At 69.5% G+C, this 54,114-nt stretch carries 59 protein-coding genes and 1 other RNA gene (2 of these 60 running past the window's edge); 23 read left to right on the forward strand and 37 right to left on the reverse strand.

Going from position 1 to position 54,114, the window contains the following annotated elements:
- From murD to rsmI, 9 genes are all read right to left on the reverse strand, one after another.
- A protein-coding gene (gene murD, locus UYS_RS0204915; protein ID WP_016854391.1) for a UDP-N-acetylmuramoyl-L-alanine--D-glutamate ligase crosses the window boundary here: on the reverse strand, positions 1-343 show its start. Its footprint begins 1,064 nt before the window's first position; only the first 343 of its 1,407 coding nucleotides appear in the window; the start codon lies at positions 341-343; its stop codon lies off the left edge, out of view.
- 24 nt (positions 344-367) lie between these two features.
- Positions 368-1,450, reverse strand: a complete 1,083-nt coding sequence (mraY, locus tag UYS_RS0204920) for a phospho-N-acetylmuramoyl-pentapeptide-transferase (protein ID WP_016854392.1) — start codon at positions 1,448-1,450, stop codon at positions 368-370.
- An 8-nt stretch (positions 1,451-1,458) separates the two neighbouring features.
- Entirely contained in the window at positions 1,459-2,838 is a 1,380-nt protein-coding gene (locus tag UYS_RS0204925; protein ID WP_016854393.1) for a UDP-N-acetylmuramoyl-tripeptide--D-alanyl-D-alanine ligase, read from the reverse strand.
- On the reverse strand, positions 2,835-4,343 hold the full coding sequence (locus UYS_RS0204930; RefSeq protein WP_016854394.1) for a UDP-N-acetylmuramoyl-L-alanyl-D-glutamate--2,6-diaminopimelate ligase: 1,509 nt from the start codon (positions 4,341-4,343) through the stop codon (positions 2,835-2,837). The genes UYS_RS0204925 and UYS_RS0204930 overlap by 4 nt, the downstream gene beginning before the upstream one ends.
- A gap of 100 nt (positions 4,344-4,443) precedes the next feature.
- Positions 4,444-6,150, reverse strand: coding sequence for a peptidoglycan D,D-transpeptidase FtsI family protein (locus UYS_RS0204935; protein WP_016854395.1), 1,707 nt, complete (start codon positions 6,148-6,150; stop codon positions 4,444-4,446).
- Complete coding sequence (gene ftsL, locus UYS_RS0204940) at positions 6,147-6,470, reverse strand: cell division protein FtsL (protein ID WP_016854396.1); 324 nt, start codon at positions 6,468-6,470, stop codon at positions 6,147-6,149. Before ftsL ends, UYS_RS0204935 begins: the two co-directional genes overlap by 4 nt.
- Positions 6,471-6,478: 8 nt before the next feature.
- Complete coding sequence (gene rsmH, locus UYS_RS0204945; RefSeq protein ID WP_016854397.1) at positions 6,479-7,435, reverse strand: 16S rRNA (cytosine(1402)-N(4))-methyltransferase RsmH; 957 nt, start codon at positions 7,433-7,435, stop codon at positions 6,479-6,481.
- A 66-nt stretch (positions 7,436-7,501) separates the two neighbouring features.
- Positions 7,502-7,854: RNase P RNA component class A (gene rnpB, locus UYS_RS17705), an RNA gene on the reverse strand.
- 32 nt (positions 7,855-7,886) lie between these two features.
- Positions 7,887-8,744 carry a 16S rRNA (cytidine(1402)-2'-O)-methyltransferase gene (gene rsmI, locus UYS_RS0204950; protein ID WP_026068355.1) on the reverse strand — a complete coding sequence of 286 codons (858 nt, stop codon included), beginning with the start codon at positions 8,742-8,744 and terminating at the stop codon, positions 7,887-7,889.
- Positions 8,745-8,790: 46 nt separating this feature from the next.
- On the opposite strand from rsmI, the gene UYS_RS16935 reads away from it, so the two are divergent.
- From UYS_RS16935 to UYS_RS0204970, 4 genes are read left to right on the forward strand one after another with little or no spacing between them, the layout of a single operon-like run.
- Positions 8,791-10,554, forward strand: a complete 1,764-nt coding sequence (locus UYS_RS16935; RefSeq protein ID WP_016854399.1) for a penicillin-binding protein activator — start codon at positions 8,791-8,793, stop codon at positions 10,552-10,554.
- The gene (locus UYS_RS0204960; RefSeq protein WP_016854400.1) at positions 10,538-10,906 is read left to right on the forward strand and encodes a YraN family protein; all 369 of its coding nucleotides are present in this window, start codon (positions 10,538-10,540) and stop codon (positions 10,904-10,906) included. Before UYS_RS16935 ends, UYS_RS0204960 begins: the two co-directional genes overlap by 17 nt.
- A gap of 24 nt (positions 10,907-10,930) precedes the next feature.
- On the forward strand, positions 10,931-11,524 hold the full coding sequence (locus tag UYS_RS0204965; RefSeq protein ID WP_016854401.1) for a phosphoheptose isomerase: 594 nt from the start codon (positions 10,931-10,933) through the stop codon (positions 11,522-11,524).
- A gap of 5 nt (positions 11,525-11,529) precedes the next feature.
- Positions 11,530-12,108, forward strand: a complete 579-nt coding sequence (locus UYS_RS0204970) for a BON domain-containing protein (protein ID WP_016854402.1) — start codon at positions 11,530-11,532, stop codon at positions 12,106-12,108.
- A gap of 104 nt (positions 12,109-12,212) precedes the next feature.
- Here UYS_RS0204970 and UYS_RS0204975 read toward each other — a convergent pair whose 3' ends face one another.
- The 8 genes from UYS_RS0204975 to zapE form a co-directional block, all read right to left on the reverse strand.
- On the reverse strand, positions 12,213-12,692 hold the full coding sequence (locus tag UYS_RS0204975; RefSeq protein WP_016854403.1) for a ClpXP protease specificity-enhancing factor: 480 nt from the start codon (positions 12,690-12,692) through the stop codon (positions 12,213-12,215).
- Between the two features lie 55 nt (positions 12,693-12,747).
- Entirely contained in the window at positions 12,748-13,374 is a 627-nt protein-coding gene (gene sspA / locus UYS_RS0204980) for a stringent starvation protein SspA (RefSeq protein ID WP_026068356.1), read from the reverse strand.
- 140 nt (positions 13,375-13,514) lie between these two features.
- Positions 13,515-14,282, reverse strand: coding sequence for a cytochrome c1 (locus tag UYS_RS0204985; protein ID WP_016854405.1), 768 nt, complete (start codon positions 14,280-14,282; stop codon positions 13,515-13,517).
- On the reverse strand, positions 14,282-15,541 hold the full coding sequence (locus UYS_RS0204990) for a cytochrome b (protein ID WP_016854406.1): 1,260 nt from the start codon (positions 15,539-15,541) through the stop codon (positions 14,282-14,284). The genes UYS_RS0204985 and UYS_RS0204990 overlap by 1 nt, the downstream gene beginning before the upstream one ends.
- Complete coding sequence (gene petA / locus UYS_RS0204995) at positions 15,541-16,140, reverse strand: ubiquinol-cytochrome c reductase iron-sulfur subunit (RefSeq protein ID WP_016854407.1); 600 nt, start codon at positions 16,138-16,140, stop codon at positions 15,541-15,543. The genes UYS_RS0204990 and petA overlap by 1 nt, the downstream gene beginning before the upstream one ends.
- A gap of 221 nt (positions 16,141-16,361) precedes the next feature.
- Complete coding sequence (gene rpsI / locus UYS_RS0205000; RefSeq protein WP_016854408.1) at positions 16,362-16,751, reverse strand: 30S ribosomal protein S9; 390 nt, start codon at positions 16,749-16,751, stop codon at positions 16,362-16,364.
- A gap of 13 nt (positions 16,752-16,764) precedes the next feature.
- The gene (rplM, locus tag UYS_RS0205005) at positions 16,765-17,193 is read right to left on the reverse strand and encodes a 50S ribosomal protein L13 (RefSeq protein ID WP_016854409.1); all 429 of its coding nucleotides are present in this window, start codon (positions 17,191-17,193) and stop codon (positions 16,765-16,767) included.
- Positions 17,194-17,559: 366 nt separating this feature from the next.
- Positions 17,560-18,717 carry a cell division protein ZapE gene (zapE, locus tag UYS_RS0205010; protein ID WP_237738424.1) on the reverse strand — a complete coding sequence of 386 codons (1,158 nt, stop codon included), beginning with the start codon at positions 18,715-18,717 and terminating at the stop codon, positions 17,560-17,562.
- 206 nt (positions 18,718-18,923) lie between these two features.
- Between zapE and UYS_RS0205015 the strand changes: the two genes are divergently transcribed.
- Positions 18,924-19,361, forward strand: coding sequence for a Z-ring associated ZapG family protein (locus UYS_RS0205015; RefSeq protein WP_016854411.1), 438 nt, complete (start codon positions 18,924-18,926; stop codon positions 19,359-19,361).
- Between the two features lie 84 nt (positions 19,362-19,445).
- Here UYS_RS0205015 and UYS_RS0205020 read toward each other — a convergent pair whose 3' ends face one another.
- Positions 19,446-20,207 (reverse strand): Nif3-like dinuclear metal center hexameric protein, encoded by a 762-nt coding sequence (locus UYS_RS0205020; protein WP_016854412.1) that lies wholly within the window; start codon positions 20,205-20,207, stop codon positions 19,446-19,448.
- 96 nt (positions 20,208-20,303) lie between these two features.
- Here UYS_RS0205020 and UYS_RS0205025 point away from each other — a divergent pair, with 96 nt between their 5' ends.
- Complete coding sequence (locus UYS_RS0205025; protein ID WP_016854413.1) at positions 20,304-21,548, forward strand: Do family serine endopeptidase; 1,245 nt, start codon at positions 20,304-20,306, stop codon at positions 21,546-21,548.
- 85 nt (positions 21,549-21,633) lie between these two features.
- On the opposite strand, the gene hisD is transcribed toward UYS_RS0205025, so the two are convergent.
- The 9 genes from hisD to UYS_RS0205070 form a co-directional block, all read right to left on the reverse strand.
- A complete protein-coding gene (hisD, locus tag UYS_RS0205030) occupies positions 21,634-22,956 on the reverse strand; it encodes a histidinol dehydrogenase (protein ID WP_016854414.1) in 1,323 nt (440 codons plus the stop codon).
- A gap of 34 nt (positions 22,957-22,990) precedes the next feature.
- Positions 22,991-23,644, reverse strand: coding sequence for an ATP phosphoribosyltransferase (gene hisG, locus UYS_RS0205035; protein ID WP_016854415.1), 654 nt, complete (start codon positions 23,642-23,644; stop codon positions 22,991-22,993).
- Positions 23,645-23,663: 19 nt separating this feature from the next.
- Entirely contained in the window at positions 23,664-24,926 is a 1,263-nt protein-coding gene (gene murA, locus UYS_RS0205040) for a UDP-N-acetylglucosamine 1-carboxyvinyltransferase (RefSeq protein ID WP_016854416.1), read from the reverse strand.
- 13 nt (positions 24,927-24,939) lie between these two features.
- Positions 24,940-25,194, reverse strand: a complete 255-nt coding sequence (locus UYS_RS0205045) for a BolA family protein (RefSeq protein WP_016854417.1) — start codon at positions 25,192-25,194, stop codon at positions 24,940-24,942.
- A gap of 245 nt (positions 25,195-25,439) precedes the next feature.
- Complete coding sequence (locus UYS_RS0205050) at positions 25,440-25,787, reverse strand: STAS domain-containing protein (RefSeq protein WP_016854418.1); 348 nt, start codon at positions 25,785-25,787, stop codon at positions 25,440-25,442.
- Positions 25,784-26,440 carry an MlaC/ttg2D family ABC transporter substrate-binding protein gene (locus tag UYS_RS0205055; RefSeq protein ID WP_016854419.1) on the reverse strand — a complete coding sequence of 219 codons (657 nt, stop codon included), beginning with the start codon at positions 26,438-26,440 and terminating at the stop codon, positions 25,784-25,786. Before UYS_RS0205055 ends, UYS_RS0205050 begins: the two co-directional genes overlap by 4 nt.
- Positions 26,441-26,445: 5 nt before the next feature.
- Positions 26,446-26,910 (reverse strand): outer membrane lipid asymmetry maintenance protein MlaD, encoded by a 465-nt coding sequence (gene mlaD, locus UYS_RS0205060; RefSeq protein WP_016854420.1) that lies wholly within the window; start codon positions 26,908-26,910, stop codon positions 26,446-26,448.
- A 58-nt stretch (positions 26,911-26,968) separates the two neighbouring features.
- Entirely contained in the window at positions 26,969-27,751 is a 783-nt protein-coding gene (gene mlaE / locus UYS_RS0205065) for a lipid asymmetry maintenance ABC transporter permease subunit MlaE (protein WP_016854421.1), read from the reverse strand.
- A complete protein-coding gene (locus UYS_RS0205070) occupies positions 27,748-28,560 on the reverse strand; it encodes an ATP-binding cassette domain-containing protein (RefSeq protein WP_016854422.1) in 813 nt (270 codons plus the stop codon). Before UYS_RS0205070 ends, mlaE begins: the two co-directional genes overlap by 4 nt.
- A gap of 188 nt (positions 28,561-28,748) precedes the next feature.
- Between UYS_RS0205070 and UYS_RS0205075 the strand changes: the two genes are divergently transcribed.
- The 11 genes from UYS_RS0205075 to UYS_RS0205125 all read left to right on the forward strand — a co-directional run bounded on the left by UYS_RS0205075 (position 28,749) and on the right by UYS_RS0205125 (position 36,404).
- Complete coding sequence (locus UYS_RS0205075; protein ID WP_016854423.1) at positions 28,749-29,735, forward strand: KpsF/GutQ family sugar-phosphate isomerase; 987 nt, start codon at positions 28,749-28,751, stop codon at positions 29,733-29,735.
- 14 nt (positions 29,736-29,749) lie between these two features.
- Positions 29,750-30,307 (forward strand): KdsC family phosphatase, encoded by a 558-nt coding sequence (locus UYS_RS0205080; protein WP_016854424.1) that lies wholly within the window; start codon positions 29,750-29,752, stop codon positions 30,305-30,307.
- A 4-nt stretch (positions 30,308-30,311) separates the two neighbouring features.
- Positions 30,312-30,896 carry an LPS export ABC transporter periplasmic protein LptC gene (lptC, locus tag UYS_RS0205085; RefSeq protein ID WP_016854425.1) on the forward strand — a complete coding sequence of 195 codons (585 nt, stop codon included), beginning with the start codon at positions 30,312-30,314 and terminating at the stop codon, positions 30,894-30,896.
- A complete protein-coding gene (lptA, locus tag UYS_RS0205090) occupies positions 30,893-31,420 on the forward strand; it encodes a lipopolysaccharide transport periplasmic protein LptA (RefSeq protein WP_016854426.1) in 528 nt (175 codons plus the stop codon). The genes lptC and lptA overlap by 4 nt, the downstream gene beginning before the upstream one ends.
- The gene (gene lptB / locus UYS_RS0205095; protein ID WP_016854427.1) at positions 31,417-32,142 is read left to right on the forward strand and encodes an LPS export ABC transporter ATP-binding protein; all 726 of its coding nucleotides are present in this window, start codon (positions 31,417-31,419) and stop codon (positions 32,140-32,142) included. Before lptA ends, lptB begins: the two co-directional genes overlap by 4 nt.
- A 157-nt stretch (positions 32,143-32,299) precedes the next feature.
- Entirely contained in the window at positions 32,300-33,700 is a 1,401-nt protein-coding gene (locus UYS_RS0205100; RefSeq protein ID WP_016854428.1) for an RNA polymerase factor sigma-54, read from the forward strand.
- Positions 33,701-33,812: 112 nt separating this feature from the next.
- Positions 33,813-34,124, forward strand: coding sequence for a ribosome hibernation-promoting factor, HPF/YfiA family (hpf, locus tag UYS_RS0205105; protein WP_016854429.1), 312 nt, complete (start codon positions 33,813-33,815; stop codon positions 34,122-34,124).
- A gap of 3 nt (positions 34,125-34,127) precedes the next feature.
- Positions 34,128-34,613, forward strand: a complete 486-nt coding sequence (locus UYS_RS0205110; protein WP_026068359.1) for a PTS sugar transporter subunit IIA — start codon at positions 34,128-34,130, stop codon at positions 34,611-34,613.
- Positions 34,614-34,647: 34 nt separating this feature from the next.
- Positions 34,648-35,547, forward strand: a complete 900-nt coding sequence (rapZ, locus tag UYS_RS0205115; RefSeq protein ID WP_016854431.1) for an RNase adapter RapZ — start codon at positions 34,648-34,650, stop codon at positions 35,545-35,547.
- 4 nt (positions 35,548-35,551) lie between these two features.
- On the forward strand, positions 35,552-35,821 hold the full coding sequence (locus tag UYS_RS0205120) for an HPr family phosphocarrier protein (RefSeq protein WP_016854432.1): 270 nt from the start codon (positions 35,552-35,554) through the stop codon (positions 35,819-35,821).
- 43 nt (positions 35,822-35,864) lie between these two features.
- Positions 35,865-36,404 carry a BUD32 family EKC/KEOPS complex subunit gene (locus UYS_RS0205125; protein ID WP_016854433.1) on the forward strand — a complete coding sequence of 180 codons (540 nt, stop codon included), beginning with the start codon at positions 35,865-35,867 and terminating at the stop codon, positions 36,402-36,404.
- Positions 36,405-36,505: 101 nt separating this feature from the next.
- On the opposite strand, the gene pmbA is transcribed toward UYS_RS0205125, so the two are convergent.
- Entirely contained in the window at positions 36,506-37,846 is a 1,341-nt protein-coding gene (pmbA, locus tag UYS_RS0205130) for a metalloprotease PmbA (protein WP_016854434.1), read from the reverse strand.
- A 125-nt stretch (positions 37,847-37,971) separates the two neighbouring features.
- Between pmbA and yjgA the strand changes: the two genes are divergently transcribed.
- On the forward strand, positions 37,972-38,475 hold the full coding sequence (gene yjgA, locus UYS_RS0205135; protein ID WP_016854435.1) for a ribosome biogenesis factor YjgA: 504 nt from the start codon (positions 37,972-37,974) through the stop codon (positions 38,473-38,475).
- 272 nt (positions 38,476-38,747) lie between these two features.
- Here yjgA and tldD read toward each other — a convergent pair whose 3' ends face one another.
- The 7 genes from tldD to UYS_RS0205170 all read right to left on the reverse strand — a co-directional run bounded on the left by tldD (position 38,748) and on the right by UYS_RS0205170 (position 48,830).
- Complete coding sequence (gene tldD, locus UYS_RS0205140) at positions 38,748-40,202, reverse strand: metalloprotease TldD (RefSeq protein ID WP_016854436.1); 1,455 nt, start codon at positions 40,200-40,202, stop codon at positions 38,748-38,750.
- Positions 40,199-44,059 carry a YhdP family phospholipid transporter gene (locus UYS_RS0205145; RefSeq protein ID WP_016854437.1) on the reverse strand — a complete coding sequence of 1,287 codons (3,861 nt, stop codon included), beginning with the start codon at positions 44,057-44,059 and terminating at the stop codon, positions 40,199-40,201. Before UYS_RS0205145 ends, tldD begins: the two co-directional genes overlap by 4 nt.
- A gap of 4 nt (positions 44,060-44,063) precedes the next feature.
- A complete protein-coding gene (rng, locus tag UYS_RS0205150) occupies positions 44,064-45,527 on the reverse strand; it encodes a ribonuclease G (protein WP_016854438.1) in 1,464 nt (487 codons plus the stop codon).
- Between the two features lie 33 nt (positions 45,528-45,560).
- Complete coding sequence (locus UYS_RS0205155) at positions 45,561-46,178, reverse strand: Maf family protein (RefSeq protein ID WP_016854439.1); 618 nt, start codon at positions 46,176-46,178, stop codon at positions 45,561-45,563.
- A gap of 5 nt (positions 46,179-46,183) precedes the next feature.
- Entirely contained in the window at positions 46,184-46,672 is a 489-nt protein-coding gene (mreD, locus tag UYS_RS0205160; protein ID WP_016854440.1) for a rod shape-determining protein MreD, read from the reverse strand.
- Positions 46,672-47,550: a rod shape-determining protein MreC gene (gene mreC, locus UYS_RS0205165; protein ID WP_016854441.1), complete on the reverse strand. Its 879-nt coding sequence runs from the start codon at positions 47,548-47,550 to the stop codon at positions 46,672-46,674. The genes mreD and mreC overlap by 1 nt, the downstream gene beginning before the upstream one ends.
- A gap of 242 nt (positions 47,551-47,792) precedes the next feature.
- Positions 47,793-48,830 (reverse strand): rod shape-determining protein, encoded by a 1,038-nt coding sequence (locus UYS_RS0205170; protein WP_016854442.1) that lies wholly within the window; start codon positions 48,828-48,830, stop codon positions 47,793-47,795.
- Between the two features lie 160 nt (positions 48,831-48,990).
- Between UYS_RS0205170 and gatC the strand changes: the two genes are divergently transcribed.
- Genes gatC through UYS_RS0205190 form a run of 4 tightly spaced genes read left to right on the forward strand, consistent with a single transcriptional unit; the run spans position 48,991 to position 52,512 of the window.
- The gene (gatC, locus tag UYS_RS0205175; protein WP_016854443.1) at positions 48,991-49,278 is read left to right on the forward strand and encodes an Asp-tRNA(Asn)/Glu-tRNA(Gln) amidotransferase subunit GatC; all 288 of its coding nucleotides are present in this window, start codon (positions 48,991-48,993) and stop codon (positions 49,276-49,278) included.
- 51 nt (positions 49,279-49,329) lie between these two features.
- Positions 49,330-50,790 (forward strand): Asp-tRNA(Asn)/Glu-tRNA(Gln) amidotransferase subunit GatA, encoded by a 1,461-nt coding sequence (gene gatA, locus UYS_RS0205180; protein ID WP_016854444.1) that lies wholly within the window; start codon positions 49,330-49,332, stop codon positions 50,788-50,790.
- Positions 50,790-52,244 carry an Asp-tRNA(Asn)/Glu-tRNA(Gln) amidotransferase subunit GatB gene (gene gatB, locus UYS_RS0205185; RefSeq protein ID WP_016854445.1) on the forward strand — a complete coding sequence of 485 codons (1,455 nt, stop codon included), beginning with the start codon at positions 50,790-50,792 and terminating at the stop codon, positions 52,242-52,244. Before gatA ends, gatB begins: the two co-directional genes overlap by 1 nt.
- A gap of 58 nt (positions 52,245-52,302) precedes the next feature.
- A complete protein-coding gene (locus UYS_RS0205190; RefSeq protein WP_016854446.1) occupies positions 52,303-52,512 on the forward strand; it encodes a tautomerase family protein in 210 nt (69 codons plus the stop codon).
- Between the two features lie 87 nt (positions 52,513-52,599).
- Here the strand turns inward: UYS_RS0205190 and UYS_RS18385 are convergent, their stop codons facing one another.
- Positions 52,600-52,767 carry a DUF6435 family protein gene (locus tag UYS_RS18385; protein ID WP_016854447.1) on the reverse strand — a complete coding sequence of 56 codons (168 nt, stop codon included), beginning with the start codon at positions 52,765-52,767 and terminating at the stop codon, positions 52,600-52,602.
- A 119-nt stretch (positions 52,768-52,886) separates the two neighbouring features.
- Positions 52,887-53,948, reverse strand: coding sequence for a substrate-binding domain-containing protein (locus UYS_RS0205200; protein ID WP_016854448.1), 1,062 nt, complete (start codon positions 53,946-53,948; stop codon positions 52,887-52,889).
- Positions 53,949-54,080: 132 nt separating this feature from the next.
- On the opposite strand from UYS_RS0205200, the gene UYS_RS0205205 reads away from it, so the two are divergent.
- A protein-coding gene (locus UYS_RS0205205; protein ID WP_016854449.1) for a formate dehydrogenase subunit gamma crosses the window boundary here: on the forward strand, positions 54,081-54,114 show its start. The gene runs 461 nt beyond the window's last position; 34 of the gene's 495 nt are visible here — the first part of the coding sequence; its start codon is at positions 54,081-54,083; its stop codon lies off the right edge, out of view.

Raw genomic sequence — 54,114 nt, forward strand, 5'->3', positions numbered from 1 at the left:
TGGGCGCGCGCGCCGCGCGCACGAACAGCGCGATCTCGCCGACGACGAACGGCTCACCGGATTCGCCGAGGCGCCCGGCCAGGGCATCGAGCCCCGGGCTTGCCGGATCGACGCCGGGGCTGACCACGACCTCATGGGCATCGAGCATGTCCAGCTCGGTCAAGGGGCCGCAGTGGACCGCCACGCCCGGATGCGCGGCGCGGAAGTCGTCCAGCCCCGGCGGCGCGGCGCGAGTGTCGGCGACCATGAAGGGGCGCTCGAGACGTTGCAGGTGGCGGCAGATGGCGCGCCCGGAGATCCCGAGCCCCACCACCAGCGTCATCCCCTGGGGCACCTTGACCATCAGCGGCTCCTCAGCGATTCGGCGTCAGCGGATCTTCAGGGTCGCCAGACCCAGCAGCACCAGCACCACGGTGATGATCCAGAAGCGCACGATGACCCGCGGCTCCGGCCAGCCCTTGAGTTCGAAGTGGTGGTGCAGCGGCGCCATGCGGAAGATGCGGCGTCCGGTGAGCTTGTAGGAGCCCACCTGCAGGATCACCGAAACCGTCTCCATGACGAAGATGCCGCCCATGATGAACAGCACCACCTCCTGGCGCACGATCACCGCCACCACGCCCAGGGCGGCGCCCAGCGCCAGGGCGCCCACGTCGCCCATGAAGACCTGGGCCGGATAGGTGTTGAACCACAGGAAGCCGAGGCCCGCGCCGGCGATGGTGGCGCAGAACACCGCCAGCTCGCCGGCACCGGGAATCATCGGGATCTGCAGGTACTCGGCGAACACCGCGTTGCCGCTGGCGTAGGCGAACACCGCCAGCCCCATGGCCACCAGCACGGTAGGCATGATGGCCAGGCCGTCCAGGCCATCGGTGAGGTTCACCGCGTTGGAGCTGCCGACGATCACCAGGTAGGTGAGCACGATGTAGAACAGCCCCATCTGCAGCACGAAGTCCTTGAACAGCGGCAGGATCAGGCTGGTCTCCACCGGCGAGGCGGCGGTGACGTAGAGGATCACCGCGGCGGCCAGGCCGATCACCGACTGCCAGAAGTATTTCCAGCGCGCCGGCAGGCCGCGGGGGTTCTTCTCCACCACCTTGCGGTAGTCGTCGACCCAACCGATGGCCCCGAAGCCCAGGGTCACGCCCAGCACCACCCATACGTAGTGGTTGCGCAGGTCGCCCCACAGCAGGGTGCTGATGGCGATCGCCATCAGGATCATGGCGCCGCCCATGGTCGGGGTGCCGGCCTTGGAGAGGTGCGACTGGGGGCCGTCATCGCGCACCGCCTGGCCGATCTGGCGCTCCACCAGCCGGCGGATCACCTTCGGACCGAGCCACAGGCACAGCACCAGGGCGGTCAGGGTGCCCAGGATCATGCGCAGGGTCAGATAGTTGAAGACGTGAAAGGCGCTCTGGTATTGCGCCAGCAGTTCAGCCAGAAAGAGCAGCATGTAATGCCTTACCTTGATGCATCCGGACACAGCGCCGACACCACGGCTTCCATGCCGGCACTGCGCGAGCCCTTGACCAGTACACTGGCCCCTGGCGGCAGATGATGGAGGACGTGGCGCGTCAGCGCCTCCCGATCGTCGAAATGACACCCCGCGTCGCCGAAGGCGCGGCTGGCCGGCCGCGCCGCCTCGCCGAGGGTGCCGAGAAAGTCGATGCCGAGCTCGCGCGCGTGGCGACCCACGGCTTCGTGCAGCGACGCCGACGCCTCGCCCAGCTCGCCCATGGCGCCCAGCAGGCACCAGCGCGGCCCCGGCAGGCTGGCCAGCAGATCGAGAGCCGCCTTCACCGCGCCGGGGTTGGCGTTGTAGGTATCGTCGAGCAGTCGCGCGCCGTTGACGCCTTCCGCCACGCTGAGCCGCCCCGGCATCGGTGCGACCGTCTCGAGTCCGGCCAGCACGTCGTCCGGGGCGAGGCCCATGGCCAGCGCCGCACCGGCCGCCGCCAGGGCGTTGGCCACGTTGTGGCGACCGAGCAGGGCGAGCTGGACGCGCCCCAGTTCGCGATCGTCGTGAAACAGCGTGAAAGCATAGCGTCCGAGCGGATCGCAAACCAGTGTCTCGGCGCGCAGACGCGCCGGCCCTTCCACGGCGAAATCCAGCACTTCCCGCGGGGCCGCGAGGCTCGCCCAGCTGGCGAAGTAGCGGTCGTCGCGGTTGAGCACCGCCACCCCGTCGCCGGGCAGCGACATCAGGATCTCAGCCTTGGCCTGGGCGATCCGTCCCGGCCCGCCGAACTCGCCCACATGGGCGCCGGTGACGTTGGTGATCACCGCCACCCGCGGCTCGGCCAGGCTCGCCGTCCAGGCGATCTCGCCCAGATGGTTGGCCCCCAGCTCGACCACCGCCTGACGGTGCTCGGCGCACAGCTCGAGCAGGGTCAGTGGCGCGCCGATGTCGTTGTTGAGGTTGCCCCGGGTGGCCAGGGTCTCGCCGCGACGGGCCAGCAGCGCGCCCAGCATCTGCTTGACCGTGGTCTTGCCGCTGTTGCCGGTCACCGCGACCAGCGGGCCGCCCCAGGCGCGGCGCCGGGCGCGACCCAGCAGGCCCAGCGCCAGGCGGGCATCGGCCACCACCAGCTGCGGCAGCGGGTCATCGACGCGACGCTCGACCACCGCGGCCACCGCTCCCGCCTCGCGGGCCTGGGCGATGAAGTCGTGACCGTCGAAGCGCTCGCCGGTCAGCGCCACGAACAGCGCCCCCGGGCCCAGGCGGCGGGTATCGGTGACGATCTCGCCCACCGACCGCTCGGCGTCCACGCCGGCGTCATGCTCGGCGAGGCCGAGCGCCGTCGCGACCTCGGCCAGGGTGTCGAGACCGACGCCGCTCATGCCTCGCCCTCCCGGCGGGCGGCCAGCGCCGCCTCGGCCTCGGCGAGGTCAGAAAAGGCATGGCGCACGCCGTCGATCTCCTGGTAGGCCTCGTGGCCCTTGCCGGCGATCAGGATCACGTCCTCGGCGGCGGCCTCGCGGATGACGTCGCGGATCGCCCGGGCGCGGCCGTCGACCACCTCGGCGCTCTCGCGGCCGGCCTCGGACAGCCCCTGCCGCATCGCCTCGCGGATCGCCGCCGGCGCCTCGGAGCGCGGGTTGTCATCGGTGATCACCAGCCGGTCGGCATGGCGCTCGGCGGCGGCGGCCATCAGCGGGCGCTTGCCCGCATCGCGGTCGCCGCCGCAGCCGAACAGGCACCACAGCCGGCCGCTGTCGGGCAGGTGCGCGCGCAGCGCCTGAAGCGCGTTTTCCAGGGCGTCCGGGGTGTGGGCATAGTCGATCACCACCGTGGGCGCCCCCTCACCGACCAGCGCCTGCATGCGCCCCGGCACCGGCGCGAGATCGGCGGCGGCCTCGAACAGCGCATCGATCTCCTCGCCCAGGCCGTGCAGCGTGGCGATGGCCAGCAGCACGTTGGTCAGGTTGAAGCGGCCCATCAGCGGCAGCGTCAGCACGCGCTCGCCGTCGGGGGTAGCGATCAGCGCGCGCTGGCCCTCGCCGTGGGGGATCCAGTCCACCACGCGCAGGGTCACGGCCTCGTCCTCGCCCACCGCGAGCACGCGCACGCCCTCGCCCAGCCCGGCCAGCATCAGCCGGGCCAGCGGATCGTCGGCGTTGACCACCGCCAGTTCGAGCTCGCTGCGACGGAACAGCCGCGCCTTGGCCGCGGCATAGGCGGCCATGCTGCCGTGATAGTCGAGATGGTCGCGGCTCAGGTTGGTGAACACCGCGGCGCGGAAGCGACAGGCATCGAGCCTCCCCTGCTCCAGCGCATGGGAGGAGGCCTCCATGGCGACCCGCTCGAGGCCCTCGCCGGCGAGTTCGCCGAGGGCGGCCTGCAGCGCCAGCGGCCCGGGCGTGGTCAGACGCCCCTCGACGAGCGCGCCGGGGCGCCCGTGCCCCAGGGTGCCGACCATGCCGGCCGGCCGGCCGAGGCGTTCGCTCAGGGCGGCGATATAGTGGGTCACCGAGCTCTTGCCGTTGGTGCCGGTGACGCCGACCAGCTCGAGGGCCTCGGGCACGCCGAACAGGTCGCGCCCCAGCTCGCCGAGCCGGGGGCGCAGGTGCGGCAGCGCCACCACCCGCGGATCGTCCGGCAGTGACGTCGCCTCGTCATCATGGGCCAGCACCAGGGCGGCGCCGGCCTCGAGGACGGCGGCGATGTAGTCGCGGCCGTCGCCCGAGACCCCGGGCACGGCGAAAAAGACATCGCCGGCAGCGAGCTCCCGGCTGTCCAGGATCAGCCGCGGCCGTGCGGGCAGTGCGAGCTCGGCCAGGGCTTCGCGCCGGCCGGGCCAGTGCGCGGTCAGCGCCTCGATCAGGCGCTCGGCGGTCACGTCCATGGGCTCTCCTTTCTCTCAACGGTCGGGCGGTAGACGTTGTGGCGATAAAGCGGGAAGCGGCCGACCGCGCCCGGAACGGGCTGCAGGCCGGCGATGGCGCTCATGGGTCCTCGTCCAGCTGATCCGGCGGCACGTCCAGGATACGCAGGGCGTTGCCGGCCACCCTGGAGAACACCGGCGCCGCCACGGCGCCGCCGTAGAAGGCATCGCCCCGGGGCTGGTCGATCATCACCACGGTGATCAGGCGCGGATCGGAGACCGGTGTGATGCCCACGAACAGCGAACGATAGGCGTTCTTCTCGTAGCCGCCGCCGCCGCTCTTGCGCACCGTGCCGGTCTTGCCGGCCACGCTGTAGCCGGGCACCAGGGCACGCCGCGCGCCGGTACCCGGCTCCACCACCCGATCCATCATGCCCAGCACGCGGTCGGCGACATCGGGCTCGATCACCGGCTCGCCGACCGGCGGCCGGTTGAGACGCAGCAGCGACGGCGGCAGCCGCTCGCCGTGGTTGGCGATGGCGGTGAAGGCACTGGCCAGCTGCAGCGCCGACACCGACAGGCCGTAGCCGTAGGACAGCGCCGCCCACTGGCTGCTGGACCAGACCTGGGGCGCCGGCACGCTGCCCCCCGCCTCGCCGGGGAAGCCGGTGCCCGGCACCTGATCGAAGCCCAGCGCCCGATAGCGCTCGGGCACCACCGGATCGTCGAGCTGCAGGGCCAGCTTGGACATGCCGATGTTCGAGGACTTCTCGAGGATGCCGGACAGGGTCAGCTCGCCGTAGTTGGCGACGTCCTTGATGGTGTAGCCGTCGATGACCATCCAGCCCGGCGAGGTGTCGATCACGGTATCGGGCGGGAACCGGCCGGTCTCGAGCAGCGCCGACATGGCCAGCGGTTTCATCACCGAGCCGGGCTCGAAGACGTCGACGATGGCGCGGTTGCGCAGCCCGCCGGGGTCGAGGCCGGCCCGATTGTTGGGGTTGTAGGACGGCTGGTTGGCCATGGCCAGCACCTCGCCGGTCTCGGCGTCGAGCATCACCAGCACGCCGCCGTCGGCGTCGTTCTCGTCCACCGCCGACTTGAGCTCGCGATAGGCCATGTACTGCAGGCGCTGGTCGATGGCGAGCGTCAGGTCGCCGCCGGGCTCGGCTTCCTTGAGCACCTCGAGGTCGCGCACCAGGCGCCCGCGCCGATCCTTGAGCACCCGACGACGGCCCGGCTCTCCGGACAGATAGGACTGATAGGCGAGTTCCAGCCCCTCCTGCCCGTGATCGTCGATGTTGGTCACGCCGATCAGCTGGGCGATCACTTCCCCGGCCGGATAGTAGCGCTTGTATTCGGCCCGCTTGTGCACCCCGGGGACACGCAGGTCGAGCACTTCCTGGGCATCCACCGGCGTCATGCGGCGGCGCAGATACATGAACTCACGATCGGCATAGCGCTCGATGCGCGCGTTCAGGGCCTCCGGATCCTGCCCCAGGGCCTGGGCCAGGCGCAGCCGCTGGATGCGGTCGTCGGGCAGGTCCTGGGGATTGGCCCACAGCGTCACCACCGGCGTGGAGATCGCCAGCGGCTCGCCGTGGCGGTCGGTGATCATGCCGCGGTGGGCAGGAATGGGATCGACGCGCAGGGTACGGGCATCGCCCTGCCCCTGCAGGAAGGTGCGGTCGAAGACGTGCAGGTCGACGATGCGCCCGGCGAGCAGCGCCAGGCCGATCAGCACCAGGCCCAGCATCACCCGATAGCGGGCCTGGCCCATGGGCGACGGGGCGTGACGCACCTTGCCGCGACGTGGCGTGGCGCTCATGGTCGGATGACCTCGACTTCATCGATATCGGGCAGGCGCATCTCGAGCCGGTCGCTGGCCAGCCGTTCGATGCGCGACGGCGAGGACCAGGCGCTCTCCTCGAGCAGCAGCTGGCTCCACTCGGTCTGCAGCTGCTGGTGCTCGCGCTCGAGCTGCTGCAGCTCGGCATACTGGCCGCGCGTGTGGTGACTGGTGGCGATCACCGCCAGGGCCGCGCCCAGGCAGGCGACCAGCAGCACGGCATTGAGCGCCAGCCCCAGGGTCGGGCGCAGGCGCAGCGGCCAGGCGAAGGAGGGGGTGGCGTCGCGTCCTTGAGCCATGCCGTGCCTCAGTATCGCTTGCGCGCCACGCGCATCACCGCGCTGCGGGCACGGGGATTGGCCTCGACCTCCTCCGGCCCCGGACGGCGCGCCTTGCCGACGGACTCCAGACGACGCTGGATCTGATCGTCGCGCAGCGGGATGCCCTTGGGCAGATGGGTGTCGCCGCGCACGTGATCACGGATGAAGCGCTTGACCCGGCGATCCTCCAGCGAGTGGAAGCTGATCACCACCAGATGGCCGCCGGGCGCCAGCGCCTCGAGGGCGGCCTCGAGCGCGGCATCGAGCTGGTCGAGCTCGCCGTTGACCTGGATGCGCAGCGCCTGGAAGGCGCGGGTGGCCGGATGCTTGCCCTTCTCCCAGGCGGGATGGGCGGTCTTGATCACCTCGGCCAGGTCACCGGTGCGGGTGAAGGGTGTCTCGACGCGGCGGGCCACGATCGCCTTGGCCAGCCGACGGGCGAAGCGTTCCTCGCCGTAGGTCTTGAACACCCGGGCGATCTCGCCCTCGGCGGCATGGGCCAGCCAGTCCGCGGCACTCTCGCCACGGGTCGGGTCCATGCGCATGTCGAGCGGGCCGTCACGCAGGAAGCTGAAGCCGCGCTCCGGATCGTCGAGCTGGGGCGAGGAAACGCCGACATCGAGCAGCACCCCGGACAGCCGGCCGTGCAGGCCGCGCGCCTCGGCGAACTCGCCCAGGCGGGCAAACTCGCCCTGGTCGATGGCGAAGCGCTCGTCGTCGATGCTCGCCGCCTCGGCGATGGCCTGGGGATCGCGGTCGATGGCCAGCAGCCGCCCCTCGGGGGCGAGCCGCTCGAGGATCGCCCGGGAGTGGCCGCCGCGGCCGAAGGTGCCGTCCAGATAATGGCCCGCCGGATCATGAATCAGGGCGTCGACGGCCCCGTCGAGCAGCACGCTGGCATGGCGAAAGCCGCGGGGGGCGTGTTCGGGGGCGGATGACGTCATGCACTTCTCTTGGCGGCTGGTCTTGCGAGTGGCGGGGCGCCGCCGAACGGCGACGCAGGGAAAATCGTGGGGAGTCGGCCGATAAGCCGGGTTCTGTCGGGGACAGCCATTCCTCTAGGGGCGACGTCACCGTCGCCCTCAAGCAACCTACCCGAACCCAACGCGGGCCACGCCAACGGGTTCCTATTTGGTCTTGCTCCGAGTGGGGTTTACCGTGCCACGCACTGTTGCCAGGCGCGCGGTGCGCTCTTACCGCACCCTTTCACCCTTACCGGCCTCCCGAAGGAGACGTAGGCGGTCTGCTCTCTGCTGCACTTTCCGTCGGCTCGCGCCGCCCAGGCGTTACCTGGCACTCTGCCCTGTGGAGCCCGGACTTTCCTCCCCCGGATCGCTCCGGCGGCGGCTGTCTGGCCAACTCCCGCGGCAAGCATACCAGCGCCCCGCCACCCCCTCAATCCCCGTCCTTGAGCGCCTGCGCCCTGGCGTACCACTGTTTCTTGGCACCGCCCAGGGTCCGGGCGGTCACCGCCGCGGCCTGCTTGACCCCCACGCCCTCGGCGAGCATGGCGGAAAGCAGCGCATCGGCATCGACACTGGCGGCCTCGTCGGCCGACTTCGGCGCGGCGCCGGCCACCATCACCACGAACTCGCCGCGAGCCTGGTCGGGGTCGTCCGCCATCCTCGCCAGCAGCGCCTCGGGGCTGCCCTCGAGGAAGGTCTCGAAGGTCTTGGTCAGCTCCCGGGCGAGCACCACCCGGCGTGCGCCGAGCACCGTGCCGAGATCGGCCAGGGTATCGCGGATGCGATGCGGCGACTCGTAGAAGACCAGCGTCTCCTCGCGCTCGGCCAGTGCCTCGAGGCGACCGCGCCGGGTGCCGCCCTTGGCCGGCAGGAAGCCCTGAAACAGGAAGCGATCGGTGGGCAGGCCCGCCGCCGAGAGCGCCGCCACCAGGGCACACGCGCCGGGCACCGGCACGATGCGACGCCCGCGGGCGCGCAGCTCGCGCACCAGCACGAAGCCGGGATCGCTGATCAGGGGCGTGCCGGCATCGCTGACCAGCGCCACGGACTCCCCGGCGGCCAGCCGGGCATCGATCTGCTCTACCCGCGCCGACTCGTTGTGCTCGTGCAGCGACAGCAGCGGCGGCGCCACGCCCAGGTGGCGCAGCAGGCGCGAGGTGTGTCGCGTATCCTCGGCGGCCACCAGGTCGACCTCGCCCAGCAGCCGTGCGGCACGGGGGGCAAGGTCGTCCAGATTCCCAATCGGCGTGGCGACCACGTACAATACCCCTAAGATGGCGTCTGTCATTTCGGCTCCCGGGAAGCTCTCCGCACGTGAGGACAAGGAAGGATTCATGAAGATTTCGTCTCGCGGCCCGCTGGCCGCCGCCTTCGTGGCAATGTGGCTGGCCGGTTGTGCCTTCCAGCCTGGCATCACCGAACGACAACCCGTCGGCGATCCGGATCAGCTGCTGGCCCAGGCCGAGCAGCAGGCACCCGAGCAGGCCGCGCAGTCGCGGCTTCAGGCGGCCGACATCCTAGCACGCCAGGGCAGCCGCCCCCAGGCGCTAGACATTGCCAAGGGCATCGACGATAGCCGGCTCTCCGCCGAGGATCGCGGCCGCTGGGCGATGCTGCTGTCCGACCTCGGCGAGACCGAGGGTGACACCTCGGCGGTGATCCAGGCCGCCCAGCGGCTCGACGAGCTGCAGCTGTCCGGCGACCAGGCCGCGCTGCTGCGCGAGCGCCAGGCCCGCGCCCTCGGCCAGATCGGCGAAACGCGCGCCGCCACCCAGGCGCTGCTGCGCCTGCAGGCCGACACCGACCGGATCGACCTCAACGACCCGATCTGGGAACAGCTCTCGCGGCTGGCGCCGGGCGCCATCGACGAGCTGCGTGACGGCGCCAGCGAACCGACTCAGGCGTGGCTCGATCTCGCCGAGCTGGTCCGCGCCAGCGGCGGCGACATCGAACGCCTGTTCGCCCGCCTCGACGACTGGCGCGACCGCAACCCCGACCACCCGGCGGCCCGCCAGCTGCCCGCCGACATCCTGGCACTGCGCGACCTGCGCGGACAGGACGTGAGCCACATCGCCGTCTTCCTGCCCGAGTCCGGCCCCCTGGCCGGCGTCGCCGACGCCCTCGAGGAGGGCCTGCGCGCCCATCACATGAACGAGGTGAACGGCGGAAGCCGCGGCACCCAGCTGACCTTCTTGGACTCCTCCGGCGGCAACTTCGACGCCCTCTACCAGGAGGCTCAACAGAGCGGCGCCCAGGTCGTGATCGGCCCGCTGAACAAGGAGGCGGTCACCGCCCTGGAACGCCGCGACCGGGTGCCGATGCCGACACTGGCGCTCAACTACGGCGAAGACGAGCACAGCAGCGCCAAGGGACTCTTCCAGTACGGCCTCTCCGCCGAGGACGAGGCGCGCTCGGTGGCCGCCCGCGGCCGCCAGGACGGCCACCGCAGCGCCTCGCTGCTGGTGCCGGACAACGCCTGGGGTCGCCGGGTCGGCGAGGCCTTCGCCGACGCCTGGCGCGAGCGTGATGGCCAGATCGCCAACGCCGTACGCTACAACCCCGGCCGGCCGGCCACCGAAAGCACCCGCCGCGCGCTGGGCTCCAGCCGGCCCGACATGCTGTTCCTGCTGGCCCTGCCCGACTACGCCCGCCAGGTTCCGCCGACCATCGACTACTACGCCTACAAGCAGGAGCTGTCGGTCTACGCCACCTCGCATCTCTATGAGGGTCGCCCGCAGCCGCGCCTCGACAAGGACCTGAACGGCGTGATGTTCCTCGACATCCCCTGGCAGATTCCGGATGCCGCCGTGGGCGGCGAAGAGGCCCTGCCCTTCCTCGACAGCTATCGCCAGCTGCGCGAGGAGTCCGACCCCAACATGTTCCGCCTGATGGCCATGGGCGTGGACGCCTACGAGCTGGCCCGTCGCCTGCCGCAGTTCCAGGCCATTCCCGGCAGCGAGATGTTCGGCGCCACCGGCACCCTGAGCGCCGACCAGGACGGCCGCTTCCATCGCCGGCTGCCCTGGGCCCGCTTCGAGGATGGCGTGCCCCAGCCGGCGCTCGACATGAACCGCTTCGCCGATGACGCGTCCCGCTGACGCCCGCGCCCGGGGCGCTCGCATCGAGCGCCTCGCCGCCGACTGGCTGGCGGCCCGCGGGCTCACGCTCGAGGCCGCCAACCAGCACGCCAGGGGCGGCGAGCTCGACCTGGTGATGCGCGAGGGCGAGACCCTGGTGTTCGTCGAGGTCCGCCACCGCCGGAACGCCCGTCACGGCCACCCGCTCGAGACCGTCACCACCACCAAGCAGCGCCGCCTGATCCAGGCGGCGCGTTTTTATCTGCAACGCAACCGGCTATCATGTGCCTGCCGCTTCGATGTGCTGGCCGTCACCGGCACGCCTCCGGACCTCGAATTCATCTGGGTCCCCGGCGCCTTCGAAGCGTTCTGATCGCCCTAGGACCAGGAAGCCAAGATGGATTTCCAGAACCGCATTCTCGGACACTTCAACGCCAGCATCGACACCAAGACCTACGCCAGCGAGGTGCTGCCGCCCTTCATCGAGGTCGCCAGCCAGATGATGGTTCAGGCCCTGGTCAACGAAGGAAAGATCCTGGCCTGCGGCAACGGCGGCAGCGCCGGCGACAGCCAGCACTTCTCCTCCGAGCTGCTCAACCGCTTCGAACGCGAGCGCCCCAGCCTGCCCGCCCTGGCGCTGACCACCGACACCTCGACGCTGACCTCGATCGCCAACGACTACAGCTACAACGAGGTGTACTCCAAGCAGATTCGCGCCCTGGGCCAGCCCGGCGACGTACTGCTGGCGATCTCCACCAGCGGCAATTCCGGCAACGTGGTGCAGGCCATCCAGGCCGCCCACGACCGCGAGATGACCGTGGTCGCCCTGACCGGCCGCGACGGCGGCAACATGGCCTCCCTGCTCGGTCAGGACGACTGCGAGATCCGCGTGCCCGCCACATCGACCGCCCGCATCCAGGAAGTCCACCTGCTGGTGATCCACTGCCTGTGCGACCTCATCGACGAGCAACTCTTCGGCGCAAGCGAGTGATGCCCATGATCGATAAGTCACGCCTCCTGGGCCTGCCCCTGGTCCTGCTGCTGGCCCTGTCCGGCTGCACCACCATGACGGCGGCCACCAGCTCCGGCCCCATCAACGAGAACTACAGCGAGCGCACCGTCGGCACCAAGGTCGAGGACGACAGCATCGAGACCAAGGTCGCCCACAACCTCGGCAGCACCGACGCCCGCCTCGGCGACGCGCGCATCAACGTCGACAGCTACAACGGCGTGGTGCTGCTCACCGGGCAGGTGCCGAGCCAGGAACTCAAGAACATGGCCGAGCGCATCGCCGGTGAGGTGCGCAACGTTCGCCGCGTTCACAACCAGCTGAGCGTGGCCGCCAACCTGCCGGCCAGCCAGCGGCTCGCCGACACCTGGCTCACGACCCGCATCCGCACCGCCCTGGCCGCCAACGAGGCCATCGACTCCAGCAAGCTGCGCATCGTGACCGAGAACGACAGCGTCTTCCTGATGGGCATCGTGCGCCGCCAGGAAGCCGAACGCGTCGTCGCCGCGGTCCGCAACGTCGGCGGCATGCAACGCATCGTCAAGGTGTTCGACTACCTCGACTGACGCCCTCTCGCCCCGCCATTCGGCGGCAAGGAACGAAAAACGGCAGGCCCGAGGGCCTGCCGTTTTTCTGTCAATGCTCCGCGCAAGACGGCGGAAGGGACGCGCTACTTGACCACGCGCAGCGAGGGACGCCCCTTCTTCGGCGCCTCGTCCGGCTCGCCGCCGGCATCGGCTTCGCCGTCATCAGGCTCGACGTTCTCGACGCTGGACAGACCCGGCGCCTCGTCTTCCGAGACCTCGTCCGCCACGTCATTGGCGTCCTCGGCCGGCATCACCGGCTCATGACCGAACACCATGCCGACACCGTTCTCACGGGCATAGATCGCGATCAGCGCCTCGGTCGGCACCATGATCTGGGTCGGCTGACCACCGAAGCGCGCCGAGAAGGCGATGGCCTCGTTGGTCATCGACAGATCGCGAATCGCGCTGACGCCGAGGTTGAGCACGATCTGGCCGTTCTGCACGAACTGACGCGGCACCTCGACGCCCGCCTGCTCGGCATCGACCACGATGTAGGGCGTCAGCTCGTTGTCCAGCAGCCACTCGTACAGGGCCCGCGCGATATAGGGACGACTCGATTGCATCGGTTGGCCCTCCAGGAAAGCGGCCCCGGCGCGCTGCCGGGGCGTGAAAGAACATTCAGGGGCGCATCTCGCGCTCGGCTTCGCTCAGCGAGGCCCGGAAGCCATCGCGTTCGAAGACGCGCTCCATGTACCCCATCAGCGGCTTGATCTGCTTCTCCGGCATCTCGATGCCGAGCGCCGGCAGACGCCACAGGATCGGCGCCAGGCAGCAGTCCACCAGGGTGAACTCCTCGCTCATGAAGAACGGCATGTCCTCGAAGATCGGCGAGATGCCGACCAGGCTCTCGCGCAGCTCCTTGCGGGCCTTCTCGGCTTCCTTCTTGGTGCCGTTCTGGATCTGCTCGACCATCGGGCACCATTCGCGCTCGATGCGATGCATCCACAGCCGGCTCTGCGCCCGGGCCACCGGATACACCGGCAGCAGCGGCGGATGCGGGAACCGCTCGTCGAGGTACTCCATCATCACCTTGGACTCATAGAGCACCAGGTCGCGGTCGAGCAGCGTGGGCACGCTGTTGTAGGGGTTGAGGTCGGCGAGCTCCTCGGGGTGGCTCTCCTCGGTGACCTCGACGATATCCACTGCCACGCCCTTCTCGGCGAGCACGATACGCACCCGATGACTGTAATGATCATCGCCCCCGGAATAGAAGATCATCGATGACCGCTTGGCCACTACACCCATGAAACCATCCTCGCATCAGTTCGTGGCGGCATGATAACACGACGTGCCGCCTCCCGGGGCGTCGGTTGGCGCCCCGCTAACGCCACGGCATACGACGCGGGCGCATGGCCGATGCCATGCGCCCGCGCGGCCGGACGTGATCAGTGAATGTCGCGCCAGTACTCGCGCTTGAGCAGATAGGCGATGACGCCGAAGACGAAGATGAAGATCAGCACCTTGGGCGCCAGGGCCTCGGCCTTGAGCCGGGACGGCTCGCCGGCATAGGCCAGGAAGTTGGTCAGATCGTAGACCGCACCCTCGAACTCGTCCGGCTCCATGGCGCCGGGACTCGTCACCTGCAACACCTCGCAGGACTGGTACTTGCCGGTGAGAGGATCGAGCTCGGCCCCCTCGACGGGGTGTTCACTGGCGGCACAGACCTTCTCCTGCACGCCCTGCAGCGGCTCGAGCACGTTGGGCATCGCCACCAGCGGGAAGACCTGATTGTTGACGCCGGTGGGCCGCGACGGGTCGCGATAGAAGCCGAGGAGATAGGAGTAGATCCAGTCGGTACCGCGCAGCCGCGCCTCCAGGGTCAGGTCCGGCGGCGCCGCGCCGAACCAGCCTTCGCCATCCTCGGCCGACATGGCATTGCGCATCTGGTCGTTGAAGCCCAGCGGCTCGGCGAAGATCAGATGGTCCTCGACCAGATCCTGAGGCATGCCCAGGTCCTCCGCCGCCCGCGAGAAGCGCTGGTACTGCAGGGAATGACAGCCCATGCAGTAGTTGACGAAGAGCTTCATGCCACGCTGCAGCGACGCCCGATCATGAAGATCAGGCGTCATCTCCTGCAGGTGCGCTCCGCCCCCGGCGGCGAACCCGAGCGTCGGAAGCAGGGCCAGGATCAGAGCCAGCAGTCCCTTTTTCATCAGCCAGTCACCCTTTCCGGAACGGGTTTGGTCTTCTCCCAGCGGCTGTAGAACGGCATCAGCAGGAAGAAGGCGAAGTAGAGCACGGTACACAGCTGCGCCAGCACCGTGCGCGCGGCGGTCGGCGGCAGCACGCCGAGCACCCCGAGCACGATGAAGCTCAGCGCGAACAGCGTCAGCATCAGCTTCGAGACCCAGCCCTTGTAGCGAATGGAGCGCACCGGACTGCGATCCAGCCAGGGCAGCACGAACAGCACCGCGATGGCCGCTCCCATGCACACCACGCCGAGGAACTTGGCATCGAGGCCGAACAGCGAGAAGTTGATGGCGCGCAGAATCGCGTAGAAGGGCGTGAAGTACCATACCGGCGCGATATGATCCGGCGTCTTGAGCGGATTCGCCGGCTCGAAGTTGGGCTTCTCGAGGAAGTACCCGCCGCCCTCCGGAAAATAGAAGATCACCGCGCAGAACACGAACAGGAAGACGGCCACGCCGACGATGTCCTTGACCGTGTAGTAGGGATGGAACGGAATGCCGTCCAGCGGCTTGCCGCTCTCGTCCTTCCTGGCCTTGATGTCGATGCCGTCGGGATTGTTCGAGCCGACCTCGTGCAGGGCGATGATGTGCAGCACCACCAGCGCCAGGATCACGATCGGCAGCGCCACCACGTGCAGGGCGAAGAAGCGGTTCAGGGTGATGCCGGAAATCAGATAGTCGCCGCGCACCCACTGGGCCAGATCCGGCCCGATGCCGGGAATGGCGGAGAACAGCGAGATGATCACCTGAGCGCCCCAGTAGGACATCTGGCCCCAGGGCAGCAGGTAGCCCATGAAGGCCTCGGCCATCAGCGCCAGGTAGATCGCCATGCCGAAGATCCACACCAGCTCCCGAGGGGCCTTGTAGGAGCCGTAGAGCAGGCCGCGGAACATGTGCAGGTAGACCACGACGAAGAACGCCGAGGCGCCGGTGGAGTGCATGTAGCGGATCAGCCAGCCCCACTCCACGTCGCGCATGATGTATTCGACCGAGGCGAAGGCGCCCTCGGCGGACGGATTGAAGCTCATGGTCAGCCAGATGCCGGTGAGAATCTGGTTGACCAGCACCAGCAGCGCCAGCGAGCCGAAGAAATACCAGAAGTTGAAGTTCTTCGGCGCGTAGTACTTCGACAGATGCTCCTGCCACATCTGCGTGGCCGGGAAGCGATCATCGACCCAGCGCATGACGCCGCGTTCCGCCTTGGGCTTATCGGGATTCGCCATCAGGCCGTCTCCTCATCCTCACCGACGACGATGACGTCGTCACTCTCGAAGCGATAGGGGGGCACCTCCAGATTCAGCGGCGCCGGCACGTTGGCAAATACGCGCCCCGCCAGATCGAAGCGCGAACCGTGACACGGGCAGAAGAAACCGCCCGGCCAGTCGGCGACGCCGACGTCGTCGGCCCCGGGATCCGGCTTGAACAGCGGCGAACACCCCAGATGCGTGCAGATGCCGATCAGCACCCCGATCTCCGGGCGAATGGCCCGCAGCGGACCGCCGGCATAGCCGGGCTGCTGAGGCTCCTCGGAGCCGGGATCGGCCAGCAGCTCACCGCCGAGGGCCTCGGTGCGCTCGATCATTTCGGGCGTCCGATAGAGCACCCACACCGGGCGCCCACGCCACTCGACGGTCATGCGCTGACCGGGCTCGAGCTTGGAGATGTCCGCCTTGACCGGCGCACCGGCGGCACGCGCCCGAGCGCTCGGCTGCCAGGAAGACAAGAAGGGAACCGCTACCCCGACCGCCCCCGCCGCACCGACGACGGAGGTGGCGCCCACGAGGAAACGGCGTCGCCCCTTGTTCACGCCGCTGTCTGTCATTGTTGGTATTCTCCCATCAGCGTTTGCCCGCCCTTCCTGCGCGAGCCACCAGAGCCGCGACCACGAGGTTGAGGAATGCATTCCATGGTAGGTAATGGGGGCAGCCTGCACAACACGCCGCGCCGAGAGCCCGACACCAAGGCGCCGGTCTCTTGACCTCGCACAAAAAAAAAGCGCCCGGGTCCTGAGGACCCGGCGCTTTTGACGAGGCTCGTCGCAGCTTAACGCTTGGAGAACTGCGGACGACGACGGGCCTTGCGCAGACCGATCTTCTTACGCTCGACCTCACGGGCGTCACGAGTGACGTAGCCGGCTTCGCGCAGCGGCTTGCGGAAGTCTTCGTTGTACTGCATCAGGGCGCGGGTAACACCGTGACGGATGGCGCCGGCCTGGGCGCTGCCGCCGCCACCCTTGACGGTCACGTAGACGTCGAACTGGCCGAGGGTCTCGGTCAGCTCGAGCGGCTGACGGACGACCATGCGACCGGTGACGCGGCCGAAGAACTCGTCCAGCTCACGGTTGTTGACGGTGATCTTGCCAGTGCCCGGCTTCAGGAAGACGCGGGCGGTAGAGGTCTTGCGGCGACCGGTACCGTAATACTGCTGTGTCATGGCGAAAGCTCCCTCAGATGTTCAGTTCTTGCGGCTGCTGCGCGGCGTGCGGATGCTCGGTGCCGGCGTAGACCTTGAGCTTGGAGTACATGGCACGACCCAGCGGGCCCTTCGGGAGCATGCCCTTGACCGCGGACTCGATGACGCGCTCCGGTGCGTGAGCGATCATCTTCTCGAAGTTCATGGAGCGCAGGCCACCCGGATAACCGGTGTGACGATAGTAGTTCTTGGCGCTCGCCTTGTTGCCGGTGACATGCACCTTCTCGGCGTTGATCACGACGATGTAGTCGCCGGTGTCAACGTGCGGGGTGTATTCCGGCTTGTGCTTGCCACGCAGGCGGCGAGCGATCTCGGTGGCCAGACGGCCCAGAGTCTTGTCCGCAGCGTCGACGACGTACCAGTCGCGCTGGACGGACTGCGGCTTGGCAGTGAACGTCTTCATGGGTGAATCACCAAATCGATGTATTGGGTCCTGCCCGCCTCGGCGGTTCGGACCATCCCTATTTTTCTTGGTTGCCGCCCGGGGACGACAACGGTCAAGCGCGCGAATTCTACACGCCCTACTCCGTCAGGACAATGCTTTCCGCCCCAAGGCAGGAATCCCTTGCACGAAAACGCTCGAGCCAACAGCTGAAAAGTCGAACAGTCAGCGAGCGAAGGCCAGTCCTAGGCCCGTTCCCTACGGGCCAACGCACTTCCCACATCCATGTGGGTCGCAAGGCAAGCATCGGCGAGAAGGCGGACCGGGCTCGCGCACGAGCTGATGTTTAACCCCGTCTAGCCGAGCGCAGCGACTTTCGTGCACCGGCTAGGGCTTGTGCGGCAGGGCCAGATACTCCCTCGACTGCATCTCCTGCAGCCGCGACAGGGTACGCTCGAACTCAAACTCCAGCTTGCCGTCGCGGTAGAGCCGCTCCGCCGGCGCCTCGGCGGACATCAGCAGCTTGACGCCGCGGTCGTAGAACTCGTCGACCATGTTGATGAAGCGCCGCGCCTGGTCGTCGCTGGCGCCATCCATGCACGGCACGCCGGAGACCAGCACGCTGTGATACTCACGCGCCAGCTCGATGTAGTCGTTCTGGCTGCGCGGGCCGTCGCAGAGCTCGTCGAACGCGAACCAGACCACGTCATCGTGGAGCCGACGGCTGTAGAGCACGCGATGATTGATCTCGATCGGCGCCCCGCTCTCGCCCTCGTGCCCGGCGATCTCGCGGAAGCTGCGCGCCAGTTCGGCCTCGGCGGCCTCGTCCAGGGGCGAATGGAAGATCTCGGCGCGCTCCAGGGCGCGCAGCCGATAGTCGATGCCGGAGTCGACGTTAACCACCTCGCAGTGGCGCTCCAGCAGATCGATGGCCGGCAGGAAGCGCGCCCGCTGCAGACCGTCCCGGTAGAGATCGGCCGGCACGATATTGGAGGTCGCCACCAGCACCACGTCGCGGGCGAACAGCGCCTCGAGCAGATTGGCCAGGATCATCGCGTCGGTGATGTCCTTGACGAAGAACTCGTCGAAGCAGATCACCCGCGCCTCGGCGGCGAACTTGTCGGCCACCAGGGTCAGCGGATTCTTCTCGCCCTTGTAGTGCTCGAGCTCGTTGTGCACGCGCTGCATGAAGCGGTGGAAGTGGGTGCGCATCTTCTCGGGAAACGGCAGCGCCTCGAAGAAGGTATCCACCAGGTAGGTCTTGCCGCGACCCACGCCGCCCCAGAAATAGAGCCCCGTCACCTCGGGAAGCACCGGCGCCTCGGGCTCGCTGCGCTTGCCGAACAGTCCGGCCATGCGCGACTTGAGCCCCTTGCCGGCCGGCGTGGGCCGGGCGCTGTCGCGCGGCCTGGCCAGCAGCTCGTCGAACAGGCGCTGCAGATGCGCCACGGCCTGCTCCTGGGCAGGGTCGTGCGCGAAGTCGTCGCGCTGGAGATCGGCACGATAGCGCCCCATCGGGGTATTCGGCTCGGCGGCAGTCGGCATCCTGTGACTCTCGCTCATGGACATGGGGGCGACGGTCCTCGGCATCCGGTGAAAGGGAAGGATTATACGCGCCCGGCCGGCGCTTGGCATCGCCGACCGGCCGTTGACCCCGGCGACCGCCTCGGCCCTATAATGGGCCGCCGGGGCCGCCCGGCGCTGGAAGCCGGCCGCCGATGCCGAGCCGATCGACCGCTCAGGAGAATGATGTGGAACTAAGCAATATCAACTGGATGCTGGGCGCCGCCTGCCTGCTGGCCGGCATCGGCCTCGGGGTGCTGGGCTATCACCTGATGAACGCCGGGGCTCGTAACGCACAGATGCTGCGCCAGCGCCTCGCCGAACGCGACCGCCAGCTGGCCGAACTGCGCGACGGCGTCGGCGAGCACTTCGAGCGCCTCGGCAGCCTCGCCGCCGCACTGAACAAGGAAGTCGGCGAGGCCACGAGCCGCCTGGCCGTCGAGGCGCCGCACCGCCCCGACCTGGCGGCGGCCACCGCCACCATGCCCGAGCCCGAGGAAGCCGCCACCACGAGCGACGACGTGGCCGCGCCCCGCGACTACGCCGACGGCAACCGCGGCACCCTCTCCGAGGACTTCGGCCTCAAGCAGAGCGACGGCGACGCCCCCCAGCCGCCGCGCTACTGAGATACCGCCCTCGGGGCCTCGAGACGCCGTCCGCTGCCCATGGCAGCGGGCGGCGTCGTCGTTTCCGGGGCGCGCCCCGAATCACTAGGCCGGGTTATCGATATCCACGAAGCGATGCTCGATGCCGAACTCCGCGGCGAGACGCTCGCCCAGCGCCTGGACGCCGTAACGCTCGGTGGCGTGATGTCCCGCCGCCAGGTAGTGGATCCCCAGCTCCCGCGCCAGATGCGTGGTGCGCTCCGAGATTTCGCCGGAAATGAAGGCATCGGCACCGGCCGCCGCCGCCTCGGCGATCATGTCCTGGGCGCCGCCGGTGCACCAGGCCACGCGCCGGACCTCTCCGGCGCCCGGCGCCTCGACCAGCAGCGGCTCGCGGCCCAGCCGCTCGCCGACATGCTCGGCCAGCGCCGCCGCGCTCAGCGGTGCGGCAGGCCGCCCCAGCCAGATCAGCCCCTCGCCGAGCTCGCCGTCGGCACAGCCCTCCGCCGTGAAGCCGAGCCGCTCGCCCAGCCGCGCGTTGTTGCCGAGTTCGGCGTGGGCATCCAGCGGCAGGTGATAGGCCAGCAGGCCGATCTCATGGCCCAGCAGGGTCGCCAGCCGACGGCGTTTCATGCCGGTGACGGCCACCGGCTCGTTCTTCCAGAAATAGCCGTGATGGACCAGCAGCAGGTCGGCCTCCCAGGCCACCGCCTCGTCGAGCAGCGCCTGGCAGGCGGTCACGCCGCTCATCACCCGGGTGGCCCGCTCACGGCCTTCGACCTGCAGGCCGTTGAGGGTGTAGTCCTTGAAGCGCGCCGGTGACAGCAGCCGATCGCAGGCCGCCACCAGTTCCGCGGATGTCGTCATGAAGCCTCCGGACGGTTCATTCGTGCAATGTTACAATCCACGCATTCTAAACCGCCCCGCCGCCCCGCGACCACGCACCAGAAGGAAGCCCGCCGCATGCGACGCGCCCTCCCCTACCTGTGGCCCATCCTGATCGGCCTGCTGCTGGCCATCGTGCTGCTCAATGCCTTCCCGCGACTGGTGGGGCGCCAGGCCACGCCCCCCGTCACCGATACGCCCACGGTGCAGGTGCCGTCGGTGCCCGAGGCGACTCCGACCGCCGAGGACGTCGAGCGGCCGGCACCCAGCCTGCGCGAGGCCCCACCGATGACACGCGGCGAAGGGCCGGCGAGCTACTCCAGCGCCGTGGAGCAGGCCGCACCGGCGGTGGTCAACGTCTACTCCTCGCGCGTGGTGAAGCGCGACAGCCATCCGCTGATGTCCGACCCCTTCTTCCGCCAGTTCTTCGGCGACGACGCCCCGCGCCGCCAGCGCATGCTGTCGAGCCTGGGCTCGGGCGTGATCGTCAGCGACGACGGCTACGTGCTGACCAACCATCACGTCATTCGCGGCGCCGACCAGATCCAGGTGGCCCTGCGCGACGGCCGAGAGACCCTCGCCGAGGTGATCGGCACCGATCCCGAAAGCGACCTGGCGGTGCTGCGCATCGACCTCGACGACCTTCCGGTCATCGAGCTCTCCGACTCCGACCAGGCGGCGATCGGCGACGTCTCGCTGGCCATCGGCAACCCCTTCGGCGTCGGCCAGACCGTGACCATGGGCATCATCAGCGCCACCGGCCGCAGCCACCTGGGACTCAACGCCTACGAGGACTTCATCCAGACCGATGCCGCCATCAACCCGGGCAACTCCGGCGGCGCCCTGATCAACCCGGAGGGAGCGCTGGTCGGCATCAACACCGCCATCTTCTCGCGCTCCGGCGGCTCCCAGGGCATCGGCTTCGCCATTCCCGCCAACCTGGCGCGCAGCATCCTCGAGCAGATCGTCACCCAGGGGCGGGTGATACGCGGCTGGCTGGGCGTCGAGGCCCAGGAGCTGAACCCCGAGCTCGCCGCTTCCTTCGGCCTCGAGGCCCCCACCGGGGTGATCATCGCCGGCGTGGTGCCAGATGGCCCGGCGGACGCGGCCGGCCTGCAGCCCGGCGACGTGCTGCTCGAGGTGAACGATCGCCCGATCCTCGACCCCCGCCAGACCATGAGCGACATCGCCGACATCGAACCCGGCACCGAACTGCCGGTCACCGTGGTGCGCGGCGGCGAGAGCCTCGAGATCACGCTGCGGGTCGCCGAGCGCCCCACGCCGTCACGCCCGCTGTCCGTCGAGGAGAGCGAGACGCCCTGATTCATCCCGCTGCCCACAACGAACGCGGCCCCGTCGATGACGGGGCCGCGTTCGTTGTGGCGCCTGGCAAGGCCCGAAGGGGGCCTCAGTCGCGGATGCGATACTCGGCGCTGCGGGCGTGGGCGGTCAGCGATTCGCCGCGGGCCAGCACCGAGGCCGTGCGGCCCAGCGTCGAGGCACCCTCGGCGGAGCAGCCGATCAGCGAGGAGCGCTTCTGGAAGTCGTAGACGCCCAGCGGCGAGGAGAAGCGCGCCGTGCCCGAGGTCGGCAGCACGTGATTCGGCCCCGCGCAGTAGTCGCCCAGGGCCTCGGCGGTGTGGCGGCCCATGAAGATGGCGCCGGCGTGGCGCACCTCGGGCAGCCAGTCCTCCGGGGCCTCGACCGACAGCTCCAGGTGTTCCGGCGCGATGCGGTTGATCAGCGCCACCGCCTCGTCGCGATCGCGGCACTGGATCAGCGCGCCGCGCTCGGAAAGCGAGGTGCGAATGATCGCCTCGCGCTCCATGGTCGGCAGCAGGCGCGCCATGGCGTCGCCGACCGCGTCCAGATGATCGGCATCCCAGCTCACCAGGATCGACTGGGCATCCTCGTCGTGCTCGGCCTGGGAGAACAGGTCCATGGCCAGCCAGTCGGCGTCGGTGCCGCCGTCGGAGACCGCCAGGATCTCCGACGGGCCGGCGATCATGTCGATGCCGACCTGCCCGAACACCGCCCGCTTGGCGGTGGCCACGTAGATGTTGCCGGGGCCGACGATCTTGTCCACCCGCGGCACCGTCTCGGTGCCGTAGGCCAGCGCGGCCACGGCCTGGGCGCCGCCGATGGTGAAGACATGATCGACGCCCGCCAGGTGGGCGGCGGCCAGCACCAGCTCGTTGAGCACGCCGTCCGGGGTCGGCACCACCATGACGATCTCGCCGACGCCGGCCACGTGGGCCGGCAGCGCGTTCATCAGCACCGAGGACGGGTACGCCGCCTTGCCGCCGGGCACGTAGATGCCGGCGCGGTCCAGCGGCGTGACCTGCTGGCCGAGCAGCGTGCCGTCTTCCTCGGTGTAGGACCAGGATTCCGGCTTCTGGTGCTCGTGGTAGCGCCGCACGCGATCGGCGGCGGTGGCCAGCGCCTGGCGCTGCGCCTCGGGCAGGCCCTCGAAGGCCTGGCGCAGGCGATCCGGCCCCAGGGTCAGATCGGCCATGCTCGACGCCGAGAGGCGATCGAAGCGGTTGCTGGTCTCGACCACGGCGGCATCGCCGCGGGTCTTCACGGCCTCGAGGATGTCGGCGACGCGGCGCTGGACCTCGTCGTCGGACACGCCCTCCCAGGCCAGCAGGGCATCGAGGCGCGCCTCGAAGTCGGCGTCGGCGGTGGACAGACGCGCGATCTCGAGACGGCCGGCGGACACTTCACTCATGACGGTTCCTTTCCTCTCGGGGATGACCGGCGGCTCAGGCCGGCGCCTCGGCGCTGCGACGCTCGACCGCTTCGCGCAGGCGGGCGATCAGCGGCTTGAGGCGATCGTGCTTCATGGTCATGGCCGCCTTGTTGACCACCAGGCGGGTGGAGATCGGCGCGATCAGCTCGCGCGGCTCCATGCCGTTGGCCCGCAGGGTGTTGCCGGTATCGACGATGTCGACGATCTCGTCGGCCAGGTTCATCAGCGGCGCCAGTTCCATGGCGCCGTAGAGCTTGATCACCTCGGCCTGGATGCCCTGCTCGGCATAGTAGCGCTTGGCCACGTTGACGAACTTGGTGGCCACCCGGCGCCGAGCCTGGGACGGCTCGGCGCCGCTGACGCCCGCGGTCATCAACCGGCAGCCGGCGATCTCCAGGTCCAGCGGCTCGTAGAGCCCCTCGGCGCCATGCTCGAGCAGCACGTCCTTGCCCGCCACGCCCACGTCGGCGGCGCCGAGCTGGACATAGGTCGGCACGTCGGTGGCACGGATCACCACCAGCTTGACGTCCGGCAGGTTGGTGTCGAACAACAGCTTGCGGCTGGCCCCGAGGTCCTCGGCGGGCGTGATGCCCGCCTCGGCCAGCAGCGGCAGGGTCTCGTCGAGAATGCGGCCCTTGGAGAGGGCCAGAATCAGTTGCTTGCTCATGGTCTCGCCTGTTGTCGGCTCAGCCCGGGATGCGCCGGATCCTGGCGCCCAGCAGCTGCAGTTTTTCCTCGATGCACTCGTAGCCACGATCGATGTGGTAGATGCGATCGACCAGCGTCTCGCCCTCGGCCATCATCGCCGCGATCACCAGCGACGCCGAGGCCCGCAGGTCGGTGGCCATGACCGGCGCGCCGGACAGGCTCTCGACCCCGGTGATCACCGCGGTGTTGCCCTCGAGCGCGATGCTCGCGCCCATGCGGTTGAGCTCCTGGACGTGCATGAAGCGGTTCTCGAAGATCGTCTCGACCACCCGCCCGGTGCCCTCGGCCACCGCGTTCATGGCCACGAACTGGGCCTGCATGTCGGTCGGGAAGGCCGGATAGGGCGCGGTGCGCACGTTGACCGCCTTGGGCCGCTTGCCGTGCATGTCCAGCGCGATCCAGCCCTCGCCGGTGGTCACGCTGGCGCCGGCCTCCTCGAGCTTGGCCAGCACCGCCTCGAGGATATCGGCGCGGGTGTTGCGCACCTTCACCTTGCCCCGCGACAGCGCCGCGGCGACCAGGAAGGTGCCGGTCTCGATGCGGTCCGGCATCACGTCGTGCTCGGCGCCGTGCAGGCGTTCGACGCCCTCGACGACGATGGTGTCACTGCCGTGGCCGCGAATGTTGGCGCCCATCTTGATCAGGCACTCGGCCAGATCGATGACCTCGGGCTCGCGGGCGGCGTTCTCGAGCACCGTGGTGCCCTCGGCCAGCACCGCGGCCATCAGCAGGTTCTCGGTACCGGTCACGGTGACGGTGTCGAAGAAGATGGTCGCGCCCTTGAGGCGACCGTCGACCCGCGCGCGAATGTAGCCACCCTCGACGCGAATGTCCGCGCCCATGGCCTCGAGGCCACGGATATGCAGATCGACCGGCCGGGAGCCGATGGCGCAGCCGCCGGGCAGCGACACGTCGGCCTGGCCGAAGTGGGCCAGCAGCGGGCCGAGCACCAGGATCGAGGCGCGCATCTTCTTGACCAGCTCGTAGGGCGCGTGACAGTCGGTCACCTGGGCACCATTGAGCTGGATGCTCATGCGCTCGCCCATCACCGGCTGCACGCCCATGTGGCCGAGCAGCTCGAGGGTGGTGGTGATGTCCTGCAGATGCGGCAGGTTCCCGATGGTCACCGGCTCATCGGCCAGCAGGGTCGCGCAGAGAATCGGCAGGGCGGCGTTCTTGGCGCCGCTGGCCCAGACCTCGCCATCGACGGGGCCGTTGCCGGTAATGATCAGCTTGTCCATGTCACCTCGAGCCTCAGGCCCCCTTGTTCTCGGCGGCACCCTGCCACTGCTCGGGGGTGTAGGTCTTGATGGTCACGGCGTGCAGGGCGCCGGAGGCGATCTCGTCGGACAGCGCGCCGTAGATCAGCTGCTGGCGCTTGACGCGGGACAGCCCCTCGAACACCTCGCCGACGGCGACCACCTGGAAGTCGCAGCCCTCGCCCTGGATATGGAATTCGCAGCCATCGAGCCGGCTCTCGAGCAGCGCCTTGACCTCAGTGGGAAGCATCGAACCCTCGCTAGAAAATGGTTGATCCGTGAAAGCGCCACCGCAACGCGATGGCGGGACGAACAGCCGACCATGGTAATGAAAAGCGACGCCGTTGGCGACGTTCGCGTAGGCGACGCGTGCGGTCGGCGACAGCCACGCCGACAGCGTGTCGGCCGGCCGGCGAGCGTCGCCATGACAGGCCTCGGCATGAAAAAGGGCCGGGCGCGATGCTGTCGCTCCCGGCCCCTTGCGCATGGCCCCGCTCACGCCTCGGCGGCGTCGACGCCCGCCTGCACCGGCAGCAGGGTATCGACACCCGCGACCTCGGTCAGCCGGGCCAGCGGCGGCGACAGACGCACCGCCTCGAGCTCGAGGCCACTGGCCCGGCTCTGGCGCGCCCATTCCAGCAGCACGCTGACCGCCGCACTGCTGACGCGCCCCACCCCGCCGAGATCGAAGACCACGCGGCTGCCCTCGCTCAGGCCGGCGAGCCAGCGCTGGCCGGTCGCGGCGATCTCCGCGGCGCCGGCGAAGTCGACCTCACCGGACACCGACAGCACCTCGCCGTCGGCCTCGAGACGATTGGCGCCGTTGTCCAGCAGCACGCTCATCCCTCGTCGCCCTGCTCCAGCTCCTCGACGGCGAGCTCCGGCGCCCAGCCATCGATCACGGCATCGTAGTCGCGGTTCTGGTCGCGCATCGCCTGATCGAACTGGTTGCGGAAGGTCAGCCCCAGGTTGATGCCATTGACGATCACGTTGACCACCTTCCACTGGCCGTCATCCTGGCGCAGCGAATAGCTGACCGGATAGACGGTGCCGTCGCTGGCCACCACTTCCATCTCGACGCTGGCCTGATCCTCGTAGCGCGAGGCGTCCTGGTTCTCGAGCACTCGGATGTCCTGATAATCGAAGGTCACCAGGCCCTTGGCGTAGGTGTCGATCAGGGTCTGGCGGAAGGTGTCGACGAAGCGCGAGCGCTGCGACGGAGAGGCGTTGCGGAAGTAGCGCCCCATCACGCTGGCACCGATGTAGCGGAAATCGGCCACCTGCTCGAGGCTGTCGTCGACCACGGCCTCCAGCTCGCCGGGGTGCTCGCGGTAGTAGTCCTTGCGCCCCTCGATGTCGCCCATCAGCTCATCGACGCTGTCGCGGATCATCTGCTCGGGGGTGTTGGCCTGGGCGATCGCCGGCAGCGCCGCCAGGCACATCGCCAGCAGCATCAGCACGCCGGCCAGGCGCCGGGAAAGGCTCGTTGCATTCATCGGGTTCACTCCTTGGCCATGTTGGACACGAACTGCTGGATGAGCTCTTCCAGCACCAGGGCGGACTGGGTATCGCGAATGCGATCGCCGTCCGCCAGCGTCTCGGGGGCGCCGCCCACCGACAGCCCCACGTACTGCTCGCCGAGCAGCCCGGAGGTGAGAATCGCCGCGGTGGTGTCCTCGGACAGCTGGCCCTCGAGCTCGTCATCGAGCGTCAGCACCACCCGCGCGTCGTACCACTCCGAGTCGAACTCGATGCTCTCGACCCGGCCCACCGTGACCCCGGCCATGGTGACCCGGGCGCGCGGCTTGAGGCCGCCGACGTTGGCGAAATTGGCCTCCAGGCGGAAGTCGTCGCCCGGAGGTTCGAGACTCAGGCCGCTGACCCTCAGGGCGAGGAACAGCAGCCCCAGGATGCCGGCCAGCATGAACAGGCCGACGCCCAGTTCCATCGTCTTGCTGCGCTTCATTCCATGTCTCCACAAATCCGCGGCGGCGCCCGGCCGCCATCTTGCCCGCCCGTCGGACTCAGGCGAGCCCGCCGAACATCAGGGCGGTCAGTACGAAATCCAGCCCCAGCACCGCCAGCGAGGCGTAGACCACGGTGCGCGTGGTGGCGCGGGCGATGCCCTCCGAGGTCGGCACCAGGGCATAGCCCTGATAGACCGCGATCCAGGTGACCACCAGGGCGAACACCAGGCTCTTGATCAGGCCGTTGAGCACGTCATCGACGAACTCGACGCTGGCCTGCATGTTGCCCCAGTAGGAGCCCTCGAAGACGCCCAGCCACTTCACCCCGACCAGCTCACCGCCCCAGACGCCGATCACGCCGAAGCCGATGGTCAGCAGCGGCAGGGCGACGAAGCCGGCCCACAGGCGCGGCGCGACCACCCGGCGCAGCGGGTCGACGCCGATCATCTCCATGCTGGTGAGCTGCTCGGTGGCCTTCATCAGGCCGATCTCGGCGGTCAGGGCCGAGCCAGCGCGGCCGGCGAACAGCAGCGCCGCCACCACCGGCGCCAGCTCGCGCAGCAGCGACAGCGCCACCATCTGCCCGAGCGCATCCTCGGCGCCGAAGTCGACCAGGATGGTATAGCCCTGCAGGCCCAGCACCATGCCGATGAACAGGCCCGAGACCAACACGATGGCCAGCGACAGCACGCCGACGAAGTACATCTGGCGCAGCCACAGGCGAATGCCCTCGGCGGAGGGCACGCCGACGGCCGACTGCACGAGCAGCAGGGTCGCCTGGCCGAGCCCCTCGGTCAGATCGCAGCCCATGCGTCCCAGGCGCCGAATCAGAGCGGTCATCGCGGCCCTCCCGTGCCGAGCAGATCGTCGTGGAAGTCCATGGCGGGATAGTGGAACGGCACCGGGCCGTCCGGCTCGCCGTGGATGAACTGACTGACCCGCGGGTCACGATCCACGTCGAGACTCTGCGGCGTGCCCTGGGCCATCACCCGGCCGTCGGCGATCACGTAGACGTAGTCGGCAATGGACAGCGTCTCCTTGATATCGTGCGACACCACCACGGCGGTCAGCCCGAGGGCATCGTTGAGCCGGCGGATCAGCTGCACCAGCACGCCCATGGAGATCGGGTCCTGGCCGACGAAGGGCTCGTCGTAGAGGATCAGGTCTGGGTCCAGGGCGATCGCCCGCGCCAGCGCCACGCGCCGCGCCATGCCGCCGGAGAGCTCCGACGGCATCAGCCCGCGGGCGCCGCGCAGCCCCACGGCCTGGAGCTTCATCAGCACCAGGTCGCGGACCATCGATTCGGGCAGGTCGGTATGCACGCGCAGCGGGAAGGCCACGTTCTCGAACACGTCGAGATCGGAGAACAGCGCCCCGCTCTGGAACAGCATGCCCATGCGGCGACGCAGCCGGAACAGCGCCTTGCGCGACAGGCCGTGCACGTCCTCGCCGGCGATCCGCACCCGCCCCGCATCGGGCACGAGCTGGCCGCCGATCAGCTTGAGCAGAGTGGTCTTGCCGGTGCCGCTGGGCCCCATGATCGCGGTGATCTTGCCGCGGGGCACTACCATATCGAGACCGCGGAAGATCTCCGTCTCTCCGCGAGAGAAGCGCAGGCCCTCCACCTCGATGAGGGGAGAATCAGTCATCCATTGAATTCCCTGATAGATTATCGAACATCGTATCCTAACCATCGCCCGGGGCGCCAGCGCCGTCATGTCCCGGCTTGCGCCGAGCGGCCTCAGCGGGTTCAATGAGCGCCCTTTTGCGCGGCCCGCCGGCGCCGATTCGGCCGCCCGCCCTTGAGCCCAACCCCGCGACAGGCAACAATCCTCTCATGACAGACGATTCCTCCTTCCCCGCCGGCCTGCTGGCCAGCGCCGAACGCACCCTGCGGCTGGAGCAGCAGGCCGTCGGCGCCCTCGTCGAACGCCTCGACGGCGACTTCGAGCGTGCCTGCGAGCTGATACTGGCCTGTCGCGGCCGCGTAGTGGTCACCGGCATGGGCAAGTCCGGCCACATCGGCAGCAAGATCGCCGCCACCCTCGCCAGCACCGGCACCCCGTCCTTCTTCGTGCATCCGGGCGAGGCCAGCCATGGCGACCTGGGGATGATCACGCCCGGCGACGTGGTGCTGGCGCTGTCGAACTCCGGCGAGACCGCCGAGGTCACCGCCCTGCTGCCGCTGATCAAGCGCCTCGGCGCACCGTTGATCAGCATGACCGGCCGCCCCGGCTCGACCCTGGCTCGCCACGCCGAAGCCCATCTGGACGCCGGTGTCGAGCGCGAGGCCTGCCCGCTGGACCTGGCCCCAACCTCCTCGACCACCGCCGCCCTGGCGCTGGGTGACGCCCTGGCCGTGGCACTGCTCGAGAGCCGCGGCTTCACCGCCGAGGACTTCGCGCTCTCGCATCCCGGCGGCAGCCTCGGCAAGCGCCTGCTGCTCAAGGTCTCGGACCTGATGCACCAGGGCAGCCGCCTGCCGAAGGTCGCGCTGGGCAGCCCGCTGCGCGATGCGCTGCTGGAAATCACCCGTCAGGGGCTCGGCTTCACCTGCGTGATCGCCCCCGACGGCCTGCTGGCCGGGGTCTACACCGACGGCGACCTGCGCCGCACCCTGGATCAGTTCAACGACCTGTCGTCTCTGACGGTGGATCAGGTGATGACCGTGCCCGGCAAGCGGGTCTCGCCCGACACCCTGGCCGCCGAGGCCGTGCGCCTGATGGAAGACAACCGCATCACCGCGCTGGCCGTGGTGGACGACGACGGCCGCCCGGTGGGCGCCCTGCACATGCATGACCTGCTGGCCAGCGGCGTCATCTGACCCAAGGAGATTCCATGTCCTCAGACGCTCCCCTGCAGCACCCTGACCTGGTCGAGCGGCTGCGCCGTGTGCGCCTGCTGGCCCTGGACGTGGACGGCGTGCTGACCGACGGCCGCCTCTACTTCGATGCCGACGGCGACAGCCTCAAGGCCTTCCACACCCTCGACGGCCACGGCCTCAAGCTGGTGCAACGCGCCGGCATCCAGGTGGCGCTGATTACCGGCCGCGACTCGCCGATGGTCACTCGCCGCGCCAGCGCGCTCGGCATCCGGCATCTCCATCAGGGCATCGAGAAGAAGCTGCCGACGCTGCGCCAGCTGTGCCGGGACCTGGCGCTGGACCTCTCCGAGGTCGCCTACTGCGGTGATGACCTGCCCGACCTGGCCCCGATCCATCGGGCCGGCGTCGGCATCAGCGTGCCCGGCGCGCCGAGCTACATCCGCCGGCACGCCGACTGGGTCACCGAGCGCGAGGGCGGCCATGGCGCGGTACGCGAGATCTGCGACACCCTGCTCCAGGCCCAAGACCGGCTGGACGCCGTGCTCGACACCTACCTGAACGGCCAGGACTGACGCCATGCGCCTCCCCCGCCCCGGTTTTCGCACCTGGCTGTTCCTGCTGCTGCTCGCCCTCGGCGGCGGCCTGGCGCTGCTCGACCAGCGCCCCGAGGCACCGCCGGGCCCCGCGCCCCAGGGCGAGACGGGAGAGCCCGACTACTATCTGGAAGACGCGCACCTGACGCGCTTCGACGCCCAGGGCGCACCGCACCAGCGACTGACCACGCCGCGCCTGGAGCACACGCCGGTCGACGACGTCACCCGACTGACCACGCCACACGCCGAGCTCCGCGACAGCGAGGGCCGGCTGTGGCTGGCCGACGCCGAGCGCGGACGCCTGGAAGACGGCCAGCGCCTGCTCACCCTCCAGGGCCAAGCGGTGCTGACCGCCCCCGAGGAGCGCTGGCGGCTCGAGACCGAGCGCCTACACTACGACAGCCTCGCCGGTCACGCCTGGAGCGACACGCCGGCGCGACTGAGCCAGCCGCCGCAGCGGATGCGCGGCGAGCGCTTCGACGCCTGGCTCGATGACAACCGCGCCCGACTGACCGACAATGTGCGCGGCCACCACCCGCCGGACACCCAGGAGGACCCCGAGTCATGACGCGATCCCTCGCTTCACTGCTCAGCGCGGCGCTGCTCGCCACCGCGCTGGCCGCCCCCGGCGCCCTGGCGCTGGAAGGCGACGCCAGCGCCCCCATCCAGGTCGAGGCCGACCGGCTGGACCTCGACGATCGCGCCGGCACCGCCGTCTACCAGGGCGACGTGCGCATCCAGCAGGGCAGCATGCAGCTGACCGGCGACCGCGTGGAGATCCAGCGCAACGACGCCGGCCAGCTGACCACCGCCACCGCCACCGGCCAGCGCGCCTACCTGGAGCAGAAGCCCTCCCCGGACCAGCCGCTGGTCCGCGCCTGGGGCCGCACCGTGATCTACCACGTGGCCGAGCGGCGCATCGAGCTGGTCGACCAGGCCGAACTCCACCAGGGCGGCGACACCTTCGACGGCGGCTACCTCGAATACTTCCTCGATCGCCGGGTGGTGCAGGCCCGCTCCGACGCCCAGGGCGTCGGCGAGAGCCAGCGCGTGCGCATGACCCTCGAGCCGGAACAGCAGGACGGCCCATGAAGACCCTGAGTGCCCGGAACCTGGCCAAGAGCTACAAGCGTCGCCGCGTGGTCCACGACATCAGCCTGGAGATCCAGCAGGGCCGCATCATCGGCCTGCTGGGCCCCAACGGCGCCGGCAAGACCACCTCCTTCTACATGATCGTCGGCCTGGTACGCGCCGACGCCGGCCGTGTCGCCATCGACGACCGCGACCTCTCCGGCGCCGCCATGCATCAGCGCGCCCAGGCCGGGATCGGCTACCTGCCACAGGAAGCCTCGATCTTCCGCAAGCTGTCGGTGGCCGACAACATCATGGCGATCCTCGAGACCCGCCGCGACCTCGACCGCAGCGGCCGCAAGGCGCGCCTGGAGGCGCTGCTGGAGGAATTCCACATCACCCACATCCGCGACAACCTGGGCATGAGCCTGTCCGGCGGCGAACGCCGGCGGGTCGAGATCGCCCGGGCGCTGGCCACCGAGCCCGACTTCATCCTGCTCGACGAGCCCTTCGCCGGCGTCGACCCCATCTCGGTGGGCGACATCAAGGGCATCATCCGCCAGCTCAAGGCGCGCGAGATCGGCGTGCTGATCACCGACCACAACGTGCGCGAGACGCTGGACATCTGCGACGGCGCCTACATCGTCGGCGACGGCCAGATCATCGCCGAGGGTGACGCCGAGGAGATCCTCGCCAACCAGCGGGTGCGCGACGTCTACCTGGGCCAGGACTTCCGCCTCTGACCCATTGGTCTTCGCAAGTCACTGATATACTGCCGCCATGCACGGACGGGCATGGTGATTGCCGTTGGCACGCTAATTGCTGCGAACACGCTTGCATGGCGGACGCCCGGGCACTAGGGTGGAAGACCTCTTCACCGCAGGATCGGACCGCTCGCCCATGGCCATGAAGGCATCCCTTCAACTGCGTGTCGGCACCCAGCTGACCATGACCCCTCAGCTGCAGCAGGCCATCGGCCTGCTGCAGCTCTCGACCCTCGATCTGCGCCAGGAGGTCCAGCAGGCCCTCGAGGCCAATCCCATGCTCGAGCTCGAGGACGACTTCGGCGAACAGGCCGTCAGCGAGACGCCGGACGACGACTGGTCGGACGAGATCCCGGAAGAGCTCAGCGTCGACAGCGACTGGTCCGACACCTTCCAGGACGCCGGCGGCAGCGGTGAGGCCCCCGACTTCGAGCGCCAGGCCGCCGGCCAGAGCCTGCAGAGCCATCTCGTCTGGCAGCTGGCGATGAGCGGTCTCGATGAGCGCGAGAGGCGCATCGCCGAGAGCCTGATCGATGCCGTGACCCCGGACGGCTATCTGGATCAGCCGCTGGACGAGCTGCGCGATGGCCTGCGCGCCCAGGGCCTCGAGGGGCTCGCCACCCGCGAGGTCGAAGCGGTGCTGCTGCGCCTGCAGCAGTTCGAGCCCACCGGGGTGTTCGCCCGCGATCTGCGCGAGTGCCTGCTGCTGCAGCTCGCCACCCTGCCCGACGACACCCCGCTGCTGCCCCAGGCCCGGCGCCTGGTGCGCCAGTTCCTGGAGGCCCTGGCCGGCAACGATCGCCGGCTGCTCAAGCGGCGCCTGGGGCTCGATGACGACACCCTCGACGAGGTCATCGCCCTGATCCGCGGCCTCGACCCACGGCCGGGCAGCGAATTCGCCAGCGGCGACAGCGACTACGTGATTCCCGACCTGATCGCCCGCCACACCCCCCAGGGCTGGCGCGTCGAGCTCAACCCCGAGGCGATGCCGAGGCTACGCATCCAGCCCGACTACGCGGCACTGATCAAGCGCGCGGACAAGAGCGACGACAACCAGTTTCTCAAGGACCACCTGCAGGAGGCGCGCTGGCTGATCAAGAGCCTGGCCAGCCGCAACGATACCCTGCTGCGGGTCGGCCACGAGGTGATGACCCGCCAGATCGAGTTCCTCGAGCGCGGCGAGGAAGCCATGAAGCCGCTGATCCTGGCCGACATCGCCCAGGCCGTGGAGATGCACGAATCGACCATCTCCCGGGTCACCACCCAGAAGTTCATCCACACGCCGCGCGGCGTCTTCGAGCTCAAGTACTTCTTCTCCAGCCAGGTAGGCGACGGCGAGGACGCCCACTCCAGCACCGCGATCCGCGCCCGCATCCGCAAGCTGATCGAGGGCGAGCCGCCGCGCAAGCCGCTGTCCGACAGCAAGCTGGTCACCTTGCTCGCCGAGGAGGGCATCGAGGTCGCCCGTCGCACCGTCGCCAAGTATCGCGAAGCGATGCACATCCCGTCTTCCAGCCAGCGAAAACGCCTCGGCTGAGACCCCGCCGAAGGCGATTTCCAGAGCGTGAAAACGCGTCTGTCGCGGGGGGTTTGCAAGGCATCAAAAAGGGTTACAATCGAGTCACCACCCAAGGAGCAAGGAGCGTGTCATGCAAGTCAACCTCACCGGCCATCACGTGGAATTGACCGAGCCCCTGCGTGACTACGTGCAGGAGAAGCTCTCCCGCCTGGAACGTCACTACGACAACATCACCACCGTTCAGGTCACGCTCTCCGTCGAAAAAGAACGCCAGCAGGCCGCCTGCACGCTGCACGCCGCCGGTGCCGATCTGCACGCCGAAGCGATGGATGCCGACATGTACGCCGCCATCGACGCCCTTGCCGACAAGCTGGACCGCCAGCTCGTCAAGCACAAGGAAAAGACCCAGGCCCGCGCCCAGGGCGCCGCAAGCGTCCGCTGAGTCATGTCTCTTGAAACCATACTTCCCCCCGAGCGCACCCTCTTCGGCGTGCCCGGGGGGAGCAAGAAACGGGTGCTGGAATTCTTCAGCACCTTCATTGCCCAGAACATTCCGAGTCTCGACAGCCAGGAAGTCTTCAGCCGGCTGATCGGGCGCGAACGGCTGGGCAGCACCGGCATCGGGCACGGGGTTGCCATTCCCCACTCCCGCAACCCGCACTGCAAGGCGCCCATCGCCGGCTTTCTCAAGCTCGCCGAACCGGTCGACTTCGATGCCATCGACGGCGAACCCGTCGACCTGGTGTTCGTGCTGCTGGTTCCCGAGGAAGCCGACGACGCCCACCTTGCCCTGCTCGGCCAGGTGGCCAGCGTGATGAACGATGCCGAGACCCGCAGCGCCCTGCGCCGGGCCGGCAGCCAGCGCGAGCTTCACGACAGCCTCCTCGACGCCATCCGACGACAGGCACCGGCCGCCAGCGGTCGCGGCTGAGCGCCGCCGCCTCGACCAGGAGACCCGACCCGTCATGCAGCTCGTCATCATCAGCGGACGCTCCGGCTCCGGCAAGTCGATCGCCCTGCAGGCCCTCGAGGACCTCGGCTTCTACGCCATCGACAACCTGCCGGCGATGCTGCTTGGCCCGCTGGTCGACGAGCTGCGCAGCGGTCAGTCCCTGCGCAGCGCCGTGGCGGTCAGCATCGACGCCCGTAACCTGCCCCACGCCCTGGAGCGCTTCCCGGCGCTGCTCGAGGACGTCCGCTCCCGCGACATCCAGTGCCAGGTGATCTATCTGACCACCGACGCTCGCATCCTGCTGGAGCGCTATTCCGCCACCCGGCGCCGACACCCCCTGACTCGGGACACCGAGATGACGCTGGCCGAGGCGATCGACCGCGAGGAAGACGCCCTGGCAGAGATCCGCGACCTCGCCGACCTGCTGATCGACACCTCGCGACTCTCGGTGCACGACCTGCGCGGCCGCATCACCGACCAGGTGGCCGGCCATCGCCGCGAAGGGCTGACGCTGACCCTCGAGTCCTTCGGCTTCAAGCGCGGTGTGCCGCTCGACGCCGATATCGTGTTCGACGTCCGCTGCCTGCCCAACCCCTACTGGGACCCGCAGCTGCGCGAGGCGACCGGCCGCGACAACAGCGTGATCGCCTTCCTCGAGAGCTATCCGGTGGTCGACGAGATGGCCGCCGACATCCTGTCCTGGGTCGAGCGCTGGCTGCCCCGCTACCGGGCCAGCCAGCGCAGCTACCTGACCGTGGCGATCGGCTGCACCGGCGGTCAGCATCGCTCCACCTACCTGGCCGAGCGGCTGTCCCGGCGCCTCGCCGAGACCCAGGCCGGCGTTCGCCTGCGTCACCGCGAGCTCGGCCTGCAACTCACGCTCCCCGCCCCGAACGACGCCAAGGATCGCTAGTCACGTGCCCAGCCGCAAGCTCACCCTGACCAACAAGCGCGGCCTGCACGCCCGCGCCGCCACCCGCCTGGTGCAGTGCTGCCAGCCCTTCGCCTCGCGGGTCATCGTCTGCCACGGCGACCAGCAGGCCGATGCCGCCAACATCATGGCGCTGCTGATGCTGGCGGCCCCCTGCGGCACCGAGCTGACCCTGGAGGCCGACGGCGACGACGGCGAGGCGGTGCTGGACGCGCTGGAAGCCCTGTTCGAGGCCCGCTTCGACGAAGAAGTGTGATGCTCCGCCCGTCGACGACGCCATTCCTCTACCGAGCAAGACCATGCAGCTGATCCAGACCGGCAAGTATTCCCGGGTCCACTTCGACCCCGAGCGCGACCACTTCATCAAGACCTTCCAGCCCAAGCCCGTCGATCGGCTGCGCTACCTGCTGCGCATTCGCCCCTATCCGGGGCGCAACTTCGCCCTCGTCGCCTCACGCCTGGAAGCCCTCGGCATCGCCACGCCGCCCATCGTCGAGGCTCGCCCCTATCGGCTGGTCACCGAGAACGTGCACGGCGAGCCGCTCAAGCAGCTGATCCTCGACTCCCCGGACCTGCAGGAGCAGTATCTGGACGCCCTGGTCGCCTTCGACCGTCACGGCATTCACTGCCGCGGCCTGCACACCAACAACTTCCTGGTTCGCGACGGCCGGCTGATCGCCATCGACCTCGATGCCTACAAGGCGCCGCGCTGGTGGCGCTATCCGCGCCGCGAGTATCTGGACTGCCTGAGCCGCTCGCTCAAGGGCGACGAGGCCTTCCTGTTCACCCGCCTGCTCGAGCGGCTGGGTGTGGACGAGCACTACCGCCCGAAACGCTGAATACCGGCCCTCGGGCCACGACCACGCCGCGCCTGAGCGCACAAGAAAGCCCGCGAGTATCTCGCGGGCTTTGTGTTTGGAGTGTCGTTACCGTGGCCGACTCAGCTGCCGGCCACGGTCATCTCGTCGATCAGCCAGCTGCCGGTGTGGATGCTGCCGCGGGTGTCGATGTCGTCGCCGACGCCGACCAGCCCCTGGAACATCGTCGCCAGGTTGCCGGCGATGGTGAATTCCTCCACCGGATGCTGGATGCGGCCGTTCTCGACCCAGAAGCCCGCGGCGCCGCGGGAGTAGTCACCGGTGACGCCGTTGACGCCCTGGCCCATCAGCTCGGTGACCAGCACGCCGCGATCCATGCGCGCGAGCAGGGCCTCCTGGGACTCGAGCGGCGCGGTGAGGCGCAGGTTGCGGGCGCCGCCGGCGTTGCCGGTGGTCTCCATGCCCAGCCGCCGCGCGCTGTAGGCTGACAGCATGTAGCTGGCCAGCCGCCCCTGGTCGATGAAGACGTTGTCGCGGGTCGCCACGCCATCGCCGTCGAAGGCGCTGCTGGCCATGCCGCGCATCAGTCGCGGCTTCTCCTGAAGCGAGAACCACTCGGGGAAGAGCGCGTCGCCGAGGCGGTCGCACAGGAAGGAGGACTGGCGATAGAGGGCCCCGCCGGCGATGGCGCCGAGGAAGCTGCCGACCAGCCCCGACGCCAGGCTCGGATCGAACAGCACCGGCATCCGCCCGGTGGCCGGGCGCTGGCCGCCGAGCCGACGCAGGGTGCGCCGGGCGGCGCTCTCGCCCACCGCCTCGGGGGCCAGCAGCTCACGAGGATCGCGGGCGCTGGTGTAGTCGTAGTCGCGCTGCATGCCGTGCTCGTCCTCGGCGATCAGCATGCAGGACAGCGAATGGCGGCTGCCGCGCTGACTGCCCAGGAAGCCGTGACTGTTGGCATAGACGCGCACGCCCTCGCCGCTGGACAGCCCCGCGCCGTCGGAGCTCTTGATACCCGCCTGGCCGCGCCCGGCATTCTCGCAGGCCAGCGCCAGCTCGACCGCCTCCTCGGTGGACAGCGCCCAGGGGTGATGGACGTCGAGGTCCGGCAGTTCCCGGGCCATCAGCTCGGCCGGGGCGAGCCCCGAGGCCGGATCCTCGCCGGTATAGCGGGCGATGGCCATGGCCTTCTCGACCACGTCCCGGATCGACGCCTCCGAGGCATCGGTGGACGAGGCACTGCCCTTGCGTTGGCCGACATAGACGGTCACCGCGATGCCCTGATCGCGGGACAGCTCGACGGTCTCGACCTCGCCCTCGCGCACGTTGACACCCACGCCCTGGTCGACGCTGGCGCCCACCTCGCAGGCATCGGCGCCGAGCCGGAGGGCCAGCGCCAGGGCCGCCTCGGCGCGGGTTTCCAGCAGCGACTGCTGGGCGACGGCATCGAAAGCCTGTGTCATCGTCTTGACTCCTCACTCGACCGGCCACGCGGCCGATACACAACATGGTCGTTTGGCCAGCCCGACGCGGCGGGCTGGTATACTGGGCCGATGCCTAACGCCCCTCTCATGAATCAGGACGCCGCATGACCCAAGATGATTTCTCTCCGGCCGACGAACGGCCCAGCAAGTCGCAGCTCAAGCGCGAGATGCATGCCCTCCAGGAGCTCGGCGAACGGCTGATCGCCATGCGCGAGGCCGAACGCGACCGCTTCCCACTGTCCGACGACCTGCTGGCGGCCATCGAGGAAACCGGCCGCATCCGCGCCCGCGAGGCCCGCCGCCGGCACATGCAGTACGTCGGCAAGCTGATGCGCCGCGAGGACCTCGAGGGCATCCAGGCGGTGTTCGACGAGATGGACCGCGAGCAGCTGCGCCGCGACCACGCCTTCCATCGCCTGGAGCAGTGGCGCGATCGCCTCATCGAGAACGACGACGCCCTCGAGGCCTTCATCGCCGACTACCCCGACGTCGACCGCCAGGCCCTGCGCCAGCTGATCCGCAATGCTCGCCGCGAGCGCGATCAGGGCAAGCCGCCGACCAACGCCCGCCGGCTGTTCAAGCTGATCCGCGAGACCGCCGAGCTGTAAGACGCCTCAAAAAGCCCAAGACGCTATCTCTCAGTCGACCAGCCAGGGATGGGCCTTCCCGGCGACAAGGCTCCGCGAGGCGCTGTGAACCCATCCCTGGGCGCTACTTTTGCCCTGCGGCGCTCTCGCATCCTGCTTCGCTTGCAGGACCGGTGCTGGCCATCCATGGCCAACCCGTTCGGCGAGAATCACCTCACCCATGGCAAAAACCCTCGCTTCACCTTGTCCCCGGCGCCCATCCCCATCAGTTCCGTTCCGCAGCGGCTTCCTTGCTACGACTGGGTGCCGCCGACGGTCAGCTCGTCGAGCTTCAGCGTCGGCTGACCGACGCCCACCGGCACACCCTGCCCTTCCTTGCCGCACACGCCGATGCCGGTATCCAGCGCCAGGTCATGGCCGATCATCGACACGCGGCCCATGGCCTCCGGGCCGTTGCCGATCAGGGTCGCGCCCTTGACCGGCGCGGTGATGCGGCCGTCCTCGATCAGATAGGCCTCACTGGCCGAGAACACGAACTTGCCGGAGGTGATGTCCACCTGGCCGCCGCCGAAGCTCACGGCATAAATGCCGCGGGAGACGCTCTTGATGATGTCGGCGGGATCGTCCTGGCCGGCGCGCATGTAGGTGTTGGTCATGCGCGGCATCGGCATGTGAGCGAAGGACTCGCGGCGGGCGTTGCCGGTGGGCGCCATGCCCATCAGCCGGGCGTTGAGCTTGTCCTGCATGTAGCCGGTGAGGATGCCGTCCTCGATCAGCGTGGTGCACTGGGTCGCCGTGCCCTCGTCGTCGACGGACAGCGAACCGCGGCGGTCGGCCAGAGTGCCGTCATCGACCACGGTCACCCCGGGCGCGGCCACGCGCTCGCCCATGCGGCCGGCGAAGGCCGAGCTTCCCTTGCGATTGAAGTCGCCTTCGAGGCCATGCCCCACCGCCTCGTGGAGCAGGATGCCCGGCCAGCCGGCGCCCAGCACCACCGGCATCTGGCCGGCCGGGGCATCCACGGCGTCGAGATTGACCAGCGCCTGACGCACCGCCTCCTTGGCGAAGCGCTCGGCGACGTTCTCGTCGCGCAGGCGGGACATCGGATAGCGGCCACCGCCGCCGGCGCTGCCGCGCTCGCGGCGGCCGTCGCGCACCGCGATCACGCTGACGTTGAAGCGCACCAGCGGCCGCACGTCGGCGGCCAGGGTGCCGTCGCTGGCACGCACCAGCACCACCTCGTAGACGCCGGTCAGCGAGGCGCTGACCTGGCTCACCGACGGGTCGGCGGCCCGGGCCACGCGATCGGCCTCCTTGAGCATGGCGACCTTCTCGTCGGCGGAGAGTCCGGCCAGCGGATCGATGCCGGCGTAGCGGGCGGCCGGCGCCGTCACCACGCGCGGGGCGGCATCCACCTTCCGGCCGCTGCGCACGATGCCGGCGGCGGTGCGGCCGGTCTCGGCCAGGGCTTCCATGGAGATCTGGTTGGAGTAGGCGAAGCCGGTCTTCTCGCCGGCCAGGGAACGCACGCCGACGCCGCCGTCGATGTTGTAGCTGGCCTCCTTGACCTCACCGTCCTCCAGCACCCAGCCCTCATGCCAGCTGCGCTGGAAATACAGATCGGCGTAGTCGATGCCGGCGCCCATGGCGTGGCCGAGGCCGGTGTCCAGGGCATCGAGATCGAGCCCGCCGGGGGTCAGCAGCGCCTCGGCGGCCTGGTCGAGCAGGGGTTGCGTGTGTGATGTCATTCGGCACTTTCCAGAGCGATGCGCGGCGAGGTCCAGGGCCCCTCCACGCGATAGTGAATTCGGGTCACGCGGTCGAGGGCGTCGCCGAACAGCTTGTCGGCGATGAACAGCGCCCCTCCGACCACCGGCGCCCCGGCGATCACCGCCGCCAGGGGCAGGTTGTTGCTCACCGGCAGTGTGATGCCCAGACGCTGGTCGAGTTCCCGCCGCGCCAGGTCGACGCTGCCGTCGAGGGTGAAGCGGGTGGCCGGACCCTCGATCTCGACCGGACCGCGGGTCTCCAGCACTCCACCATACAGGGTCGCATCGCCGCTGACACGATCGAAGGCGGTGCCCTGCCCGGTGACGTCGGAGAAGTCCAGGGTCAGCCGGCGCAGCAGGTTGTCCACGTTGAGCAGACCGACCAGCCGCGCCGAGGGCGACTCCAGGTTGACGAAGCGACCGTCACGCAGCGCCACCGCCAGGTTGCCCCGGGAACGCGCCAGGGCGAACTGCCAGGGGGCACCGGGCCAGGCCAGCTGACCGTCGACCTGAGTGTCGGCGTTGCGGATCGCCACCGGCTGGCCGAGCGCCTCCAGGGCGCTGCCCAGATCGCGGCCGTCCACGTCCAGCCGCGCCCGGGTCAGGCTGGCCTCGGGGCCGGCGGCCTCCCAGGTCAGGCTGCCCCGGGCGTCGATCTCGCCCAGCGTCAGCGCCAGCGGATCGATCACCAGGCGGTCCGACTCGGTCCGCCACTGGGCGTTCAGGGGGCCGAACGGTCGGCCCTGATAGCTCAGCTCGTCGACGCTCAGCCGGCCCGCCGGCAGCGCGCCGAGCGAGGCCGGCATGGCGGCCGGCGTCGGCGGCACCTCGAGCTCCTCGAGCAGGCGGCCGCCCCCCTCCAAGGCCGGGGCCGACTCGGCCGGCAGCAGGCCATCGAGGCGCAGCCGCGCCAGCGACACGTCGAGCGGCTGGGCAAGGTCCGGCCGATAGGCCAGGCGGCCGGTCAGCAGGCTGCCGTCCAGCGCCAGCTCCCAGCCGCGGGCCAGCGGCTGGCCCTCGACGATCATCGAGCCCAGACAGCGCTGCTCGACGCTCAGGCAGTCGGTATCCAGCATCAGATGGGCGATGGGGCTGCGGCCCGAGCCGCCGGCGGAACCCTCGAGCGCCCCGCCGGACAGCGGCGCCAGGGCGCTGCCCCAGGCCCGGGCATCGAAGCGCGGCAGATAGGCCTGCAGCGTCCAGCCGGGCTCGCCGGGCCAGGTCGCGGGCGCCTCCCGCCCGAGCCAGGCCTGGCCCTGACCGCCGCGTCCGGGGCGCCAGCGCCAGCCGAGGCTCGTGCCCAGGCGGCCCGACCAGGGCCCGGACTCGGCCAGGGCGAAGGTCAGGCGCAGGTCCCGCGGCGTGCCGGCCGCCTTGCCCAGCGGCGCCGGCAGCGCAATGGCCAGGTCACGCAGCTCGCTCGACAGGCTCAGGGTCGGCGTGTCGGCATCGAGATCGACGCTGCCGCGCCAGGCCAGCGGGCCGGCGAGCACGTCGCCGATGCCGGCCGGCGCACCCAGCGCGGTGAGCGCCCCGGGCCGGGCGGTGCCCGACAGCGCGACACGCCCCTCGCCGGTGGCCAGTTCGGCGTCGACCGGCCCGCCCAGCAGCCGCCCGCTCAGGCGGCCGTCGAGGGAGCCCGCCTCGCCGCGCTGATGCCAGGCCAGCGGTCCCGTGATGTCGTGGAAGACCAGCCCGCTGGCCGAATGGGTCAGGCGCGTCAGATCGGCGTCGCCGGCGATGTCGAGACGCAGCGAGTCGGCATCGTCGAGCGCCATCTCGAGGTCGAGATCGGCCTCGACGCTTCCCTCGCCTTGCCAGTCGGCGACCGCCTCGATGCCGTCCACGGGCATCGCGGCGAGATAGCGCGCCAGCGCCGGCGCGTCGGCGACGAGCGGCCCGCTGACCGACAGTCGATCGTCCTCGAGGCGCACCTCGGCCTCGCGGGTACGGATGCCCAGGCTCTCGGCGGTGTCCACCTCGGCCTCGAGGGTCTCGCCACGCAGGCGCAGGCGGCCGGCCACGCCGTCCAGCGCCGGCCAGCCGTCGGCGAACGGCAGCCGCCCCTCCTCGACGTCGAGATCCAGATCCAGCGTCGGCTCGATGGAGGCAAGCCCGGTCTGCTCGTCGCGCAGCGGCACGTGCAGGCGCAGCGCGCCCGCGGGCACCCGCCCGGCCAGCCCGGCGGACAGCCAGTCGGCGAGCGCCGGGGCTTCCTCGCGCAGCAGCACCATCGGCAGCCAGTCGACCAGCGGCCGAGAGCGGGCGTCCACGTCGCGGAAATCCAGCGCGAGACCGAAGCCGCCGCGCCCGGGGCCCCCGGTGGCCAGGCCGAAATCGCCGCTCACCTCGGCGCCGCGCCAGCCCGCCGAGAGCTGCCGTCCGCTGACGAAGCCGCGCTCGCCGTCGTAGCGCCAGCTCACCTCGCCGCTGGCATGGTCGAGCGACATCGGCGCCTCGAAGACCTCGGGGAAAGCCAGTTCCGTGCCCTCGCCGCCGACGAAGCGCACGCTGCCGTGATTGCCGTCGGCCTCCAGCCACAGCGCCAGCGGACCGCCGCCCGGGGCCTTTTCCCAGGGCGCCACGCTCACCCCGCTGGCACTGACCCGGGCCCGCCAGGTGCCGTCTCTCAGGCCGGCGCCGAGGGCATCGACGCGCCCGCGCGGGGCCAGCGTGGCCACGCCGCGGTCCAGCGCCTCCGGCAGCGGCAGATGCGAGCGCCAGGCGGCCAGGGCCTCGAGATCGAAGGGGCCGGTGGTGAGCCACCAGTCGCTGTCGTTGCCCCGCAGGTACCAGTCCCGCGGCAGGGCGCGCGACGCGGACGAGGCCTCGGGGCCGGCGGTCTGATCGGCATCGGCCTGTACCCAGGCCTGCCAGTCCTCCGCACCGGCCGCGCGTCGCCACTGGCCGCGCAGCGTGGCGTTCTCCAGCACGATGTCCGGCGCCGCGGCCGCGTCATCGTCCGGCCGGCTCAGCGCCAGTCGTGGCGAGGTGACGTCGAGGCGCGCATCGGCCAGGCGCCCATGGGTCCAGCGTCCCCATAGTCGTGCCTCGCCCGTCAGGTCATCGAAGTCCGGCAGCGCCTCGACGCCGAACAGCGACGACAGCCCGGTGAGGCTGTCGAGACTCATGTCGGCCTGCAGGGCCGCGCCGAAGTCGTCGAGCCCCTCGCCCGGCACCAGCTCCATGACCACCCTCGCGGCCTCTCCCGACCGGCCGCGCAGCCGTACCCGCCCCTCCAGATGCGTGCGCCGGGCGTCGCCGACCATCAGCAGACGCGGCGCCTCCAGCACCGCCTCGCGCTCGCGGCCGTGGAGCACCAGCTCGATGTTCTCGGCCCAGGCGCGCTGGCGCAGCAGCACCCCGACCCAGAAGTCCAGGCGATCGAGGTCGAATTGGCCGTCGGGAATCAGTTCGGGGGGCACATCGGCCGGCTCCGGCCAGCGCCAGCGACCGTCCGCGGCCTGGTAGAGGTGCAGGGTGATGTCGGACAGCCGTGCATCGGCCACCACCGGCATGCCGTCGCGCAGGCTGGCGCCGGCATCGAGCCGCAGACGAGCGTCGCCGAGCTCGAGCAGGGGCCGGTCGCCGCTGGCCGCACGCAGCGAGAGCCCGCGCAGCGCGAGCTCGGGATCGAGGCCGGACACTCCGCCGTCGAGGGTGTCCAGATGCACCGCGGCATCGAAGCGCGCCGAGAGCAGCGCTTCGAGGCGGGGCGTCAGCTGGTCGACCTGGCCGAGCAGCAGGCGCAGCACCAGGGTGAGCAGCGCCACCAGGGTGAGCGCCGCCGCCAGCAGCGTCAGGGTCCAGCGAATGGCCAGGCGGGTCCTCGACATGGGCTCACATCAGCACGATGTCGTACTGTTCCTGGGAGTAGTGGGCCTCGACCTGGAAGCGGATGGTCTTGCCGATGAACTCCTCCAGATCGGCGACGGCCGCGGACTCCTCGTCGAGCAGGCGATCGACCACCGGCTGCGAGGCCAGCACCGTGTAGGTCTCGGCGCTGTAGGCCCGCTCCTCGCGCAGGATCTCGCGGAAGATCTCGTAGCACACCGATTCCGGCGTCTTGAGGGTGCCGCGACCGTGACAGGACGGGCAGGCCTCGCACAGGGTCTGCTCGAGGCTCTCGCGGGTGCGCTTGCGCGTCACCTGGACCAGCCCCAGCTCGGTGACGCCGGTGCACTTGGTCTTGGCGTGATCGCGCTCGAGCGACTTCTCCAGCACGCGGAGCACCTGGCGCTGATGCTCGGGCTCCTCCATGTCGATGAAGTCGATGATGATGATGCCGCCCAGGTTGCGCAGCCGCAGCTGACGGGCGATGGCGGTGGCGGCCTCGAGGTTGGTCTTGAAGATGGTTTCCTCGAGATTGCGATGCCCCACGAAGCCGCCGGTGTTGACGTCGATGGTGGTCATCGCCTCGGTGGGATCGATCACCAGGTAGCCGCCGGACTTGAGCTGCACCTTGCGCCCCAGCGCCTTCTGGATCTCGTCCTCGACGCTGAACAGATCGAAGATCGGCCGCTCGCCGGCGTAGTGCTCGATGCGCTCCACCGCCGAGGGCATGAACTCCTCGGCGAACTCCAGCAGCTTGACGTGGTTCTCGCGGGAGTCGATGCGCACCTTCTCGATGTCGTCCCGCATCACGTCGCGCAGGGTGCGCATGAACAGCGGCAGGTCGTCATAGATGACGCTGGGGGCCGAGGCCGTGATCTTGCGCTCGCTGACCCTGCGCCACAGGCGCAGCAGGAAGTGCATGTCGCCGGCCATTTCCTCATGCGTGACGCCCTCGGCGGCGGTGCGCACGATGAAGCCGCCGGTCACCTCCAGGGTCTGCTCCGCCTGGGCGGCCTCGACCAGCTCGCGCAGCCGCTCGCGCTCGCGCTCGTCCTCGATGCGCTGGGAGACGCCGTTGTGCGGAGAGTCCGGCATGTAGACCAGGTAGCGCGACGGCACCGAGAGATGCGTGGTCAGGCGTGCGCCCTTGGAGCCGATCGGATCCTTGGTGGCCTGCACCACCAGCGACTGCCCCTCGTGGAGCAGGTGACCGATGGAGACCTGCTCGTCGGCCGGCGTCCCCGACGGCATCACCTCGTGGGCATGAATGAAGGCCGCCCGATCGAGGCCGATGTCGACGAAGGCGGCCTGCATGCCCGGCAGCACCCGGACCACCTTGCCCTTGTAGATGTTGCCGACGATGCCGCGGCGCCGGGCCCGCTCGATGAAGGCTTCCTGGAGCACGCCGTTCTCCACCACGGCGACCCGGGTCTCCATCGGGGTCAGGTTGATCAGTACTTCACCGCTCATGCGGAAATCCTTGTCCAGAGGAAACTCGAGGCATTATGGCATAGCGCGGTTCCACAGCGGCACGCCCTGTCGGGCCAGCAATTCGGCGGTCTCGAACAGCGGCAGGCCGACCACCGCGGAATGGCTGCCCTCCAGGCGCGACACGAACAGCGCCGCCCGCCCCTGGATCGCGTAGCCACCGGCCTTGTCGACGGGCTCGCCGGTCGCCCAGTAGGCGGCGATCTCGGCATCGGTGATCTCGCGCAGCCAGACGCGCGTCGTCACGCAGGTGCTCAGCAGCCCCGCCGGGCCGGTCACGGCCACCGCGGTCAGCACCCGATGGGATCGCCCGGACAGCGAGCGCAGCATGGCGGCGGCGTGCTCGCGGTCCCGCGGCTTGCCGAGGATGGCGTCGTCACACACCACCGCGGTGTCGGAGCCGAGCGTCGGCAGCGCGCTGCCCACCGCCCCGGCCCGGGCCTTCTCCTCGGCCAGGCGCCGGACATAGGCCTCGGGCGCTTCGCCTGGCCGCGGCGTCTCGTCGAGATCGACCGGCCGCACCTCGGCCGTCACGCCGACGCCGGCCAGCAGCTCGCGTCGGCGCGGCGAGGCCGACGCCAGCCGGATCAGCGGCGGCTCGGGGGCATCGGTGGTGGCATCGGGCATCGCCATGCGGCTCACTCCTCGCTGCCGCGGCGCCGGAAGGCGCGGAACAGCGTGGTCAGCCAGGGCCACAGCAGCGCCCCGATCACCGAGGGCAGCAGGAAGGAAAGATGGATCGCGAAGGGCCCCAGCAGGGTGCGCAGCCACTGCTCCACCAGCTGCACCGTCCCCAGCAGCACCAGGATCAGCACCGCCTGCTGCAGCAGCGAATAGGCGCGGAAGCGCGGATAGACCAAGGCGCACAGGAAGGCCAGCAGCGAGAGCAACAGCGCGTTCTGCCCCAGCGGCGCACCCTGGATCAGGTCGAGCAGGATGCCCAGCACGAAGCCGTGGAAGACCCCGACCTTCTGCGGCGCCTTCATGCACCAGTAGATCAGCATCAGCCCCAGCCAGTCCGGGCGCCAGATCTGCCAGCCATCGGCCAGCGGCAGCACCTGCAGGCACAGCGCCAGCAGCAGGGTAAGCCAGATCCAGGGCAGGCTCGCCGTCGCGCGTGCGGCCATTATTCGTCCTCCTCGGCGGGGCCGATCATCTCCACCGCCGCCTCGACGGCCGCCGGATCGAGCGCCACCGTCCAGCCGCCGCGACCCGGCGCCTCGGGAGGCTCGGGCGGGAACAGCAGCAGGAAGTGGCGGGCACGCTGCAGCTGGGCCACCGGGCGGGCCTTCACCTGGGCGAAGGGCTCGCCGGGATCGTGGACCACCGAGGTGACCCGCGCCACCGGATAGCCGGGCGGGAAGCGGCCGGCCAGCCCCGAGGTCATCAGCAGGTCGCCCTCGCGGATATCCGCGGTGTCCGGCACATGCAACACGCCGAGTGCGTCGTACTGGCCGGTGCCCTGGAGAATGAAGCGCAGATTGTTGCGGTTGACCTGAATCGGCAGCGAGTGGCTGGCATCGGACACCATCAGCACCCGGCTGGCATAGGCCGACACCGAGGTCACCTGCCCCACCAGCCCGGCGGCATCCATCACTGGCTGGCCGACGAAGACGCCGTCACGCTGCCCGCGGTCGATGACCATGCGGTGGCTGAAGGGATCCGGGTCGAGCGACAACAGCTCGGTGGTGATGAAGGGAATGTCATGCTCGCGGGTGGCATCCAGCAGCTCGCGCAACCGCACGTTCTCGGCGGTCAGGCTGGCCATGCGCTGGACGCGATGCGAGAGGGTCAGGATCTGCTCGCGCAGCTGGCGGTTCTCGTCGAGCAGCTCACGCTGGTCGGAAAACGCCAGCGACGCCCAGTTGAGGGCGTCGCTGGGCAGGCTGACCAGCCACTGGATCGGCGCCACCAGCGTCGACAGCTGGGCCCGCACGGGCTCCATGCGCGTGAAACGCAGATCGGCAAACATCAGGGCCACGGCGAGGAGCACGCACAGCAGCATGCGATATCCCGGCACCGAGCCGTGCGAGAACAGCGGTTTGATGGCGTCCTCTCCCTATTCTCCTTGACGGCGTCGGGCCTTATCCCGCGACGCCATACTGCTCGGCCCCGCCAGGGCGCCGGTCCGCCATGGCGACATTCCGTTTGCAGGGGACATACCGGTCATGTCGCGCGAACACCGGGGCCGGCCACCCGGGGGCGACCGATCCCGGCCAGCGCTTCCATCCAGCAGGGCTGCCCCGGTCAGTCGCTGGAGAGCAGCTCGAACGTATGCTGATCGATCATCTCGAGGGCCTTGCCGCCGCCGCGGGCCACGCAGGTCAGCGGATCCTCGGCGACCACCACCGGCAGCCCGGTCTCCTCGGCGATCAGCTTGTCGAGGTCGCGCAGCAGCGCGCCGCCGCCGGTCAGCACCAGGCCGCGCTCGGCGATGTCGGAGGCCAGCTCGGGGGGCGACTGTTCCAGGGCGCTCTTCACCGCGGCGACGATGGAGCCCAGCGTCTCCTGGAGGGCGTCGAGGATCTCGTGGGAATTCAGGGTGAAGCTGCGCGGAATGCCCTCGGCCAGGTTGCGGCCACGCACGTCGATCTCGCGCAGCTCGCCGCCGGGGTAGGCGCAACCGATCTCTTCCTTGATGCGCTCGGCGGTGGACTCGCCGATCAGGCTGCCGTAGTGGCGACGCACGTAGGCGATGATCGCCTCGTCGAAGCGGTCGCCGCCTACGCGGATGGACTCGGAGTAGACCACGCCGTTGAGCGAGATGATGGCGATCTCGCTGGTGCCGCCACCGATGTCGACGACCATCGACCCCTGGGCTTCCTCGACCGGCAGGCCGGCACCGATGGCCGCGGCCATGGGCTCCTCGATCAGGAACACTTCGCGGGCCCCGGCGCCCTCGGCGGACTCCTTGATGGCGCGGCGCTCGACCTGGGTCGACATGCAGGGCACGCAGACCAGCACCCGAGGGCTCGGCGTCAGGAAGGTGCTCTGATGGACCTTGCGGATGAAGTACTGCAGCATCTGCTCGGTCACGGTGAAGTCGGCGATGACGCCGTCCTTCATCGGCCGGATGGCGGTGATATTGCCCGGCGTGCGGCCCAGCATGCGCTTGGCGTCGGCACCCACGGCGGCCACGCTGCGCATGTTGCCGGACTGACGAATCGCCACCACCGACGGCTCATCGAGCACGATACCGCGCCCGCGGACATAAATCAGCGTATTGGCCGTCCCCAGGTCGATCGACAGATCGCTGGAAAACAGCCCCCTCAAACGTTTGAACATGAAGTCGTTACCTAGTGCAGACCGGGGACCCTGTGCGGGGGCAAACCGTATCACTGCACCCCCCTAGCGGCAAGCGCCACGCCCCTGGCCCCTGCCCGCCGTGACGCGAATGTGGTAACTTCTGCGGTCTTTTCTGCCACCCTTTCGAGGACACCCGATCATGGCGCTTGAACACGCAGACGTTCTCCGGGCCGCCCACCTGGCCCGTCTCGGCCTGGACGAGGGTGAGGCCGACCGCTATCTCGACGACCTGGGCCGCATCCTGGAGATGGCCGACCAGCTGCAGTCGATCGACACCGACGGCGTCGCCCCGCTGGCCCACCCGCTGGACGCCACCCAGCGCCTGCGCGCCGACGAGGTCACCGAGACCGACCAGCGCGAGACCTTCCAGCGCTGCGCCCCGGCGGTGGAGAACGGCCTCTATCTGGTGCCGCGGGTCGTCGAGTGACCGCCTCCCTCTTTCGTCGTCAATGACATGTCATCACGGAGCCCCGGCCCCATGCACGACCAGACACTGACCGGACTCGCCGCCGCCCTGGCGGCCGGCGAGTTCTCCAGCCGCGAGCTGACCGAGCATCTGCTCGCGCGCATCGAGCGCCATGACGGCGCGCTCAACAGCTTTATCACCGTCACCGGCGAGCAGGCCCTGGCCGCTGCCGATGCCGCCGACGCCGCCCGGGCCCGGGGCGAGGCCGGCCCGCTGACCGGCCTGCCGCTGGCGCTGAAGGACATCTTCTGCACCCGGGGCGTGAAGACCAGCTGCGGCTCGCGGATGCTCGACAACTTCGACGCGCCCTACGACGCCAGCGTGGTCGAGAAGCTGGCCGCCGCCGGCACCCTGAGCCTCGGCAAGACCAACATGGACGAATTCGCCATGGGCTCGTCCAACGAGAACAGCTTCTATGGCGCGGTGAAGAATCCCTGGGACCTCGGTGCCGTGCCCGGCGGCAGCTCCGGCGGCAGCGCTGCCGCGGTGGCCGCAGGCCTGGTGCCGGCGGCGCTCGGCACCGACACCGGCGGCTCGATCCGTCAGCCGGCGGCCTTCTGCGGCATCACCGGCCTGAAGCCGACCTACGGCCGCGTCTCGCGCTACGGCATGATCGCCTACGCCTCGAGCCTCGACCAGGCCGGCCCCATGGCCCGCACCGCCGAGGACTGCGCCCACCTGCTCGGCGCCATCGCCGGCCACGACCTGCGCGATTCCACCAGCGTGGCGCGCGGCGTGCCGGACTACACCGAGGGCCTCGAGGCCCCGCTGTCCGGCCTCAAGATCGGCCTGCCCAGGGAGTACTTCGGCGACGGCCTGTCCGCCGAGGTCGAGCGCGCGGTGCGCGAGGCGATCCGCGTCTATGAGTCGCTCGGTGCCACGGTGCGCGAGGTCAGCCTGCCGCATACCCACTATGCGATCCCGGCCTACTACGTGATCGCGCCGGCCGAGGCCTCCTCGAACCTGTCGCGCTTCGACGGCGTGCGCTTCGGCCACCGCTGCGAGAATCCGACCGACCTGATCGACCTCTACAAGCGCTCGCGGGGCGAGGGCTTCGGAGAGGAGGTCAAGCGGCGCATCCTGATCGGCACCCACACCCTCTCCGAGGGCTTCTTCGACGCCTACTACAAGCAGGCGCAGAAGGTCCGCCGACTGATCCGCCAGGACTTCCTCGACGCCTTCGAGGAGGTCGACGTGCTGATGGGCCCGGCCTCGCCGACCCCGGCCTTCGACCTGGGCGCCAACAAGGACCCGGTGTCGATGTACCTGCAGGACATTTACACCATCGCCGTCAACCTGGCCGGCATCCCCGGCATCAGCGTGCCGGCCGGCTTCGCCGGCGGCCGCCCAGTGGGCCTGCAGATCCTCGGCACCCACTTCGCCGAGGCCCAGCTGCTCAACGTCGCCCACCAGTTCCAGCAGGCCACCGACTGGCACCTGCGCCGTCCTGACCTTGCCGAGGAGACCGCCTGATGCAATGGGAAACCGTGATCGGGCTGGAGGTCCACGTCCAGCTCGCCACCCGCTCCAAGATCTTCTCCGGCGCCTCCACCGCGTTCGGCGCCGAGCCCAACACCCAGGCCTGCGCCGTCGACCTCGGCCTGCCGGGCGTGCTGCCGGTGCTCAACGAGCAGGCGGTGGCCATGGCCGTGCAGTTCGGCCTGGGCATCCACGCCGAGATCCCCGAGCTCTCGGTGTTCGACCGCAAGAACTACTTCTATCCGGACCTGCCCAAGGGCTACCAGACCAGCCAGATGTATGAGCCGATCGTCGGCCCGGGCGAGGTCGAGATCCTGCTCGACGACGGCGAGAGCAAGCGCATCCGCGTGCACCACGCCCACCTCGAGGAGGACGCCGGCAAGTCGCTCCACGAGGACTTCCACGGCATGACCGGCATCGACCTCAACCGCGCCGGCACGCCGCTGCTGGAGATCGTCTCCGAGCCCGACATGCGCTCGGCCAAGGAGGCCGCGGCCTACCTCAAGGCGATCCACTCCATCGTGACCTATCTGGGCATCAGCGACGGCAACATGGCCGAGGGTTCGATGCGCTGCGACGTCAACGTCTCGGTGCGTCCCAAGGGCCAGGACGCCTTCGGCACCCGCGCCGAGATCAAGAACGTCAACTCCTTCCGCTTCGTCGAGCGCGCCATCGAGTTCGAGGTCGAGCGCCAGATCGAGCTGCTCGAGGACGGCGGCACGGTGGTCCAGGAGACCCGTCTTTACGACCCCGAGGCCGACGAGACCCGCAGCATGCGCACCAAGGAGGAGGCCAACGACTACCGTTACTTCCCCTGCCCCGACCTGCTGCCGGTGGTGCTCGACCAGGCCTACGTCGACCACCTGCGCGGCCAGCTGCCGGAACTGCCGGCCGCCAAGCGCGAGCGCTTCCAGAGCGAGCTCGGCCTCTCCGCCTACGACGCCGGCGTGCTCTCGGCGAGCCGCGCCATGGCCGAGTACTTCGAGCGGGTCCACGCCGTCTGCGGCGACGCCAAGCAGGCCGCCAACTGGGTACAGGGCGAGCTGTCCGGCGCCCTGAACCGCGAGGGCCTGGCGATCGTCGACAGCCCGGTCTCCGCCGACCAGCTCGGCGGGCTGGTGGCCCGGGTCAAGGACGACACCATCAACGGCAAGGCCGCCAAGCAGGTGTTCCAGGCGCTGTGGCACGGCGAAGGCGACTCCGCCGACGCCATCATCGAGGCCAAGGGCCTGAAGCAGGTCACCGACACCGGCGCCATCGAGGCGATGATCGACCAGGTGATCGCCGACAGCCCGGCCCAGGTCGCCCAGTACCGCGACGCCGAGCCCGACAAGCGCGGCAAGATGATCGGCTACTTCGTCGGCCAGGTGATGAAGGCCTCCCGCGGCACCGCCAACCCCCAGCAGGTCAACGCCCTGCTCAAGGAAAAGCTCGACGCCCTGTGCTGATCCGCGTCCTCCCTCGCCCGCCACGGGCGAGGGAGGACACTGCCCTCGAGGAGGCCCCATGCCCAACATCAACATCCAGCTGATCGAAGGCCGCAGCGCCGAGCAGAAGGAAGCGCTGATCGAGAAGGTCACCGCCGCCTGCGTCGAGGCCATCGACTGCACGCCCGAGAGCGTACGCGTGATGCTCGATGACATCGCGCCCCAGGACTTCGGCATCGCCGGCCAATCGGTCGCCAGGCGGCGCGCCGAGCAGGGCGCCAACGCCTGATTCCCGGCCCCCCGCCCGGCGGGGCCAGCGCTGGCCAAACGGCGTCTCGATACCCTCCACCTGGCCGCGGCGATCCGGCCGGCGCCCTCAGCCCTTCTGCCGCTCTATCTCCGCCCGCAGCGCCTCGGCCTGCTCGGTCAGGGCCGCGTTGGCCCGCATGTCGCCATTGCGCGCGGCCGTCATCGCCTGCTCCAGCTTCTGCTCGTACTGCTGCTGGAGCTTCTTGAGCGGGTCTCGCTTGAGCCAGTTCAGCATGCCGTTTCCTCCGCAATAGTCATACACAGCAAGGTAAAAACATAACTATTGTACAAGAAAACCTCACCCCGAGGCTTGCCTGACGCCCCCTCAACGCGCCTGACGTCGCGCCGGGCGAACTAGTCCGCAAACAGCGCCTCGATCCCATCCACCTGGCCGCAGCGATCCGGTCGATACCCCGGCAGCTCCCGCACCGCCGCCTGGAACGCCTCGCCGGCGATCACCTGACACAGCGACTGCAGCTTCGGCTCCGCCAGGCTGCGACGGTGACCGACCAGCAGGTAGTCCTCCAGCGCCAGCGGCACGAAGTCGAGCCCGAAGCGCCGGGCCGCCGCCTCCACCCCGAAGCCGACCTCCGCCATGCCGGCGGCGACATAGGCCGCCACCGCCGAGTGGGTATATTCCTCGAGCTCGTAGCCGCGGATGCGCCGGCTCGCCAGCCCCTCCCCTTCCAACAGGCCGTCCAGCAGCGCCCGAGTCCCCGAGCCCGCCTGGCGATTAATGAAACGCACCTCGCCCTTGGCCAGATCACTCAAGCCCTCGATGCCCAGCGGATTGCCCGGCGCCACTATCAGGCCCTGGCGCCGGGTGATGAAGCGGATCACCCGATAGCTGCGCGGCTTGAGCAGGTCACGATAGCCACGGATCACCCGCGCGCCGACCTCACCCCGCGGCAGATGAAAACCGGCCAGGTCGCAGGCGCCGCGATGCAGCGCCGAAAGGGCCTCGCGAGAACTACAATATTGGAGATCGAGACGCAGCTCATCGAGGTAGGCCGGCAGCAGCTCGACGGCATAGCCGTGGGTGGCGTAGAGGCGCAGCACCGGCTTGACGCCCTCCAGCGCCTGCTGAATGGCGAGGTTGAGCTCGGAGCCAAGGCTCTCCAGCTGCGGCCCCAGCCGGGCGATCACCCGCTGTTCGGCCCACAGCAGCTTCTCGCCCAGCGGCGACAGCCGCGCGCCCTTGCCGCGTTCGAGGTCGACCAGGGCGATGCCGAAGAACTCGCCCCACTTGTTGAGCAGGTTCCAGGCATGGCGATAGGAGATGCCCACCGACTCGGCGGCCCGGGTCAGCTTGCCGTGCCGATGCACCGCCTCGAGCAGGCCGAACAGCTTGGGATCGAGCTGGTTACCGGCCTCGTCGCTGAAGTGCCAGGCCGGCGTGATGCGGATACGCTTCATGTGAAGTAAGTTTCATATTTCGCCGTCGAGACACCAATGCTAGCTTTAGCGCGACCGTGACGCACGCCCCGCCCACCTATGAAACAGCGTGCATATTTAAATGCCAGCTACAATGATAACCAGGGGTACTCGATGAACGATTCCCGAGAGTGGACGCCCCAGGCGG

The sequence above is a fragment of the Halomonas smyrnensis AAD6 genome (assembly GCF_000265245.1).
In the GTDB taxonomy this organism is placed as follows: Bacteria; Pseudomonadota; Gammaproteobacteria; order Pseudomonadales; family Halomonadaceae; genus Halomonas; species Halomonas smyrnensis.

What these genes read in the sequence shown, in the direction of transcription:
- UYS_RS0205080 (WP_016854424.1), top strand. Translation starts at nt 29,750, where the DNA reads ATGTCCTCAGACGCTCCCCTGCAGCACCCTGACCTGGTCGAGCGGCTG.
- UYS_RS0205190 (WP_016854446.1), top strand. Translation starts at nt 52,303, where the DNA reads ATGCCCAACATCAACATCCAGCTGATCGAAGGCCGCAGCGCCGAGCAG.
- hisG (WP_016854415.1), bottom strand. Translation starts at nt 23,644, where the DNA reads ATGAGCAAGCAACTGATTCTGGCCCTCTCCAAGGGCCGCATTCTCGAC.
- UYS_RS0205025 (WP_016854413.1), top strand. Translation starts at nt 20,304, where the DNA reads ATGCGACGCGCCCTCCCCTACCTGTGGCCCATCCTGATCGGCCTGCTG.
- hpf (WP_016854429.1), top strand. Translation starts at nt 33,813, where the DNA reads ATGCAAGTCAACCTCACCGGCCATCACGTGGAATTGACCGAGCCCCTG.
- rplM (WP_016854409.1), bottom strand. Translation starts at nt 17,193, where the DNA reads ATGAAGACGTTCACTGCCAAGCCGCAGTCCGTCCAGCGCGACTGGTAC.
- UYS_RS0205110 (WP_026068359.1), top strand. Translation starts at nt 34,128, where the DNA reads ATGTCTCTTGAAACCATACTTCCCCCCGAGCGCACCCTCTTCGGCGTG.
- UYS_RS0205045 (WP_016854417.1), bottom strand. Translation starts at nt 25,194, where the DNA reads ATGCTTCCCACTGAGGTCAAGGCGCTGCTCGAGAGCCGGCTCGATGGC.
- UYS_RS0205070 (WP_016854422.1), bottom strand. Translation starts at nt 28,560, where the DNA reads ATGACTGATTCTCCCCTCATCGAGGTGGAGGGCCTGCGCTTCTCTCGC.
- rsmH (WP_016854397.1), bottom strand. Translation starts at nt 7,435, where the DNA reads ATGACGTCATCCGCCCCCGAACACGCCCCCCGCGGCTTTCGCCATGCC.
- ftsL (WP_016854396.1), bottom strand. Translation starts at nt 6,470, where the DNA reads ATGGCTCAAGGACGCGACGCCACCCCCTCCTTCGCCTGGCCGCTGCGC.
- tldD (WP_016854436.1), bottom strand. Translation starts at nt 40,202, where the DNA reads ATGACATCACACACGCAACCCCTGCTCGACCAGGCCGCCGAGGCGCTG.
- UYS_RS16935 (WP_016854399.1), top strand. Translation starts at nt 8,791, where the DNA reads ATGAAGATTTCGTCTCGCGGCCCGCTGGCCGCCGCCTTCGTGGCAATG.
- UYS_RS0205145 (WP_016854437.1), bottom strand. Translation starts at nt 44,059, where the DNA reads ATGTCGAGGACCCGCCTGGCCATTCGCTGGACCCTGACGCTGCTGGCG.
- sspA (WP_026068356.1), bottom strand. Translation starts at nt 13,374, where the DNA reads ATGGGTGTAGTGGCCAAGCGGTCATCGATGATCTTCTATTCCGGGGGC.
- UYS_RS0205050 (WP_016854418.1), bottom strand. Translation starts at nt 25,787, where the DNA reads ATGAGCGTGCTGCTGGACAACGGCGCCAATCGTCTCGAGGCCGACGGC.
- UYS_RS0204975 (WP_016854403.1), bottom strand. Translation starts at nt 12,692, where the DNA reads ATGCAATCGAGTCGTCCCTATATCGCGCGGGCCCTGTACGAGTGGCTG.
- lptC (WP_016854425.1), top strand. Translation starts at nt 30,312, where the DNA reads ATGCGCCTCCCCCGCCCCGGTTTTCGCACCTGGCTGTTCCTGCTGCTG.
- rpsI (WP_016854408.1), bottom strand. Translation starts at nt 16,751, where the DNA reads ATGACACAGCAGTATTACGGTACCGGTCGCCGCAAGACCTCTACCGCC.
- mreD (WP_016854440.1), bottom strand. Translation starts at nt 46,672, where the DNA reads ATGGCCGCACGCGCGACGGCGAGCCTGCCCTGGATCTGGCTTACCCTG.
- yjgA (WP_016854435.1), top strand. Translation starts at nt 37,972, where the DNA reads ATGACCCAAGATGATTTCTCTCCGGCCGACGAACGGCCCAGCAAGTCG.
- UYS_RS0204925 (WP_016854393.1), bottom strand. Translation starts at nt 2,838, where the DNA reads ATGAGCGGCGTCGGTCTCGACACCCTGGCCGAGGTCGCGACGGCGCTC.
- UYS_RS0205170 (WP_016854442.1), bottom strand. Translation starts at nt 48,830, where the DNA reads ATGTTCAAACGTTTGAGGGGGCTGTTTTCCAGCGATCTGTCGATCGAC.
- pmbA (WP_016854434.1), bottom strand. Translation starts at nt 37,846, where the DNA reads ATGACACAGGCTTTCGATGCCGTCGCCCAGCAGTCGCTGCTGGAAACC.
- rapZ (WP_016854431.1), top strand. Translation starts at nt 34,648, where the DNA reads ATGCAGCTCGTCATCATCAGCGGACGCTCCGGCTCCGGCAAGTCGATC.
- mlaE (WP_016854421.1), bottom strand. Translation starts at nt 27,751, where the DNA reads ATGACCGCTCTGATTCGGCGCCTGGGACGCATGGGCTGCGATCTGACC.
- petA (WP_016854407.1), bottom strand. Translation starts at nt 16,140, where the DNA reads ATGACAGACAGCGGCGTGAACAAGGGGCGACGCCGTTTCCTCGTGGGC.
- hisD (WP_016854414.1), bottom strand. Translation starts at nt 22,956, where the DNA reads ATGAGTGAAGTGTCCGCCGGCCGTCTCGAGATCGCGCGTCTGTCCACC.
- UYS_RS0204935 (WP_016854395.1), bottom strand. Translation starts at nt 6,150, where the DNA reads ATGAGCGCCACGCCACGTCGCGGCAAGGTGCGTCACGCCCCGTCGCCC.
- UYS_RS0204985 (WP_016854405.1), bottom strand. Translation starts at nt 14,282, where the DNA reads ATGAAAAAGGGACTGCTGGCTCTGATCCTGGCCCTGCTTCCGACGCTC.
- gatC (WP_016854443.1), top strand. Translation starts at nt 48,991, where the DNA reads ATGGCGCTTGAACACGCAGACGTTCTCCGGGCCGCCCACCTGGCCCGT.
- UYS_RS0205125 (WP_016854433.1), top strand. Translation starts at nt 35,865, where the DNA reads ATGCAGCTGATCCAGACCGGCAAGTATTCCCGGGTCCACTTCGACCCC.
- mlaD (WP_016854420.1), bottom strand. Translation starts at nt 26,910, where the DNA reads ATGAAGCGCAGCAAGACGATGGAACTGGGCGTCGGCCTGTTCATGCTG.
- rsmI (WP_026068355.1), bottom strand. Translation starts at nt 8,744, where the DNA reads ATGACAGACGCCATCTTAGGGGTATTGTACGTGGTCGCCACGCCGATT.
- UYS_RS0204970 (WP_016854402.1), top strand. Translation starts at nt 11,530, where the DNA reads ATGATCGATAAGTCACGCCTCCTGGGCCTGCCCCTGGTCCTGCTGCTG.
- UYS_RS0204965 (WP_016854401.1), top strand. Translation starts at nt 10,931, where the DNA reads ATGGATTTCCAGAACCGCATTCTCGGACACTTCAACGCCAGCATCGAC.
- UYS_RS0204960 (WP_016854400.1), top strand. Translation starts at nt 10,538, where the DNA reads ATGACGCGTCCCGCTGACGCCCGCGCCCGGGGCGCTCGCATCGAGCGC.
- UYS_RS0204990 (WP_016854406.1), bottom strand. Translation starts at nt 15,541, where the DNA reads ATGGCGAATCCCGATAAGCCCAAGGCGGAACGCGGCGTCATGCGCTGG.
- UYS_RS0205020 (WP_016854412.1), bottom strand. Translation starts at nt 20,207, where the DNA reads ATGACGACATCCGCGGAACTGGTGGCGGCCTGCGATCGGCTGCTGTCA.
- lptA (WP_016854426.1), top strand. Translation starts at nt 30,893, where the DNA reads ATGACGCGATCCCTCGCTTCACTGCTCAGCGCGGCGCTGCTCGCCACC.
- UYS_RS0205155 (WP_016854439.1), bottom strand. Translation starts at nt 46,178, where the DNA reads ATGGCGATGCCCGATGCCACCACCGATGCCCCCGAGCCGCCGCTGATC.
- UYS_RS0205200 (WP_016854448.1), bottom strand. Translation starts at nt 53,948, where the DNA reads ATGAAGCGTATCCGCATCACGCCGGCCTGGCACTTCAGCGACGAGGCC.
- rng (WP_016854438.1), bottom strand. Translation starts at nt 45,527, where the DNA reads ATGAGCGGTGAAGTACTGATCAACCTGACCCCGATGGAGACCCGGGTC.
- gatA (WP_016854444.1), top strand. Translation starts at nt 49,330, where the DNA reads ATGCACGACCAGACACTGACCGGACTCGCCGCCGCCCTGGCGGCCGGC.
- UYS_RS0205100 (WP_016854428.1), top strand. Translation starts at nt 32,300, where the DNA reads ATGGCCATGAAGGCATCCCTTCAACTGCGTGTCGGCACCCAGCTGACC.
- lptB (WP_016854427.1), top strand. Translation starts at nt 31,417, where the DNA reads ATGAAGACCCTGAGTGCCCGGAACCTGGCCAAGAGCTACAAGCGTCGC.
- murA (WP_016854416.1), bottom strand. Translation starts at nt 24,926, where the DNA reads ATGGACAAGCTGATCATTACCGGCAACGGCCCCGTCGATGGCGAGGTC.
- UYS_RS0205055 (WP_016854419.1), bottom strand. Translation starts at nt 26,440, where the DNA reads ATGAATGCAACGAGCCTTTCCCGGCGCCTGGCCGGCGTGCTGATGCTG.
- gatB (WP_016854445.1), top strand. Translation starts at nt 50,790, where the DNA reads ATGCAATGGGAAACCGTGATCGGGCTGGAGGTCCACGTCCAGCTCGCC.
- UYS_RS0204930 (WP_016854394.1), bottom strand. Translation starts at nt 4,343, where the DNA reads ATGGACGTGACCGCCGAGCGCCTGATCGAGGCGCTGACCGCGCACTGG.
- UYS_RS18385 (WP_016854447.1), bottom strand. Translation starts at nt 52,767, where the DNA reads ATGCTGAACTGGCTCAAGCGAGACCCGCTCAAGAAGCTCCAGCAGCAG.
- mreC (WP_016854441.1), bottom strand. Translation starts at nt 47,550, where the DNA reads ATGCTGCTGTGCGTGCTCCTCGCCGTGGCCCTGATGTTTGCCGATCTG.
- UYS_RS0205075 (WP_016854423.1), top strand. Translation starts at nt 28,749, where the DNA reads ATGACAGACGATTCCTCCTTCCCCGCCGGCCTGCTGGCCAGCGCCGAA.
- mraY (WP_016854392.1), bottom strand. Translation starts at nt 1,450, where the DNA reads ATGCTGCTCTTTCTGGCTGAACTGCTGGCGCAATACCAGAGCGCCTTT.
- zapE (WP_237738424.1), bottom strand. Translation starts at nt 18,717, where the DNA reads ATGCCGACTGCCGCCGAGCCGAATACCCCGATGGGGCGCTATCGTGCC.